The sequence below is a fragment of the Streptomyces sp. CB00316 genome, from assembly GCF_001905595.1.
Lineage (GTDB): Bacteria > Actinomycetota > Actinomycetes > Streptomycetales > Streptomycetaceae > Streptomyces.
The window spans coordinates 446,798-503,680 of sequence record NZ_LIXI01000004.1 but is presented as its reverse complement, the minus strand read 5'-3'; the positions used below and the strand labels follow the sequence as shown (position 1 = coordinate 503,680).

The window sequence follows — 56,883 nt, the reverse complement described above, 5'->3', positions numbered from 1 at the left end:
TGAGCAGACCGCGCGGCTCGGCCGTGTGGTCGTAGGTGTAGGTCACCGTGGAGGGGACGGAGTCCGACTCCTTGACCTTCCGGTCGAGCAGGTCGTACTCGGTCCTGGTGGTGCCTCCGTCGGCGTCGGTGTAGGAGACCAGCCGGCCCAGCAGGTCGTAGGCGCTGGTGATCGTTCCCCCGGTGGGCGAGGAGACCTTGACGGTCGCCCCGGTGGCCGGGTCGTACTCGGTGGTGGACGCCGGAACGGCCTGGCCGAGGCCGCCCGTCACCGCCTCGTAGATCTTGCGTCCGGCGGCGTCGTACGTCGTCGCGGTCGTACGGGTGACCCCGTCGACCTCGTCCGTCACCGCGGCCGGGTTGCCCCAGCGGTCGTACTCCGTCGTGGTGTTGGGCAGCTTGGCCGGGTGGGAGCCGCCGCCGGTGATGTCACCGGCCGGGCCGGTCCAGCACGGCTGGTCCGCCCACTCGGGCCGGCCCTTGCACCAGCCGGTGCCGGTGGCCGACCAGTACTCGGTGACGCGGCTGGCCGCGTCGCCGCCCGTACCGCCGGGCAGCACCTGGGAGGTGACCCGGCCCTGGGCGTCGTACCCGGTGCTGGTGGTGATGTCGAGGCCGCCCGGGTCCTGGATCGTCAGGGTGGGCACGCCCTTGACCCAGTCGTACTGGGTCTCGGTGAGGCGCTTCTCGCCCATGACGCCGTAGTAGTCGCGGACCCGGACACCGTTGATGGCCAGCGTCAGCTGGTTCTTCGCCTTGGCGGTGCCGTCGGTGGGACGGCCGGTGTCGTACTCGTTGACCGTCCAGGCACGCGCCGGCACGGAGGTGCCCGCCCTCACCAGGACCGTGGAGCCCTCCTTCAGGTCCTCGGAGAGGTCCACCCGGTGGATCGGGCCGAACTGCTCGGTCTTGCGCACTCCCGTCTCGTCGTGGACGGAGAGCGTCGAGAGCAGCTGGGCGCGCTCGGCCGACGGCATCGCGCTGAGCCCCAGGTCGGTGAGGACGGCCTGGTGCTCCTCGCCCGCGCCGAGCGCCAGCTCGCGGTTGCCCGCGGTCAGTTCACGGACCGTGTTGCCGAACCGGTCGAACTCGGTGGTGGTGATGTACCCGCCGGGGGTGGCCGAGTTCACCGTACGGCCCGACGCGTTGAGGTAGGTGACGGTGGCACGGCGGTAGCCCGCGGCTGTGAGGTCCGTGCCCGAGTGGGAGGCGGGGACCACGTCGGCGGGGAACACCGCGGTGGCGTCGCTGGGTACGTCGCTCTGGCCCCAGGTGCGGACATCGGACGCGCCCATGGCGTACGGCGCCTTGGCCCCGGTGAGCGGAACGCCGTACACGATGCTGGTGACCGCGTTGCCCTCGACCGTGGAGGCGGTGCCCTGCTTGAGCGCCTGCCGGGAGGAGCTCAGCAGCATCCCGTCGCCGGGGGCCGTACCGGCTCCGGCGTTGCCGTAGGTGAAGGTGTACGGGAGCTGGCTCTGCTGCTGCATCCAGGTGACCCGGCCGCCGTAGTAGGCGTACTGGGTCTGGGATGCCTGGCTGAGGCGGGGGTCCCACTGCTGGCGCAGGCTGCCGTTGGAGTCGTAGCGGTAGGTCGCCACGGTGGTGGCCGTGGCGGCGGAGGCTCCGGGGCTGGTGGCCCAGACGCGGATCTCGCGGACCTGGCCGGTGAAGTCGCCGAACTGGGTGTTCGTCTCCGTGCCGGTGGCCGTGGTGGTGGTCGCGTAGACGAACTCCAGGACCTTGCAGCCCTTGGTCGCGGGCGTCGTCTCGCACGCGGCCGTGGTGGCGGCCGTGGTCGGGGCGATGATCCGCTTCGGGCGGGCCAGCTTCTTGCCGGCGACCGTGACCGTCTCGGAGACCACCTTGGTCGTGGAGTTCGTCAGGCCGTCGTCCAGGACGCTGGAGAGCTGCCAGGTGGTCGCCGCGGCGTCCGCCTTGGCGAAGGTGGTGACCGTCCCCTCGGTGTCGGAGAGCGTGAACGTGCCGCTCACGCTGCCCTTGAGGGTCAGGTCCTCGGAGCCGGGCTCGGAGATCCACCCGTTCTTCGCCGCGTTCGCGGTGAAGTGGATCGAGTCACCCTCCTCCAGCACCACGTCGACCGCGGTGTCGGAGACGCGCCGGACGTGGCTGTAGTCGGACTCGGTGGCCTCGGCGGCGGTGCCGGAGACCCACTCCTTGCCGAAGATCGCGGCCTGGCCCTCCTGGTCGGCGCCCCGGTTCGGGGTGCGCGAGGCGGCCGTGCGCGACACCGACAGGTCGAAGAGCGACACGTCGGTCTCGGAGAGCGTGTAGTTGCCGGTCAGCAGGTTGACCGAGCCCGGACCCACCTCGCTGGTGGCCGCGCCGTCCGCGTTGCGGTCCACGACCACGGTCAGCGGCACGGTGCTGCTGGTGGCGGAGTTCGGGCCGGTGAAGTCGGCCTTGAGCTGGACGGTGCCGTCCGGGTCGACGGTGCTGGTGGTGTTCCACACCAGCGGGGCGTTCCGCCCGTTCGTCAGCGGGACCGGCCAGGCCGTGAGCGCGCTGCCGCCGGAGGTGACGTCCCCGGGGGGAATCGGCACCCAGGGGTCGGCCTCGGAGCGGCGCCATGAGAAGGAGACGCCGTTGTACTTGCCTGCCTCGGCCTCGGCGACCAACGGCAGCCGGCGCGCGGTCCGCTCACCCTCCGAGGGCTGGACGAAGCCGCCCGAACCGGCGTGGAAGAGGTACTCCAGCGCCTCGGACTTGTTGTCCGCCTTGTCCACGGACCGCACCTGGAGGGTGTGGCTGCCGTTCTTCGGCGGGGTGACGGTGATCGCCTTGTTCCCGGCGGTGCCGCCGACAACGACCTTGGTCCAGGTCACGCCGTCGAGGGACCACTCGAACCAGTTGTGGTCGGAGCCGCTCGGCGGTGTGACCGTGAAGGTGCCCGGCTGCCCCTCGCCCTTGACCCACTGCCCCGTGGGGTAGTCCGTGGAGACGATCTTCGTCGGGGCGGAGGGGGCCTTGGTGTCGACCGTGAAGGTCTTCCACGCGGACCAGCCGGTGTTGTAGTGCGTGCCGTCATAGGGGCTGGTGCGGAACTTGTACGTCTTCCCCTCGGCCAGCACCCCCGCCGGAACGGTCACCGACGCGGCCTGCCCGGATGCCACGAACTTCGACACGATCGGGGAGCCGACCTGCGTGTCCGTGGCGTTGTCGAAGATCTGGAAGGTGCCGTTGACCTTGTCGCCGTCCGCGTCGACGAAGGTGTCGCGCAGGGTCGGCGTCAGGGTGTTGACCATGTACAGGCCCGAGTAGGAGAAGAACGGCGGTCCCGCCTCCTGCTTGGTGCCCGTGCGCGGCCGGAAGTTGTACGTCACCGACAGCTTCGGCGGGTTCTTCGCGGCGTTGGCGGAGTTCACCCGCTTCCACTGGGCGACCGTGGTCTCACTCTTGGCCCGGATGCCCACGTGGCCGCGGGTGGTCTTGGCCGCGGCCCATTCCTGGGCCAGCGTGGTCACGTTCGCGTTGATCCAGCCGTCCGGCTGCGAGGTGCAGGCGGCATTGCCCCGCGTCTCGGTGGACTCCGCCTTCAGCGCGGTCATCGTCGGCCGGTTGGTCCACCGGCTGGCGGTCGTCGCGGCCGGTGAGGACCACACCTGCCACGGCTGCACGGCGCAGGTGGTGTTGGCCGAGTGGAAGTTCCACAGGCTCAGCGTGGCGCTGGAGACCAGGGCGTCGGCGATCGGCGCGGTGTTCCAGCTGATGAAGGACTGGGCGGTACGGGGGGTGCCGTTCGCGTTGGTCGTACCGGGGTTGCCGAAGTCCAGCTCGGTGTCGGTGGAGAGATCGCCGGTCTCGCCCTGCTGGACATACGTGTCGAAGACGTTCGACAGCGACGAGGTGGACGGGTCCACCGTCACCGGGTACTTCGTCTCCGGATCGGCGAGGAACTCCGCGTCCGGCGTGACGACCAGGTCGATGGCGCCCTTCGTGCGGACCACCTTCATCGCCACCGGCACCCGGCGCGTGTGCTCGCCCGAGACCTTGTCGACGGTGGCGTCCCACATCACCGGTGCGGGCATCACGGCCCGCTTCTTGTTCTTCCGGTCGGTGAACAGCACACTGCCGTCGGCCTGTTCCTCGGCCGTCAGGCCCTTGGCTTTGAGGGGCAGGGTGTACGTGTACCCCTCGGAGGGCCGCTCCCTGATCTCGACGTACTGCTCGAAGCCCGTACGGGTCGCCTCGACGACGACGTCAGCGCCCGGCAGGGCCTCGGGGTAGGTGGCGCGCGTCCCGTCCAGCTCGGGGGCGGGCAGTCCGCCCTTCCACTGGAGGGTGATCCGCTCGTCGCCCTCGCCCAGGGTGACCAGGTCGCGTGCGGGGGCCTTGCGCGCCTCGCGCAGCGAGCGCGGCAGCGTGCCGCCCTTGCCCGCGAGGCTCAGGCCGCCTGGGTGGGACTTGGCCTCGACGCCGCCGTCGGCCGTCTCATGGAGTTCGACGTCGACATCGGTCCAGCTGCCGTTCTCCTCGAAGCGGACCGGGCCGGCCGTCAGCTCGGTGGTGAGCGAACCGTCCTTGTTCACCCACGTCGTGGAGGTCTCGGTGCGCTCGGACAGCGCCTCCACCCGCTTGCCGTACAGCTGGGCGGCGACCTTCGCCGAGAGGATGTCCGCAGCCTCGCGGGGCCCCTCGGGGGCCTGCTTCTCCTCGACCGGGACCTTCGGGGCCTGCTGCGCGAGGGCCACGGCCTGGCCGCTCTCCGTCATCAGGGCCATTTCCACCGCGAGCACCATGGCCGCGCCGAGGGCGATCCGGGGCAGAAGTCGTCTTCGCCGCTGCAGGGCCAGCGATGAGCCCTCCCACGCCTGGGCGGGAGGTATATGCTCCGACACTTTCCACAACTTTCTGTTGTAGTGGGCATGAAACAGAGGTGATCCAAGCACGGAGGTCGATGGAGAAGAAGTGAAGTTTTCACGAAACGCCAGGAGCACACGGTCCGTCAGCACGCCGAAGGGCGGCGGGACACGGGCGGCGGGACACGGCCCGTGGGGCAAGGCTCACAAGGCAGACCTCCCGGGGACCGTCGTGGCCACGGGGGAATTGACCGGGGCCGGGACGCGAGGCCGATAGAACAGAGAACGGGGAGGACGGATGAGGCGTCCAGCACGCCTGGGAGCAGAAGCACCACAGGGTGCCGGAGTGGCCCTCGGGGCCCTGATCATCCTCGTGGTCGGCTCACTCGCACTCGTCGCGCTGGACGTGGCGACCTCGCCGCTCCGCAAGCTCACGGTGATCGCCGGGCTGACCGTGCTGGTGCTGATGCCCGCAGTCATGCTGGGCCAGTACGCGCCGCCTCCCTACCGGCTGCCCTACCGCTGGCGGTGGGGACTGCTGGCCGTCCAGGCGGTGCTGACCTACCTGCCGCTGCTGCTCTTCCACTACCGGTGGCTGAGCCTGCTGGGCTTCCTCGCCGGGGCCGTCCTGCTGACCCTGCCGCCGAACGCCTCTCTGCCGATCGCCCTGGCGGTCGGGGCGAGCGGGCCGCTGCTGGCCACCACCGGGCTTATCACCACCAACCGGAGCCCGCTCAGCGTCCTGCTCGGTACGGCGATCACCGCGAGCACCGTCTTCGCGGTGGCCCACCTCGCACTCCTCACGGCCAGGCTGCACGGCAGCAGGGAGCACGCGGCGCACCTGGCGGAGCAGCGGGAACGGGCCCGGATGCAGCAGGACCTGCATGACCTGGTCGGCTCGTCGCTGACGGCGATCGCGCTCCAGGGTGAGGCGGCGCTGCGCACCGACGGTACGCCGCACGCCGGGCCCGGCGGCTCCGGCGGCCCCGTGCAGGAGCAGCGCGCGCTGACCGAGATCATCTCCCTGGCCCGGCGGCTCCACGCCGACGTACGGGCGATCAGCCGGCCGGACGGAGGCGAGCTCTCCCTCGCCGAGGAGCTCGCCCACGCCCAACGGGTCCTCGTCACCTCCGGCGTGGAGGTGCGGACCGTGGTGCCGCCGCGGACCGAGGCCGCCCCGGCGGTCGTGGGGTGCCTGCGGTTCGTCCTGCGCGAAGCCGTGGGCAACGTACTCCAGCACAGCCGTGCCACGCACTGCTTGATCACGCTGCGCACGGACGGGGCCGCGGCCCGGCTGACGGTCCGCAACGACGGCGTCGAGGAGGGCGGGTCCACCATCGCGCCGATGGCGTCCGGGCGGGAGGGCACGGGGCTCGCGGGACTCAGGGGCCGGGTCCTGGCGCTGGGCGGGGAGCTCACGGCCGGGGCCGAGGAGGGGGCCTTCACGCTGACGGCGACCGTGCCGTGGGCGGGGGCCGTCGCCTCTCGCCGCTGACGTACGGCCCGCGCCACCGGCTCCGTACCCCTGAGGGCTTCGGACATGACGAAGGGCCCCGCACCTCTTGCGAGGTGCGGGGCCCTTCTCGGTGCTCTGTGCGGAGCTACCAGGTCAGACGATCAAGCGAAAACTACTTGATGATCTTGGTGACCTGGCCGGCGCCCACGGTCCGGCCACCCTCACGGATGGCGAACTTCAGGCCCTCTTCCATGGCGACCGGCTGGATCAGCGCGACGTCCATGAGGGTGTTGTCACCCGGCATGACCATCTCGGTGCCCTCGGGAAGGGTCACAACGCCCGTCACGTCCGTGGTACGGAAGTAGAACTGCGGGCGGTAGTTGTTGAAGAACGGGGTGTGACGGCCACCCTCGTCCTTCGACAGGATGTAGGACTGCGCCTGGAACTCGGTGTGCGGCGTGACCGAACCCGGCTTGATGATGACCTGGCCGCGCTCGACGTCCTCGCGCTTGATGCCACGGAGGAGCAGACCGACGTTCTCACCGGCCTGGCCCTCGTCGAGCAGCTTGCGGAACATCTCGATGCCGGTGACCGTGGTGGTGGTCTTCTCGGTCTTGATACCGACGATGTCGACGGTCTCGTTGACCTTGAGGACACCACGCTCGATGCGGCCGGTGACGACCGTACCGCGACCGGTGATCGTGAAGACGTCCTCGATCGGCATGAGGAACGGCTTCTCGACGTCACGCTCGGGCTGCGGGATGGACTCGTCGACGGCGGCCATCAGGTTCAGGACCGACTGGCCCCACTCCTTGTCGCCCTCGAGAGCCTTGAGCGCCGAGACGCGCACGACCGGCAGGTCGTCGCCCGGGAACTCGTACTCGGAGAGGAGCTCACGGACCTCGAGCTCGACGAGCTCCATGATCTCCTCGTCGTCCACCATGTCGGCCTTGTTCAGGGCGACGACGATGTACGGAACGCCGACCTGGCGGGCCAGGAGCACGTGCTCCTTGGTCTGCGGCATCGGGCCGTCGGTGGCGGCGACGACGAGGATGGCGCCGTCCATCTGCGCCGCGCCCGTGATCATGTTCTTGATGTAGTCGGCGTGACCCGGGCAGTCGACGTGCGCGTAGTGACGCGACTCCGTCTGGTACTCGACGTGCGCGATGGAGATGGTGATACCGCGCTGGCGCTCTTCGGGAGCCTTGTCGATCTGGTCGAAGGCCGAGGCCTCGTTCAGGTCCGGGTACGCGTCGTGCAGCACCTTGGTAATGGCGGCCGTGAGGGTCGTCTTACCGTGGTCGATGTGACCGATGGTGCCGATGTTGACGTGCGGCTTAGTCCGCTCGAACTTTGCCTTCGCCACTGGGGTCCTCCTGAGTGGATCTGTACGCCTTGCTTCATCGGCGCCAGGTGATCTTTGCTGGGGTGCCGGTGCCGGGGGCATGCGGCACAGTGCTTGCGCGCTGTGCCGCATGCCCGCCCGGCTCCGGTGACAAGCCTAAAGCGTGAGCTCGGGAGAGTTACTCGCCCTTGGCCTTCGCGATGATCTCCTCGGCGACGTTCCGCGGAACCTCGGCGTAGGAGTCGAACTGCATCGAGTAGCTTGCGCGACCCGAGGTCTTGCTGCGGAGGTCTCCGACGTAGCCGAACATCTCCGAGAGGGGCACGAGGCCCTTCACGACGCGAGCGCCGCTGCGCTCCTCCATGGCCTGGATCTGGCCACGGCGGGAGTTGAGGTCGCCGATGACATCGCCCATGTAGTCCTCGGGCGTGGTGACCTCGACGGCCATCATCGGCTCGAGGAGCACGGGAGAGGCCTTGCGGGCACCCTCCTTGAACGCCTGCGAACCGGCGATCTTGAAGGCGAGCTCCGAGGAGTCGACCTCGTGGTAACCACCGTCGAGAAGGGTGACGCGGACGCCGACCATCTCGTAACCGGCCAGGATGCCGAACTGCATGGCTTCCTGGGCGCCCGCGTCCACCGAGGGAATGTACTCACGGGGGATGCGGCCACCGGTGACCTTGTTGACGAACTCGTAGGAGGCGTCGCCACCCTCGATGGGCTCGAGGGCGATCTGCACCTTCGCGAACTGGCCGGTACCACCAGTCTGCTTCTTGTGCGTGTAGTCGATGCGCTCGACGGCCTTGCGGATCGTCTCGCGGTACGCGACCTGGGGCTTGCCGACGTTCGCCTCGACGCGGAACTCGCGCTTCATGCGGTCGACGAGCACCTCGAGGTGAAGCTCGCCCATACCACCGATGATGGTCTGGCCGGTCTCCTCGTCGGAGTGCACCTGGAAGGAGGGGTCCTCCTCCGAGAGGCGCTGGATGGCGACACCCAGCTTCTCCTGGTCACCCTTGGACTTGGGCTCGATGGCGACCTGGATGACCGGCGCCGGGAAGTCCATGGACTCCAGGATGACCGGGTTCTTGTCGTCACACAGCGTCTCACCGGTGGTGGTCTGCTTCAGGCCCATGACGGCGATGATGTCGCCGGCGCCCACCGACGCGATCTCCTCACGCTTGTTCGCGTGCATGCGGTAGATCTTGCCGATGCGCTCCTTCTTGCCCTTGACGGAGTTCAGCACCGCGGTGCCGGCCTCCAGACGACCGGAGTAGATCCGGACGAAGGTGAGCTTGCCAAGGTGCGGGTCGCTCGCGATCTTGAACGCCAGGCCGGAGAACGGCTCGTCGTCCGAGGGCTTGCGCGCGATGACCTTCTCCGGGTCCTTCACGTCGTGGCCCTCGATGGCCTCGACGTCCAGGGGGGAAGGCAGGTAGCGCACGACCGCGTCGAGCAGGGGCTGGACGCCCTTGTTCTTGAACGCGGTGCCACAGAACACCGGGGTGACGGTGACGGAGTCGGCGCTGCCCTTCGACGCAAGGGTGATGCGACGGATCGCCTCGTGCAGCTGCTCCTGGGTGGGCTCGTTGCCCTCCAGGTACAGCTCCATCATGGCGTCGTCGTTCTCGGCCACGGTCTCGAGGAGCTTCCCGCGCCACTCGACAGCGGACTCCTGGAGGTTGTCCGGGATGTCGACGATGTTGTACATCTCGCCCTTGGCGGCCTCTTCGGGGTACACGAAGGCCTTCATCGACACGAGGTCGACAACGCCCGTGAAGTCCGCTTCGGCGCCGATGGGGAGCTGCATGACGATCGGGGTCGCGCCGAGGCGGTCCACGATCATGTCGACGCAGCGGAAGAAGTCCGCACCGGTGCGGTCGAGCTTGTTGACGAAGCAGATACGCGGGACGCCGTAGCGGTCCGCCTGTCGCCAGACGGTCTCGGACTGCGGCTCGACGCCGGCCACACCGTCGAACACGGTGACGGCGCCGTCGAGGACGCGGAGCGAACGCTCCACCTCGACGGTGAAGTCGACGTGACCGGGGGTGTCGATGATGTTGATGGTGTGGTCAACATCGCTGAGCGGCCAGTGACAGGTCGTCGCGGCGGACGTGATCGTGATGCCGCGCTCCTGCTCCTGCTCCATCCAGTCCATCGTGGCAGCGCCGTCGTGGACTTCACCGATCTTGTAGCTCACACCGGTGTAGAAGAGGATCCGCTCAGTGGTGGTCGTCTTCCCCGCGTCGATGTGGGCCATGATCCCAATGTTGCGGACCTTGGCCAGGTCAAGCGAAGTGGTGGCCATGAGGCTCAATCTTCTCTCGGTCTCGATGGGGGTAGCGACTACCAGCGGTAGTGCGCGAAGGCCTTGTTGGACTCGGCCATCTTGTGGGTGTCCTCACGCTTCTTGACCGCAGCGCCGAGGCCGTTGGAGGCGTCGAGCAGTTCGTTCATGAGGCGCTCGGTCATGGTCTTCTCGCGGCGAGCGCGGGAGTAACCGACGAGCCAGCGCAGAGCGAGGGTGGAGGCGCGACCGGGCTTGACCTCGATCGGCACCTGGTAGGTGGCGCCACCGACACGGCGGGACTTGACCTCGAGCGAGGGCTTGACGTTCTCAAGCGCGCGCTTCAGCGTGATGACCGGGTCGTTGCCGGTCTTCTCGCGGAGGCCTTCCATGGCGCCGTACACGATCCGCTCGGCGGTGGAACGCTTGCCGTCGAGGAGGATCTTGTTGATCAGCGAGGTGACAAGAGGAGAGCTGTAGACCGGGTCGATGATGACCGGGCGCTTCGGGGCGGGGCCCTTACGAGGCATTCTTACTTCTCCTTCTTGGCGCCGTAGCGGCTGCGGGCCTGCTTGCGGTTCTTGACACCCTGGGTGTCAAGGGAGCCGCGGATGATCTTGTAACGAACACCCGGCAGGTCCTTCACACGGCCACCACGCACGAGCACGATGGAGTGCTCCTGCAGGTTGTGTCCCTCACCCGGGATGTAGGCCGTGACCTCGATGCCGGAGGTCAGACGCACACGCGCGACCTTACGGAGCGCCGAGTTCGGCTTCTTCGGGGTGGTCGTGAACACACGCGTGCAGACACCGCGACGCTGGGGCGAACCCTCGAGCGCGGGCGTCTTGTTCTTCTCGACCTTGTCCTGCCGGCCCTTCCGGACCAGCTGCTGGATCGTAGGCACTACTTCTCCGGTTTCTGTGTGCCGTTCGTGAAACTAACCTGGAACATCACCGACCCACGCGGTCGGGTGTGTCGAATACTGCAGGCTCCTGCCCTAGGGGCAGAAGGGGCGCAGATTGCGGTGGCCACTGACGAGCTCGCGGTGCGGTTGAGGACACGCACCGGAGCCCAGGCACACCCCAGGCACAAGGCTTGAGCGTACCTACCTCACGGACCTGGGTCAAAACAAATGCCGTCCACCCCGGCACACCGGGGCCGCCGACCACCGCCGACAGGCCGCGCCCCCTGGTGGCCGCCCCTCCGAGCCATTGCCGGACCCCGGCAATCAAAGGCACGGAAACAGCGTACTTCCGGACTGCCGCCGCCTTCCGCACTGCCGGACACCGCTGTCAGCCGACGACCCGCCGGACCGGTCCGCGGGGAGGGCCGGGCGCGAGCCTGCGGGGCCGCTTCAAGATCGACAGCACCCGCCTCCGCCCCGGGCTCACTCGGAGGCGAGCGGGGCCCTGCGTTCGGCGGCGATGACCGCCGGATCGGGCAGGAACTGGCCTGCGACCCGGACGAACATCTCGCGCTGGTCCACCGGGACGCCGAGCGCCACGGCGGCCTCTTCGAGAGTGAGCGGACGGCCGCCCGCCGAGGGTGCGCCCGTCGGCGCGGACGGCAGCGGCAGGTCCTCCTCGGTGAGCCGGCCGGAGCGGATGAGCATGTCGCGCACCGGGACCTGGAGCACCCGGGCGAGGCGCCTGGTGGTCTCCAGGTCGGGCATGCTCTGGCGCTGGAGGAGACGGGTGATGGCGGCCCGGTGGACCCCGGCCTCGTCAGCGAGACGGGATTTGCCGCCGCCGCGCGGACTGTCGATGTCGAAGCCGCGCCGTCGGATCAGTTCCTCGATCCAGGTCGCGAAGCTGTCGAGTTCGCCCGTGGTCATGGGGCACTCGCCTCCCTCCGAAGCAGTCATCAGACTATCGCGCTTGCGCGCAAGGAATTACCCCGCCTCCCCATACCGTTTGGGCAAAATCTGTGGAGATAAGGGCGGCGGACCCCTTGATTCCTCCTTGCGTGCGAGCGCGCAACATGCCAGGGTGCGGACTCGCAACGCCTTGTGCGGGGAGAAGGGATCGCCATGAACACACCGAACACGTCCGCATCGAACACACGGACACCCGATGTCGGGGCACCGACCGTCCCCCGGAAGGCCGGTGACCGGAAGCCCGTTGACCGGAAGCCCGGCGGTCTGTCCGCGGACGCCGAGAACGCCGAGAACGCCGAGAGCGCCGTGACCGCCGTGACCGCCGACGCCATGCTCTGGATCGAGCTGCTGCTGCGCCTGTTCCCGGAGCTGCTCACCGAGCTGGCCCCCGCCTACCGCTCCCCCTCAGCCCCGCGCGGGACCCCGTCCGGCGCACACCCGGCCCCGGCCGGCCCGACCCGCGCCGAGCGCGAGGAGGCCCTGCGCACCGAGCAGGCGCACGGCCTCACCCCGTCCGGAGCCCGTACCTCGCCGCTCCGGCTGCACATCTCCGATGCCGTACGGGACATCACGGATGGCGTGATCGAGCTGGACGAGGCCGTCCACGACCGGCTCCGGCTGCCCCGCCCGCGCCGCGAACAGGTGGCCGGGCGGCTGCTGCGTATCGCGGGGCTGCTCGACCGGGCCGCCGCCGACGACGTCCTCCTAAAACACGTCCGGGACGAGGTCCGCCGGATGGCCCGGCGCTGCACCCGGGCCCTGGGCGGCGCCGAACCGGTGGTACGGGTGAGCGGCCGCTGCCCCTGGTGCTGCTCGGTCTCACTGCGGGCCTTCCCCGCCCGCCGCGCGGTCCTCTGCGTCAACCCGGCCTGCCGCTGCACGCACCGGGCCTGCGACTGCCGTACGGATCCGGCGCACCGGCACGCGTGGAGCGAGGGTGCGTGGGTGCGGCTGGCGGCGGAGTCGGGCGCCGATCTCGCGGAGCTGACCGCGTCGACGGCGGACACCCCACGGCGGGAGGGGAGCCGATGACGGACACGGCCCCGACCCTGGTCACCGGCGCCCTGGCCGCCCACGAGGCGGGCGTGACCCCGGCGACGATCCGCAAGTGGGTCCAGCTGGGCCATCTCAGCCCGGCGGGTCGGCGGGGCCGGGCGCACACGTTCCGGCTGGAGGACGTCTTCGCGGCGGAACGGGCCGCCCGGCGCAAGGCGCCCAGGGCACGCTGAACAACACGGGCGGGAACAGTGAAGGAGGGGCGGCCCCACCGGGTGCCGCCCCTCCTTCACTGTTCCCGCCTTCGCATGCTCCCCCCGGCTACTTCTCCGGCGCGTCCGCGTTCGCCATTCGGCGCACCTGGGCCCCGCCCTCCGCGCCTCCGGAGACCAGGGCGATCGCCTCGCCCCAGCCGCTGCGGAACCCCCGGGTCTCCGCCTCGACGGCGACTCTCGCGCCGACCTTGCCGACGACGGCGGTGAGCGTACGGGCGACCTCCGCGGTGTACGTACCCGACTCCCCCGACTCCGCGGCCACCTCGACCGCCGCAGCCATGACATCGGCCAACCGCTCCTGGGCACTGATCACCGGCTCACTCCCGTCCACCCGCTCCCCCGTTCCCTCGCTCCACACGCCTCGTCCGGGCGCTTCCCGCTGCAGAACCGCCGCCTCTCGAATGCCAGTTCGATAACCGCAGACTAACGCACCGGGGGCAGGGATGCGGGAGGCGAGAACAGGCCCCGCCGCGCACCGGAGAGGTGCGGAAGACCCCCGAACCGCACCGGAGCCACACCCAGCGAAATTGCGCCTCCGCACCAATGGGTTGCGCGCTCGCACGATCTCAGTCACAATTGGTGCGGCGGCGGAGCTGCGCCCACCCTCCGGGCGCAGCTCCGCCGCCCGAGTTCCGGCCCTTCGAGCGTGCCTCGAACGCTTCGCCGGACGTCTTCCCGACCACCTCCGCGAACAGGAGTGATCGCCCTGCCATGACTTCACCTCCGAGCACCTTCCCCGACGTGGAAGCCATCGTCGTGGAGCTTCTATCCGAGCGCGCCGACCTGGCGGACGCGGTCGTGGACGAGACTCCGCCGCCGGGCTTCGACGGCACACAGAAGGCGGTGATCGTCTCCCGGCGCGGTGGCGCCTGGATCGACGACCTCCACCTGGACCAGCCGCTGATCGAGCTGGAGGCCTACGGGCCGGACAAGACCACGGCGCACCGCCTGGCCAACTCCGCCCGGGCCGAACTGCTCGCCGCGGTCGGCCGGCGGTACGGGACGAACATCGTGATCAGCGATGTCGTGGAGTCGGACGGCCCGCGCTGGCTGCCCGAGTACCTGTACCCGGCGGCCAACCGCTACCTCTGCGTCCTGCGCGTCTCGCTGCGCATCGGCTGACGCGGTACGCCGGTTCCGTACACCCCGGCCCCGGCCCCGGCCCCGGCCCCGGCCCCGTACACCTCGGACCGGTCCCGTACACCTCCGACCGCGGTCCGTACGCCTTCGAGGCCGTACGCCCCGAGAGCCCGTACGCCCGCAAGTCCCGTACGGACACCGGCCCGTACGCGCCCACAGACCAGGCCCTGCCCCTCCGGCGGGGCCTTTGCCGTATCCGATACGGCACGCACCACCACCAGGCACCACCCACGCACCACACCCATCCACCGGTACCCCTTCGCAGGGGCCTACCCCCCAAGGAGCCATCCATGGCAGGCAACAACGCCTCCGAGATCCGCGTGGCCGGAACCGGCCGCATCCTCGTCGCCGAGATCGACGCCCCGCTGCCGGAGGCCTTCTCCGACAACCCGGCGGCCGACTGGGGTCCGGCCTGGACCGACCTGGGCTACACCTCCACCGAGGGTGTGACCTTCTCCAAGAAGGACAAGCTGGACCCGGTCGAGACGTGGCAGTCCATCAGTCCGGCGCGGTTCGTCTACGCGGACCGCGACCTGACGCTGAAGTTCGCGATGCTCCAGTTCAACGAGGACACGCTGCCTTTCTTCCTCGGCGGCAAGTCCACGGACATCCGCAAGGACGGCGACGCCACGAACGTCTTCCAGTTCGACGTGCCGGACGGTCCGACCTTCGACGAGCGCGCCCTCGGCCTGGAGTTCACCGACGGCTCCGAGGTCACGTACCGCTTCGTCATCCCGCGCGGCCAGGTCACCGCGACCGACGACATCAAGCTCGCCCGCAAGGCCGCGGCGCAGCTGGGCGTCACCTTCACCGCGCTCTCCCCGGGCGACGGCGCGGCGCTGGCCACCTTCGTCATGAAGGACCCGGCCTACGCGGTGCCGACGGTCCCGGCGCCGTAACACCTGCGGCTCCCGCACCACCGGCCGGGGCGGGACCGTCCGAACCGGTCCCGCCCCGGCACCTCACCTCACCTGAAACGGAGACACCGCATGGCTTCCTTCGACGTGAACGCGGCGCGCGCCCAGCGCCTGGAGGCGCTCGGCCGCACCTGGTCCTTCGACCTGGACGGCGACACCTTCGAACTGCCCACCGAGCTGACCCGCGCCACCGCCGCCGCGCTGCGGTCGCTGGACGACAACGACGTGGACGGGCTGCTGCGGCTGCTGCTCGGCGAGGAGCAGTTCGGCCGCTTCGAGCGCCACGACATCACCATGCAGGACATCGCCGCGCTCCTGGAGGCGTACGGCAAGGAGACCGGGCTCGGCCTGGGGGAAGGCTGAGCCTCGACGCGTTCGTCACCGAACACGCCGAGGCCCTCGAAGCCGACCTGCTGCGGCACTACGGCGTGGACCTGCTGGACTGGCACCGCGGCCGGCTGACCTCCCGCCGGCTCGCGGTGCTGGTCAAGCACATGCCGCGCGACAGCGCCGTCTCCCGCGAACTCGACGGGGACGGCGCGGAGTGGACCGTGACCGACTACCTGCTGGCCGCGGTGGTGGACCACCTCGCCGCCGCCAACTGGATGTTCGCCTCGGTCAACACGGACGAGGACTCCGATCCGCCGGAGGCACCGGTGGCGGTGCCGAGGCCGGGTGACCGTACGGAGACCGAGGAGACGCCGGACGAGGAGCCCGGCCCTGCGCAGACGCCGAGCCGGTCCGAACTCCTGCGGTTCTTCGCCTGATCCGGTCCCGACGGACCAGCGTCTCCTCAGAGGAAGCCGACCAGCCGCACACCCGCCCACACGATCGCGGTGAGGAGCAGTACGACGACGAAGGCGCAGCCGCCGAGCCGTGACGGCCGGAGGCTGTACTGAGCGTCGTTCCGCCGGGGCTTGCGGGGGTCGTAGAGGATCAGCCCGACCCCGTCCCCGTCACCTCGCGGGCTCCCCGGCCCGAGGTCGGCACGGCACGCGTACCTCTCCCCGTCCACGGTGAAGGTCGCGCCGAACCGCTGACCGGGCTCATCGCCGGCGACGGCCACGCCGCGCCGGTGGAGCACGGCCCAGCGGAGCGCGATCCAGAGCGCCACCAGGGCCATCGGCAAGCAGAGCACCACGATCAAGAGGTACGGCAAAGGGTGCGATTCGTAATAGATGTGGCCTATCACGTCTGATCCCTCCGGAACTCATCGACCATCAGAAAGGAGACACCGTGGCCATTGCACCGGATCCGCCCGTAGCGCCTGGGCCCGCCATGTCAGCCGCCAGTATGGCGGCAATCATCACCCGTCACACGGAAGAGATCGCCGCTCTCAGGGCGAGCACCGCCCCGCTGGAGTTCTCCGAACTGCGCGATTCCATCCATCCGCTCCGCAACTGGAAAGACCTCACGTCCTCCCACCAGACGCTCTACTGGAGTCTGCAGGGCCTCAAGGTGGATGTGGAGGCCTTGGCCGTGACCACCGCCGGGGTCAGCCTGCTGGGCGCCGAGCTGATCAGGAGTCCACTCGCCTCACTCGTCGGCTCCGGCGCCGGCCTCTTCTGGCAGTGGGCGCTCGGCGCCGTCGACGGCCGACGCGTCCTGGGGCCGTTGGTCAGGTCCATCGTCCCGGACTCCGAGAGCCAGCAGTTCGAGATCAACAAGCTGAAGGACGAGTCGACGCGGCACGACGTCCGCATCTCGGGGCACGCGGATTCCTTTCGGACGCTGGACCGTACGACCGGGACGCTGCGGGACACGGTGGGCCGGGCCCGGCGTTTCGCCGAGAGCGCCGTGACCAAGGTCGAGCGCACGAGCACCTCCATGGGCCGCCAGGTCGGTGCCCTCCGCGGTGACCTCGGCCGGGCCCGGCAGGTTGCCGACAGGGCGCTCGTCCGGGCGGACTCCGCTCACCGGCGGATCGACGGCACCGACACCGCCCGCCGGAACCAGCGGGCGAACGTCGCGGCCGTGGGCACCTCGCAGGCGGGCGGGCCGGACCCTCGCAGGCTCAGGGAGGCCGGGGACCAGATCCGGCAACTGGAGACGCGCGTCAACAGCCTCGTCCGCGCGCTGAGTTGAGAACACGGCCGGTGAACGACGACCCGGCCGTACCGCTTCGCGCGCCAAGGCCCGTGTTCAAGTCTTCCACCAGCAGTGAGAAACGCGAGAAAGGAGAAGCCCACCGTGTCTCTTGCGCAGTCCCTGGGGCGGGCCGGCAGCTCCCTCAAGAGCTTCAAACAGAACGTCGACGGTGCCGGTAAGGCCGCAGGCGACCTTCAGGGCAGGATCAGGGCCGGCGACACCGGTCTCAAGCAGATCCGCGCCTCCGCCCAGACCTCCGCCCGCGAGCTGGCCACCATGCAGCGCGCCGCCGACAAGGCCGAGCGGTCGCTCGCCAAGGCCGGGACGACCGGGCAGAAGAGCGGTACGCGGATCGGGACGTTCAAGTCCGGCGCCGACAGGGCGTCCAAGGGCATGAACGGCCTCAACAAGTCGATGCGCGGGAACATCGTCGGGCAGCTGCTCTCGCTGCTCGCCCCGCTCATCGAGCGGGTCGTCGACATGGCGTCCCGCTCCAAGACCCTGCAGAAGGTGCTCAAGGTCGCCTTCGACGCGATCAGGAAGGTCATCAGTACCGTCATGAAGGCCGTCGGGCCGATCATGACCAAGGCCGGCGCCCTGATGAAGACGGTCTGGAGCGGCATCAAGAAGGCCGTCACCGTGGTCATCAAGGCCGTCGCCACCGTCATCACGACCTACTTCAACGCCTGGCGCAAGCTCATCACGACGGTCATGAACGCCATCCGGAGCGTCATCTCCAGCGTCTGGAACGGCATCCGGAAGATCATCACCCCGGTCGTCAACTGGATCCGCACCACCGTCCCGCAGGCCTTCAGCAGGGTCAGGGAGCGGCTCTCCGCTGTCTGGGGCGGGCTCAAGGACATCGCGGGCCGGGCCTTCGGACGGATCACGGGAGCGGTGAAGGGGCCGGTCAACGCGGTGATCCGGCTCATCAACTCCGCGATCGACAGGCTCAACCGCATCAAGGTCTCCATCCCCGGCTGGGTCCCCGGCGTCGGCGGCAAGAGCTTCGGCATCAACCTGCCGAAGATCCCGCAGCTCGCGGCCGGCGGCATCGTGCAGCCGCGCAACGGAGGCGTGCACGCCATCGTCGCGGAGGCCGGTGAGGCCGAGGCCGTCCTGCCGCTCTCCAAACTGGACCGGCTGCTGCGCCACACCGCCCGCCGCTCCCGGGCGGCCTCGCACAACGTTACGGCCGGTGCCGTCGCCGGCTTCCAGATCGAGCACTACTACGAGGCGTCCTCCGCCGACCTCCAGGAGACCGCCGCCGCCCTGCTGTTCCTCTCCAAGGCGCGCGGATGAGTACGGCGGCGATCAGGGCGGGCGCCGGCCCGCTCGCCGGTGTGACCGGTCCGCTCGCCTCCTTCCGCACCCAGCTCGGCGCGGCCGGCACCTCCTTCCGCAACGCCCTGCGGGACGTCGGCCGGGCCAGGTCCGCCGCCGACGGCATCCGGGGCGGCGCGGCCTCGGCCGACCCGGCCCTGCGGCAGCTGAAAACCGGGGCGGACGCGGCCGGGAAGTCGGTGGCCAGGACCGGCCGCACGGCCGGGGTCACGGCGACCCGGCTCCGTACGGGCGGCGGCGGGGCCCGGACTGCCTCCGGGCCGCTCGGCTCCCTCTCCACCGGCTCCACCGCCTTCACAGGCGCGGCCGGAATCCTCGGCAAGGGCACCGGCACGGTCTCCGGGCTGATGGGCTTCTTCGGCGGGGCGCTCACCGTCGCCGCCGGTGCGGTGATGGCCGTCAACGTGGCGATGCGGGCCAATCCGTTCGGGTTCGTCCTCGGGTTGATCGTGCCGCTCGCGGGCTTCCTGATGGAGTACGCGCTCAGCTCGCAGACCGGCCAGAAGATCATGAAGCAGGTCTTCGACCAGGTCCTGGCGGTCTTCCGGGCGATCGGGAAGTTTCTCGGGCCCGTCGTGCGGGGGTACGCCAAGGTGGTCTCCGCGCAGTTCACCGCCGTACGCACGATCATCACCGCGGTGCTCAAGGGGATCGGTGCCGCCCTGTCCGCCGGCTTCAACGGCACGCGTACGGCCGTCGGTTCGGCGACCCGGGCGGTGACCGGGCTGGTCAGCGGCGCCTGGAAGGGCTTCCGGCGCTTGATCCAGCCCACCCTCGACTGGATCACCCGGCGCATCCCCGCCATGTTCGCCCGGGTCAGGGACGCCACCTCGCGCACCCTGCGCGGCATGGGCGACTTCGTCTCCACCGGCATGCAGGGCGTCATGGCCGCCGTCACCGGGCCGGTCAAGGCCCTGATCTCCTTCGCCAACTGGGTCATCGACGGCCTCAACAAGCTCGGCTTCTCCATCGCCGGCAAGAAATTCGGCGTGGACCTGCCCAAGATCCCGCAGCTCGCCGAGGGCGGCATCGTCCAGCCCGCCGGCCCCGGCCGCTCAGGCGCCGCCTCCGTCCAGCCGCTCTCCGCGCTGAACCGGCTGCGCCCGGCCGAGGAGGGCCCGCGGCCGGACCGTACGACCGCCGGATCACCGGAGCGGGCCCGGCTGCACACGTACCACGCGGCCGGGCGCGGCGGCCCGCTCGCCACCGCCTCCGACCTGCTGTTCCTCCACGGGGCGGCGGCGTGATCCCCCAACCGCCCCACGACTGAAGCGAGGTGACGGCCCCTCATGGCCGAGACCACAGCCACAAACGCCTACGAGACCGCACCCGGCTCACTGATCACCCGCGACGGGCAGATCCAGTGGGCCGGACTGCTGATGGGACCCGGTACCCCGTACGAGATCGACCGCACCGGCATCACCGGCTGGGACGACCTGCCGACGCTCGACAGCGGCGACGTCTCCCGTCCCGACCGGCACGGCGCCTGGCCCGGCGCGCGGTGGGCGCAGTCCCGGCTCGTCGGAGCGACCGTCTGGCTGCTGCCCCGCACCACCGGGGACGCCCTGGCGGTGTCCGCCGCGTTCCGGGACGCGACCGGGGCGGACGGCGCCGAGGACTGGCTGGCGGTTCGGCTGCACGGGGAGACCCTGGCCGTACGGGCCCGGATCAGCCGGAAGGTCGTACCGCAGGACCGGTCCTACATGGTCCACGGCGCCTCGAAGACCAGCCTCCAGTGGACGGCCACCGACCCCCGCCGCTTCGGCGCCGTGCTCCGGGAGTCCCGCGCCCATCTGCCGATCTCCGAACCGGGGCTGCTCTGGGCCGGGGAGGCCCGGGAGGGCGGGCTCGGCCTGCAGTGGCCGCTGGACTGGGGGGGCGCGGACCCGACCGGAACCGGCGCCAACGCCTCCGGCTCCTGCACCGCCGTCAACGCGGGCTCGGCGACGGCCCATCCGTTGATCGAGTTCCGGGGACCGGTGCGGCGCCCGACGCTGACCCGGCTCACCGACGGCCGGCAGCTCCAGTACGACATCGTGCTCGGCCCCCAGGACGTGCTGAGCGTCGACACCGAGGCCGGGACCGTCCTGCTCAACGGGACCGCCTCCCGTCTCTACACCGCCACCTCCGCCTCCGCCCCCGAGCAGTTGTTCGGTCTGGCGCCGGGCGCCACCGAGCTGGCGTTCCGCTCCAACGACACCACCCCCACCCCCGAGGCCTCCGCCACCGTCCGGTGGCGCGACGCCCACTGGTGAGCCCCACTCCGGCCTACCACGACCACCTCGTCCGTCTTGCTTCCAGGAGGACCCATGCCCGTACGCAGCGCCTGGCTGATCAACCGCACCGAGACCGAATCCGGCCAGTCCCGCGCCGACACCCGCCTCTCCCCGCTCGGGACGATGGCCCCGACCGGCCCCCTGACCAGCGCGGGCGGAGTGATCCCCGGCGCCGAGAACGGCACCTACCTGATGTCCGGGCTCTACGTGTACGGCGAGTCCGCGGGGATGCGGGCCACCGTCGCGCCGGGCCGGGCCGTGATCCAGGGCCAGGGCCGGGCCGGGGCCTACCCGGTCGTCCTCACCGACCACACCGACGTGGGCTTCGAGGACGGCAATGCCGCCAACCCCCGGATCGACCTGGTGGTCCTGCGAATCCGCGACGCCCAGTCCGACGGCGGGGGCAGCACCGAAGCCACCCTGGAGGTCATCCAGGGCGAGGCGAAGAGCTCCCCCGAGCCGCCGCGCCTCCCGGAGGCCTCCCTTCCGCTCGCCCGGGTCCTGATCCCGGCCGGCGCGTCCGTCGGCACCGGCGGCATCGACTGGGCCAACGCCGTGTACGACCTGCGCGTGCCCACCGTGGCCGTCGGCGGCATCCTCCCGGAGTCCTGGAACCGCGATGTGCCCGGCGGTTACGTCGGCCAGTACCGGGACACCGCCCGGGAGATGCAGCGCTGGGACGGCACCCGCTGGGTCGCCTACCCGCGCCAGATCGGCGGCATCGCCCCGCAGGGCGCTCTCGCCCGGGGCGAGTACACCGGGCAGTACCGCGACGAGGGCGGGCGGCTCCAGCGCTGGGACGGCACCGTGTGGCGGCCCGCCGTCACCGCCTCCGCCTGGGCCAACAACACCGACGGCGGCTACTGCGCCAGCACCACCTGGGTCGAGGCGGTCACCGACACGGTCGGCCCCACCATCACCGCCGCGTTCACCGCACCGGTCTCCGGCGCGGTCTTCGTGACCCTGGGGTTCCTGGGGAACGCGGGGGTGGAGGGCCAGTGGGCCCGGATGAGCGCCAACATCCGCAAGGACGGTGTGCTGGTCTCCGCCGCCGACGAGCGGCGCGCGGCCCAGGTCGGCACCAAGTCGCCGGTCTCGGTGTCGACGACGTACATGGTCACCGGGCTCCAGGCCGGCTCCGCCTACACCGCCGTTTCCGCCTACGCGACCTCCGCGACCAGCAGCCGGGGCTGGTACGACAACCGCTTCATCCGCGTCGACCCGGTCCTGTGAGGCGGCAGATGATCCGCAACTCACCCTCCTCCTCGCAGGGGCCCGTCTACCGGGCCCTCTTCTGCGATCTGCGCACGGACCGGCTGCTGGACGTCCTGCCCCTGACGGAGACCAAGTTCGACGACTTCATCGGCAAGCCGGGCTCCCTCTCCGCCACCGTCCCCCTGCCCCAGGGGGCGCTCGCGGCCCGGGCCCGGGAAGCGCTGCTGCCCGGACGCACGGCGGTCTGGCTGGAGCGGGACGGGGACATCTGGTGGGGCGGGGTGCTGTGGACCTGCACCCCGGCCTCGGACGGGCAGGGCCGGCTCACCGTGCAGTTCCAGGCCGGGACCTTCGACTCGTACCTGGACCACCGCATCCTGAGCCAGGACCTGGCCGGTACCGGGCTGGACCAGTTCGACATCGCCCGGCTCCTGGTCGCCCACGCCCAGGAGCAGCCGGGCGGGGACATCGGGATCAGCCTCGGCCATGAGCGGTCGGGGATCGTACGCGACTACGCCCACGCCTATTCGGCGCTCGCCCGTATCCGCGAACTCCTCGACAAGGCCGGCCAGTTGAACGACGGCTTCGAGTGGCGCATCCACTGCTACCGGGATGCCGAGGGCACCCGCGTCAAGCGGCTCCAGCTCGGCCACCCGCAGATCCGTACCGGCCACAGCGACCTGGTGCTGGACCACCCCGGTCCCGTCCTGACCTACAGCCTGCCCACCGACTCGACCGTGCAGGCGAACGTGTGGGTGGCCCGGGGCGAGTCGGCCAACACCGACCAGTCCCAGGAGTCCGAACCGCTGACGGTCTTCGAGGAGCTGGCCGAGGAGTTCGCCCAGGGGTGGCCCCTGCTGGAGCAGACCTCGGACCACGGCGGGGTGAGCGACGCGGCGACCCTGCGCTCGCTGGCCCGCGCCGAACTGGCCCGGCAGCGGCGGCCCGAGGTCATCCCCGAGCTGACCGTACGGCTGGACGGGCGGGTCACTCCGGCCCTGATCGGCGCCCGCATCCGGCTGCGCATCCACGACCTGTGGCACCACGAAGGGCTGGACGCGCACTACCGGATCGTCGGGATGGCGGTCACCCCGCCGCAGCGCGGCAAGCAGGAGACCGCCGTCCTCTACCTGGAAGGAGTGTGACCCGTGGCGATCATCCCCACCGACCTGCTCGACCGCATCCGCGCGCTGGAGCGCCAGGTCAGGGAGTTGATGGGCAGCGCCAACACCACCCCGGCGCTGAACAGCATCGCGGGCGGCGAGGTGGTCATCGGTGAGCGCGGCCGGCTGCGGGTGCGTGCGACGGGCGACCAGGACCTCCTCTACCTCGGCCGGGTCGCGCCCGACCGCGACGAGGAGACCCCGCAGCAGGGGCTGGTCGTCCGCCGCGACGACGGTTCGCTGGCGCTGACGGTGTGGACCGGGGCGCCGGACCCGCAGGCGGTGCAGCCGGTCCGGATCCTGGACCGGCGGGGCAACGTGGTCCTGGCCGACGACACCGTACTGGGCGGTCTGGCCCGCCCCTACCTCCCCTTCGCCCTGCCCGCCCCCGTCGCCCCCGCCCGCTGGGAGTCCACCGGTGCCACCACCTGGGCCACGCTCCACCGGGGCCCCGGTCTCGTCCAGCACCCGCGCCTGCACTGCGAGATCGCGGTGGAGGGCGCGCCGGGCGAGGTCCGGCTGCTGGTGGACGGCGTCCAGCTGGGCCCGGTGGGCGGGCCGGGGGCGGGGCTGGTGTTCACGGAGCGGGTGGGGGTGGAGTACGGGGCGACGGTGACGTTCGAGATCCAGGCCAGGGTCACCACCGCCGGCACCACGCTCCGCTGCCAACCTCTGACCTTGTACGGCCTGGAGTCCTAGGGGCCCGTTCCACTCGCTCCCGGCGTGCCCCGCCATGCCAGCCCGTGCGGCGGGCCCCCTCCAGCCCGCCCGGCACCACTCCAGCCCGTCCCCGCGCGCCGGACAAGCCGGGGACAGGCCCGCCCCACACGCCGGACGGGCAGATGAGCGGCTCGCCCCCGGCCACGAACACCCACCCAAGGAGCCCCATGCTGCCCCAGTCCATCCCCACCGTCACCGTCACCGCCCGCTACCTCACCCCCGACGGCCGCCCCATGAGCGGGACCGTCGACTTCCGGCCGCCTGCCCTGCTCACCCACGCTGAGGAGGACCTCTTCCTGGGCGGCCCCACCCGCGCCACCCTCGACTCCGAGGGCCGGCTCCACGTCGTGCTGCCGGCCACCGACGCCCCCGGCTGGAACCCCGCCATGTGGACGTACACCGTCACCGAACGGCTCTCCGGCCTCGGCCGCACCGCCCGCAGCTACCAGATCGTGCTGAGCGCCGACCAGCCCACCGTCGACCTGGCCGACATCGCCCCGGCCGACCCGGCCAACCCGCAGTACGTCGCCGTACCGGGTCCGGCCGGTCCGCCCGGCGAACTCGGCCCGCAGGGACCCGCCGGCCCCGCCGGAGCCGTGCACTCCGTCAACGGGAAGACCGACGCGGACATCGTGCTCACCGCCGCCGACGTCTCCGCCGTGGACGCCTCCCGGGCCGGCACCCCCGGCGGAGTCGCCACCCTCGGCGCCGACGGCCTGGTCCCGGCCGCCCAGCTCCCGGTCGGCGGCGGCGCAGTGGCCTCGGTCAACGGCAAGACCGGCAACGTCACCCTCGCCGCCACCGACGTCGGCGCCCTCTCCCAGGCCGCCGGCGACGCCCGCTATCTGGCCATCGACGGCTCCCCTGTCACCTCGGTCAACGGCCGCACCGGCCCGGTCGTCCTCAACGCCACCGACGTCTCGGCCGTCGCGAGCGGCGACGCCGTCCTGCTCACCGGCGACCAGACCGTCCGCGGCGCGAAGACCTTCGACACCCCGCCGCTCACCACCGTCACCCCAACCACCCCCGACCAGCTCACCCGCCGCGGCTACGTGGACGCGGTCTCCTCGGCCGGCAGCTGGTCCCCGTCCGCCGTCGGGTTCGCGGGCTGGGCCTTCGACCCAGCCTGCGGCTCCGCCGCCACCCCGCAGTACTGCATCAACGGCTGGGTCTACCTCATCGGCGTCCCCCTGCACGCGCAGACGACCGTGAAGAACATCGCCTTCTACGTCCCCGGCTACGTGGGCAACACCCTGGGCGCTGCCTCATTCGCCGGCCTCTACACGAGCGCCGGAGTCCGCGTCGGCGTGACCGCCGCCCTGAACACCCTGTTCACCGCGACCGAGGGCCGCACCGTCCTCTGCCCGCTCACCACCCAGTACACCGCCGCCCCGGGCAGCTACTGGGTGGCCCTGGTGATCAACGGCCCCAACCCCAGCACCAGCGGCCCCGCCTTCCTGCGCGGCTCCAGCGTGGGCCAGGCCCCGGGCGGCAGCGCCCGGATGCCGGGCGCCTTCATCCGGCACGGCCGCCTCAGCACCACCGGCCAGACCTCGCTGCCCACCTCCTTCCCGGTGGGCAACGTCGTCGCCGACTCCAACGCGATCTGGGCCGCGCTCGCCGCCTGACCCACCCTCGCGCACCGATCCCGAGCCCCGTACCGGACCCGTCCCCACCGGTACGGGGCTCCGCCGCGCCCGCCCCCGTACCCACTCACGTACACCGCACCGGAAGGACCGCCACCCGTGGCCACACCACTCACCGCCGACCGGCTGCTCGCCGCCCTGCGCGCCGAAGGCGTCACCGTCGTCGAGCACCCGGGCTGGCGCACCCGCCACCGCAACCACAAGGGCGTCTGGGGCCCCGTGAACGGGGTGATGATCCACCACACCGTGAGCAGCGGAAGCGCCGCCTCCGTCGCCCTCTGCCGCGACGGCTACGCCTCCCTGCCCGGCCCGCTCTGCCACGGCGTCATCGACAAGGCGGGCACCGTCCACCTGATCTCGGCGGGCCGCGCCAACCACGCGGGCGGCGGTGACCCGGCCGTGCTCGCCCGCGTCGTCGCGGAGGACTACGGCGACCGCCCGCCCGCCCCGCGCGCCCACGACGGCAGCGCGGGCGCCGTCGACGGCAACGCCCGCTTCTACGGCTTCGAGTGCGTCAACCTGGGCGACGGCAAGGATCCCTGGCCCGCCGCCCAGCTGGAGGCGATCGAACGCGCGTCGGCGGCCGTCTGCCGAGCCCACGGCTGGAGCGCCCGCTCCGTCATCGGCCACGCGGAGTGGTCGGCCGCCAAGATCGACCCGCGCGGCTTCACCATGCCGTCGATGCGCACCCGCGTCGCGACCCGCCTGACGACCACCCCGGGAAGCCTCCCGAAACAGCCCTCGAAGCCGTCCCACCCTGCAAAGCCCACGCAGCCCGGGAAACCCACCACCCCCCGCTACCAGCCCTTCCCCGGCGCCTCCTTCTTCACCGCCCGCCCCAGCTCCCCCGTCATCACCGCCATGGGCCGGAGGCTGGTGGCCGAGGGCTGTGGAGCGTACGCCGTCGGGCCCGGTCCCCGGTGGACCGAGGCCGACCGGCGCTCGTACGCCGCCTGGCAGCGCAAGCTCGGCTTCCGCGGTGCGGACGCCGACGGCCGGCCGGGCCGCACGTCCTGGGACGCCCTGAAGGTCCCGTACACCGCCAAGAACCCGTGACCCGACGCAACCGTGACCGCATGGAGGAGCCTGCCATGTCCGACGCCGCCCGGCGTACCGCCCGTACCGTCCTGCAGACGGCCCTCGCCCTTGCCGTGCTCCTGCCCGCACTCGTGGACGCGTCCGGACTCCCCGCGACCCTGCCCCGGATCGCCGGGGCCCTGGCCGTCGCGGGGGTGGTGACCCGGGTGATGGCCGTGCCGGGTGTCCAGGCCCTGCTCCCGCGCTGGCTGCGCACCGAACCGCCGGAGGGCCGCCCATGACGGATACCGACCCGAACAACCCCGTGGCCGTCGCCCTGGAACTGGAGCGGATGCGCGGCAGCCTGGAGGCCGGCTTCGCCCGCGCCGACGGGCAGCTGGCACTGCTGGTCCAGCGCAGCGACCAGACGGACAAGCAGCTCGCCGACCACGAGGCCCGCCTCGACCTGCTGGAACGCTCCCGCTGGCCACTGGCGAGCGTCGCCGCGCTCACCGCGACGGCCGGGGTCGCCATTGCGCTGTGGGAGACGCTCCGCTGAACCGGCCGGCCCCGCATACGCCGAAGGGCGGCCACCCCGTGACGTACGGGACGGCCGCCCTCAGGCGTTCAAGCGACTCGCTTACTGGTTGTACGGACCGTAGTCGTAGTCCTCCAGCGGGACGGCCTGGCCGGAGCCGGTGCCGAACGGCGAGTAGTCGATGTCGTCGTAGCCGACGGCCGAGTACATCGCGGCCTTGGCCTCCTCGGTCGGCTCGACCCGGATGTTGCGGTAGCGGGACAGACCCGTACCGGCCGGGATGAGCTTACCGATGATGACGTTCTCCTTGAGGCCGATCAGGGAGTCCGACTTGGCGTTGATCGCCGCGTCGGTCAGGACCCTGGTCGTCTCCTGGAAGGACGCCGCCGACAGCCACGACTCGGTGGCGAGCGAGGCCTTGGTGATACCCATCAGCTGCGGTCGGCCGGAGGCGGGGTGACCGCCCTCGGTGACCACACGGCGGTTCTCGGTCTCGAACTTCGACCGCTCGACCAGCTCGCCCGGAAGCAGCTCCGCGTCGCCGGACTCGATGATCGTCACACGGCGGAGCATCTGCCGGATGATGATCTCGATGTGCTTGTCGTGGATCGACACGCCCTGCGAGTTGTAGACCTTCTGGACTTCGCCGACCAGGTGGACCTGGACCGCACGCTGGCCGAGGATGCGCAGCACGTCGTGCGGGTTGGTCGCACCGACGGTGAGCTTCTGGCCCACCTCGACCGGGTCGCCCTCGCCCACGAGCAGACGGGCACGCTTCGAGATGGGGAACGCCGTCTCGTCGCTGCCGTCGTCCGGGGTGACGACGAGCTTCTTGGTCTTCTCGGTCTCCTCGATCCGCACGCGGCCCTTGGCCTCGGAGATCGGGGCGACACCCTTCGGCGTACGGGCTTCGAAGAGCTCGACGACTCGGGGCAGACCCTGGGTGATGTCGTCACCGGCCACACCACCGGTGTGGAAGGTACGCATCGTCAGCTGGGTGCCGGGCTCACCGATGGACTGGGCGGCGATGATACCGACCGCCTCACCGATGTCGACCAGCTTGCCGGTGGCGAGCGAGCGTCCGTAGCAGAAGGCACAGGTGCCGACCGCGGACTCACAGGTCAGGACCGAGCGGGTCTTGACCTCCTCGACGCCGGCGCCCACCAGGGCGTCGATCAGGACGTCACCGAGGTCGACGTTGGCAGGCGCGATGACCTTGCCGTCCACCACGACGTCCTCGGCGAGCATGCGGGCGTAGACCGAGGTCTCGACGTCCTCCGTCTTGCGGAGCACGCCGTCGGCGCCCTTGACGGCGATCTTCAGCTTGAGGCCGCGGTCGGTGCCGCAGTCCTCCTCGCGGATGATCACGTCCTGCGAGACGTCCACCAGACGACGGGTCAGGTAACCCGAGTCGGCGGTACGCAGGGCGGTGTCCGCCAGACCCTTACGGGCACCGTGCGTGGAGATGAAGTACTCCAGAACGGTGAGGCCCTCACGGAAGGACGCCTTGATCGGACGCGGGATGGTCTCGTTCTTCGCGTTCGACACCAGACCACGCATACCGGCGATCTGCCGCATCTGCATCATGTTTCCTCGGGCACCCGAGTCAACCATCATGAAGATGGGGTTGGTCTTGGGGAAGTTCGCGTTCATCGCCTCGGCAACCTCGTTGGTCGCCTTGGTCCAGATCGCGATGAGCTCCTGCGTGCGCTCGTCCTTGGTGATCAGACCGCGCTCGTACTGCTTCTGGACCTTCTCGTCCTGGTCCTCGTAGCCCTTGACGATGGCCTTCTTGGCCTCGGGCACGACGATGTCGGAGATGGCCACGGTGACGCCCGAACGGGTCGCCCAGTGGAAGCCCGCCGCCTTCAGGTTGTCGAGCGTCGCCGCCACGATGACCTTGGGGTAGCGCTCGGCCAGGTCGTTGACGATCTCGGAGAGCTGCTTCTTGCCCACCGAGTAGTCGACGAACGGGTAGTCCTCGGGCAGCAGCTCGTTGAAGAGCGCGCGGCCCAGGCTCGTCCGCAGCCGGAAGGTGTCACCCGGCTGGTACTCGGGCTCGCCCTCCTCGGCGACCGGCGGCACCCAGCCACGCGGCGGGATGGTGCCCACCGGGAAGCGGATGTCGACGGTGGACTGGAGCGCCAGCTCGCCGGCGTCGAACGCCATGATCGCCTCGGCCGTGGAGCCGAACGCGCGGCCCTCGCCCTTGGTGTCACGGAGCTGGCCGTCGGTGGTGAGGAAGAACAGCCCCAGCACCATGTCCTGGGTCGGCATGGTGACGGGACGGCCGTCGGCCGGCTTCAGGATGTTGTTCGAGGACAGCATCAGGATGCGGGCCTCGGCCTGCGCCTCCGCGGAGAGCGGCAGGTGCACGGCCATCTGGTCACCGTCGAAGTCCGCGTTGAACGCGGTGCAGACGAGCGGGTGGATCTGGATGGCCTTGCCCTCGACCAGCTGCGGCTCGAAGGCCTGGATGCCGAGGCGGTGCAGGGTGGGCGCACGGTTCAGCAGCACCGGGTGCTCGGCGATGACCTCTTCGAGGACGTCGTACACGACGGTGCGGCCACGCTCGACCATGCGCTTGGCCGACTTGATGTTCTGCGCGTGGTTCAGGTCCACCAGGCGCTTCATCACGAACGGCTTGAAGAGCTCCAGCGCCATGGCCTTCGGCAGACCGCACTGGTGCAGCTTGAGCTGCGGACCGACGACGATCACGGAACGCGCGGAGTAGTCCACACGCTTGCCGAGGAGGTTCTGACGGAAGCGACCCTGCTTGCCCTTGAGCATGTCGGACAGCGACTTCAGCGGACGGTTGCCGGGGCCCGTGACCGGGCGACCACGACGACCGTTGTCGAAGAGCGCGTCGACGGCCTCCTGGAGCATGCGCTTCTCGTTGTTCACGATGATCTCGGGGGCACCGAGGTCGAGAAGGCGCTTCAGGCGGTTGTTGCGGTTGATCACACGGCGGTACAGGTCGTTGAGGTCGGAGGTCGCGAAGCGGCCACCGTCCAGCTGCACCATCGGACGCAGGTCCGGCGGGATGACCGGCACGCAGTCGAGCACCATGCCCTTGGGCTTGTTGCTGGTCTGCAGGAACGCGGAGACGACCTTGAGGCGCTTGAGCGCACGGGTCTTCTTCTGGCCCTTGCCGGTACGGATGATCTCGCGGAGGCGCTCGGCCTCCTCGTCGAGGTCGAAGGACTCCAGGCGCTTCTGCAGCGCGGCGGCGCCCATGCAGCCGTCGAAGTACGTGCCGAAGCGGTCACGCAGCTCGCGGTAGAGCAGCTCGTCGCCCTCCAGGTCCTGGACCTTGAGGTTCTTGAAGCGGCTCCACACCTCGTCGAGACGGTCGATCTCGCGCTGCGCACGGTCGCGCAGCTGCTTCATCTCACGCTCGGCACCCTCGCGCACCTTGCGGCGCACGTCGGCCTTGGCGCCCTCGGCCTCCAGCTCGGCCAGGTCGGTCTCGAGCTTCTTGGCGCGGGCCTCCAGGTCGGAGTCGCGGCGGTTCTCGGTCTGCTGACGCTCGACGGAGACGTGCGCCTCCAGGGACGGCAGGTCGCGGGTACGACGCTCCTCGTCCACGAACGTGATCATGTACGCGGCGAAGTAGATGACCTTTTCCAGGTCCTTCGGCGCGAGGTCCAGCAGGTATCCGAGGCGCGACGGGACGCCCTTGAAGTACCAGATGTGGGTGACGGGAGCGGCAAGCTCGATGTGGCCCATCCGCTCACGACGCACCTTGGCGCGAGTGACCTCGACGCCGCAGCGCTCACAGATGATGCCCTTGAAGCGGACACGCTTGTACTTGCCGCAGTAGCACTCCCAGTCCCGGGTCGGACCGAAGATCTTCTCGCAGAAGAGTCCGTCCTTTTCGGGCTTGAGCGTGCGGTAGTTGATGGTCTCCGGCTTCTTCACTTCGCCGTGGGACCAGGTCCGGATGTCGTCCGCGGTGGCAAGGCCGATCCGCAGCTCGTCGAAGAAGTTGACGTCGAGCACTTGTCGTCAATCCCTCTTTCGGGGGTTCGAGCCCCCTCGCTCGGAAGCGAGAAATCGGGGCACTTCAGCAATGGTCTGAACGGGTCCGGGGAGAGCCGGCCGGATCACGGGGATCCGGCCGGCGAACCCGTCAGACCTCTTCGACGCTGCTCGGCTCTCGCCGGGACAGGTCGATACCGAGCTCCTCCGCTGCGCGGAAGACGTCCTCGTCCGTGTCGCGCATCTCGATGGACATACCGTCCGAGGAGAGCACCTCCACGTTGAGGCAGAGCGACTGCATTTCCTTGATGAGCACCTTGAAGGACTCGGGGATGCCCGGCTCGGGGATGTTCTCGCCCTTGACGATGGCCTCGTAGACCTTCACGCGGCCGGTCACGTCGTCGGACTTGATCGTCAGCAGCTCCTGGAGGGCGTACGCGGCGCCGTACGCTTCCAGCGCCCACACCTCCATCTCACCGAAGCGCTGTCCACCGAACTGAGCCTTACCACCCAGCGGCTGCTGGGTGATCATGGAGTACGGACCGGTCGAACGCGCGTGCAGCTTGTCGTCGACCAGGTGGTGGAGCTTGAGGATGTACATGAAGCCGACCGAGACCGGTTCCGGGAACGGCTCGCCGGAGCGGCCGTCGTAGAGCTGGGCCTTGCCGGAGGGCTGCACCAGGCGGTCGCCGTCGCGGTTGGGGATCGTGGCCTGGAAGAGGCCGGAGATCTCGTCCTCGCGCGCACCGTCGAAGACGGGCGTGGCGACGTTGGTGCCCGGGGGAACCTGGTCGGCGCCGATGGACTGCAGGCGCTTGGCCCAATCCTCACCGAGGCCGGAGACGTCCCAGCCGCGGCTGGCGAGCCAGCCGAGGTGGATCTCCAGGACCTGTCCCGGGTTCATTCGGGACGGGACACCCAGCGGGTTGAGGATGATGTCGACCGGGGTGCCGTCCTCCAGGAACGGCATGTCCTCGATCGGCAGGATCTTCGAGATGACGCCCTTGTTGCCGTGACGTCCGGCGAGCTTGTCACCATCGGTGATCTTGCGCTTCTGCGCGACGTAGACGCGGACCAGCTGGTTCACGCCCGGCGGCAGCTCGTCGCCCTCTTCGCGGTCGAAGACGCGGACGCCGATGACCTTGCCGATCTCACCGTGCGGCACCTTCAGCGAGGTGTCGCGCACCTCGCGCGCCTTCTCACCGAAGATCGCGCGGAGCAGGCGCTCCTCGGGGGTCAGCTCGGTCTCACCCTTGGGCGTGACCTTGCCGACGAGGATGTCACCGGCGACGACCTCGGCACCGATCCGGATGATGCCGCGCTCGTCGAGGTCGGCGAGGACCTCTTCGGAGACGTTCGGGATGTCCCGGGTGATCTCCTCCGGGCCGAGCTTGGTGTCACGGGCGTCGACCTCGTGCTCCTCGATGTGGATCGAGGAGAGGACGTCGTCCTGCACGAGGCGCTGCGACAGGATGATCGCGTCCTCGTAGTTGTGACCCTCCCACGGCATGAACGCCACGAGGAGGTTCTTGCCGAGGGCCATCTCACCGTTCTCGGTGGCCGGACCGTCGGCGAGGACCTGCTCGGCGATGACCCGGTCGCCCTCGGAGACGACGACCTTCTGGTTCACCGAGGTGCCCTGGTTGGAGCGCATGAACTTGGCGATGCGGTACGTGGTGTACGTGCCGTCGTCGTTCGTGACGGTGATGTAGTCCGCGGAGACCTCCTGGACCACACCGTCCTTCTCGGCCTTGAGCACGTCACCGGCGTCGGTGGCGCAGCGGTACTCCATGCCGGTGCCGACGAGCGGCGCCTCGGACTTGATGAGCGGCACCGCCTGCCGCATCATGTTCGCGCCCATGAGGGCACGGTTGGCGTCGTCGTGCTCCAGGAAGGGGATCATCGCGGTGGCGACGGACACCATCTGGCGCGGCGAGACGTCCATGTAGTCGACGTCCGTGCCAGGCACGTAGTCGACCTCTCCGCCACGACGGCGGACCAGGACGCGGGGCTCGGTGAAGCGCAGTTCCTCGGAGAGGATCGCGTTCGCCTGGGCGATGACGAAGCGGTCCTCCTCGTCGGCCGTGATGTAGTCGACGTCGTCGGTGACCTGGCCGTCGACGACCTTGCGGTACGGCGTCTCGATGAAGCCGAACGCGTTGACGCGGCCGTACGAGGCGAGCGAACCGATCAGGCCGATGTTCGGGCCTTCAGGGGTCTCGATCGGACACATGCGCCCGTAGTGGGACGGGTGCACGTCACGGACCTCGAAGCCGGCCCGCTCACGGGAGAGACCACCCGGGCCAAGAGCCGACAGGCGGCGCTTGTGGGTGAGACCCGACAGCGGGTTGTTCTGGTCCATGAACTGCGACAGCTGGCTGGTGCCGAAGAACTCCTTGATGGAGGCGACGACCGGCCGGATGTTGATCAGGGTCTGCGGCGTGATCGCCTCGACGTCCTGGGTCGTCATGCGCTCACGCACGACGCGCTCCATCCGCGCCAGGCCCGTACGGACCTGGTTCTGGATGAGCTCGCCGACGTTGCGCAGGCGACGGTTGCCGAAGTGGTCGATGTCGTCGGTCTCGACGACGATCTCCCGGCCCGACTCACCGATCGTCTCGGTCTCACCGGCGTGCAGCTTGACCAGGTACTTGATGGTCGCGATGACGTCGTCGGTGGTGAGCACCCCGGCGTCCAGCGGCTCATCGGCGCCGAGCTTCTTGTTCACCTTGTAGCGGCCGACCTTCGCGAGGTCGTAGCGCTTCGGGTTGAAGTAGAGGTTCTCGAGCAGCGTCTGGGCGGCCTCGCGCGTGGGCGGCTCGCCCGGGCGCAGCTTGCGGTAGATGTCGAGCAGCGCGTCGTCCTGGCCCTGGGTGTGGTCCTTCTCCAGGGTGGCGCGCATCGACTCGTACTCGCCGAACTCCTCGAGGATCTGCTCGGTGCTCCAGCCGAGAGCCTTCAGGAGAACGGTGACGGACTGCTTGCGCTTGCGGTCGATGCGGACACCGACCATGTCGCGCTTGTCGATCTCCATCTCCAGCCAGGCACCCCGGGAAGGGATGATCTTGGCGGAGAAGATGTCCTTGTCGGACGTCTTGTCGATGGAGGAGTCGAAGTAGACACCCGGCGAGCGGACCAGCTGCGACACGACGACACGCTCGGTGCCGTTGATGACGAAGGTGCCCTTGTTGGTCATGAGCGGGAAGTCGCCCATGAAGACCGTCTGGGACTTGATCTCGCCGGTCTCGTTGTTGGTGAACTCGGCCGTGACGAAGAGCGGCGCGGCGAACGTGAAGTCGCGCTCCTTGCACTCGTCGATCGAGTTCTTCGGGGGCTCGAAGCGGTGGTCGCGGAACGTAAGCGACATCGACCCGGAGAAGTCCTCGATCGGTGAGATCTCCTCGAAGATCTCCTCCAGGCCGGACTTGGTGGGGACGTCTTGTCCACTGTCCAGAGCAGCCTCGACGCGAGCCTTCCAGGCGGCATTACCGAGGAGCCAGTCAAAGCTCTCGGTCTGCAGCGCGAGGAGGTTCGGAACCTCGAGGGGCTCCTTGATCTTTGCAAAAGAGATGCGCAGCGGGGCGGTGCTGGCACCGTTGTTCGTATTCGCGGTCGAGGCGTTGCGCGAGGCGGCCAAGAGGGGGTCCTTCCGAGGGCTCGGACTCACTACGCGCGTACCGGTCCCACATTGGACATCCATACACATCGTCCCGAATCGGCCCCAAAAGGCCGGCTCGGAGAGGATCTGTCATCGATGCTCAAAGCGTGGGTATGCCCCTGGTGACGGGCAGGAGGCAGCTAACAGGCAGCGCAAAGGGTCAGTGTAGCCAAGCGGCACACTGATGTCCAGTCGGGGTTCTCAGAGACCCACGTTGCTCTCAACAGCTGTTCTCAACTACCTATGTGGCTGGCCCTCGCGCGGGGTGCGCTCTTCTTTACTGCCCTCTTCACTCTCGATCCATGCCTCGGATACGGATCGAAGTGATGACGCGTCCTGAGAATTGCGCGCCTCGTGCCGTTCGTCAAGGCCCACCGGTCCGGACGGGCCCCCAGGGGCTCGCTCCGGATGCCCCCGAAAAGCCCTCAGGGGGCCCCTGGGCGCCCCGCGAGAGGCGCACGGCGAAGATCACCCTACTCGTCGACGGCGGAAGAGCAAGGCAGCCGCCACGGGTACGCCGAAGGGCGACCACCCGGATGGGTGATCGCCCTTCGGTACGGGCGCGTGACGCGCCCGAGGGGAGTCCGTGGACTCCCGGGGTGTTACTTGACCTCGACGGAAGCGCCGGCGGCCTTGAGGGACTCGGCAGCCTTCTCGGCGGCCTCCTTGGCGACCTTCTCGAGGACCGGCTTCGGGGCGCCGTCGACGAGGTCCTTGGCCTCCTTGAGACCCAGCGAGGTCAGCTCACGCACGACCTTGATGACCTGGATCTTCTTCTCGCCGGCGCCGGTGAGGATGACGTCGAACTCGTCCTGCTCGGCCTCGGCCTCGGCCGGGGCGCCGCCCTGGGCGGGACCGGCGACGGCGACGGCCGCGGCGGCGGTGACGTCGAACTTCTCCTCGAAGGCCTTGACGAACTCGGAGAGCTCGATGAGGGTCATCTCTTCGAACTGCGCGAGCAGGTCGTCCTGGGACAGCTTCGCCATGATAGGCGTCCTTCCACTATTCGGCAGGTGCCGGATGTATGTGTCGGCGGGCGTACGTGGAGCCCGCTGGACCGCTGAGCGAAATTACTCGGCGGCCTCGGCGGGAGCCGGAGTACCGGCACCGCCCTGCTCTTCCTTCTTGGCGCGAAGCGCTTCCGCGGTGCGGACGAACTTCGACGGCAGTGCCTGGAAGAGCTGCGCAGCCTGAGTCTGCTTGCCCTTGAAAGCACCGGCCAGCTTGGAGAGCAGAACCTCGCGGGACTCGAGGTCCGCGAGCTTCTTGATCTCATCGGCGGACAGCGCCTTACCGTCAAGGACACCGCCCTTGATGATGAGGTTGGGGTTGTCCTTGGCGAAGTCACGAAGACCCTTCGCCGACTCCACCGGGTCACCGGTGACGAAGGCAACCGCCGTCGGACCCGAGAACAGGTCGTCCAGCGTGTCGATCCCGGCCTCGTTGGCCGCAATCTTGGTCAGCGTGTTCTTCACCACGGCGTACTGGGCGTTCTCACCGAGCGAACGGCGCAGCTCCTTGAGCTGTGCCACGGTGAGACCCCGGTACTCGGTCAGCACGGCGGCGTTCGAGCTGCGGAACTGGTCCGTCAGCTCGGCTACCGCTGCAGCCTTGTCGGGCCTTGCCATGAGCGTCGGCCTCCTTCCGGGTGATGAGGACCGCTCAGAAGGGGCCGGGAAAGACGAAACGCCCCAGCACAGGTGCCAGGGCGCGGCTCGACCGGACAGAGTCCGGGAGCAGTTCCACAGTCACCTGCGCAGGTCGTCCGATCTGTCGGAACCTTCGGTCACCGTCCCTCTGACGAGAGCGCGGCGACGACCAGCGGTCTTTGGCTTCCTGTGGAGCGTACGCGACCGGGGGCGCGCCGGGCAAATCCGGCGCCGCGCACTCCGGTGCGGGAGGTTTGGGCAGCGGTCAGGAGGATCCGGCCGCCCGTTGCTCCAGGATCTCCTTGAAGTCGACCGTGTCGGCGGCCGGCGGCCTCTCCACGGTGACCTCGGTGCCGTAGTCGCTGTAGAAGACCGTCGAGCTGAACGCCCCGGCCGCCGTCTCGCCGCGCTCGGTCTTCTTCACCAGCAGATCATCCTTGCCCACCCAGATGTCGACGGTCTGGGTGGTGACGCCGGCCGCGGAAAGCTGCTCCTTGAGGGCGGCGAGCTGCACGGCGTCCAGAGCGCCGTTCCGCCCGGTCAGCTCCGCCACGTCGACCGTGCCGGAGTAGCGGGTGGCGGGGACGCCCCGCACGTCCTCCTGGCCGGCCTTCCTGACGTCCCCCGCTGCCAGGAGAGCCTTCAGGCCCTGCTCGGGAGTGCTGTTCTGCACCTGCTCCTTCAGGACGTCGCCCGCGGGCCCGCCGAGCTCCGCGAGGTCCTTGTAGGCGTATCGGACCCAGCGCCTGCCGCCGATGGTCGCCGCGAAGGCGTCGCCCATGTCGGCGTAGTACTCGTCCTGGAGGTAGCGCGCCCGGACCGATCCGTCGCCGCCGCCCTGCTTGAGGGCCTTGGCCATGGTCCCGCCGGTGTACGTGATGGTGAGCGAGCCCGTCAGGCCGTCGGCCCACCCGATGGTCCCCGTCTGCTTCATGGAGACGGTGTCGCCCATCTCGGTGGTGCCCTCGATCCGGGCCGACCGCACGGTGCCGGTCTTCTTCCGGATCTGCTGGAGCTCCGCCACCGGGCTCGCCTCGGCCACGCCTGCGCCCGTCGGCCTTCCCGCCGTACCGGAGCCGCCTCCTCCGCCGCTGCAGGCCGCCACCGACATCAGGGCCGCCGCGGCGGCCCCCGTACCCACGCGCCGTAACGTGCTCGTCCTCATCCGACCCGTCCACCCCTCGTCGTGTTCCCCGCGGATTATCTCCTCCGGACACGAGGACGGGCCCCGCACCTCGAAAGGTTGCGGGGCCCGTCCACACAGTGCACGCGTGCGACGCGGCTACCGGGTGAGCACGGTGGCTCAGACGGCGGCCGGGTCCTCCTCGACGAGGAGGTTGCGGGTGCGGGCGGCGTCCAGCGGGATGCCGGGGCCCATCGTGGTGGCCAGGGTGGCCTTCTTGATGTAGCGGCCCTTGGCGGCGGACGGCTTCAGACGGAGGATCTCGTCCAGCGCCGCTGCGTAGTTCTCCACCAGCTTGGTCTCGTCGAAGGAGACCTTGCCGATGATGAAGTGCAGGTTCGAGTGCTTGTCGACGCGGAACTCGATCTTGCCGCCCTTGATGTCGTTGACAGCCTTCACGACGTCGGGGGTGACGGTGCCGGTCTTCGGGTTCGGCATCAGACCACGCGGACCGAGCACGCGGCCCAGGCGGCCGACCTTGCCCATGAGGTCCGGGGTGGCGACGACGGCGTCGAAGTCCAGACGGCCCTTCGCCACCTCGTCGATGAGCTCGTCGGCGCCGACGATGTCGGCTCCGGCGGCTTCCGCGGCCGCAGCACGGTCACCGGTCGCGAAGACCAGGACCCGGGCGGTCTTGCCGGTGCCGTGCGGGAGGTTCACGGTGCCGCGGACCATCTGGTCGGCCTTGCGCGGGTCGACACCCAGCGCGAAGGCGACCTCGACGGTGCCGTCGAACTTCGTGGAGGAGGTCTCCTTGGCGAGACGGACGGCCTCGAGCGGGGCGTAGTTGCGCTCCCGGTCGATCTTGGCGTCCGCAGCGCGGAGGTTCTTGCTGCGCTTCACTTCTACTCCTGTGGTTTCAGAGTGTGGAGTCGTGGTGCGGACCAGCGCTTGGTCCTACCACTGAGGGCTACGGGGCTGAATCAGCCTTCGACCGTGATGCCCATGGAACGGGCGGTGCCGGCAATGATCTTCGACGCGGCGTCGAGGTCATTGGCGTTCAGGTCGGGGAGCTTCGTCGTGGCGATCTCGCGGACCTGGGCGGCCGTCAGCTTGGCGACCTTGGTCTTGTGCGGCTCGCCGGAGCCCTTGTCCACACCCGCGGCCTTGAGGATCAGCTTGGCGGCCGGCGGAGTCTTCGTGACGAAGGTGAAGGAGCGGTCCTCGTAGACCGTGATCTCCACCGGCACGACCATGCCACGCTGCGACTCGGTCGCGGCGTTGTAGGCCTTGCAGAACTCCATGATGTTGACGCCGTGCTGACCGAGCGCGGGGCCGACCGGCGGGGCCGGGTTCGCCGCACCGGCGTTGATCTGGAGCTTGATAAGCCCCGTGACCTTCTTCTTCTTGGGAGGCATTGCTCTCTCCGGGTCCTATGAGAGTGTTTCGCCGCCGATTCCGGTCATCCGGATGGAGGCATACCGCACAACGATAACGGGTATAGCTGTGCGACCAAAAACCCAGCAGGTCAGAGCGGCCGCGAAGCTGCTCTGACCTGCTGGGTAGGCATGTGTCCAGAAACCGGCGGGAAGCGCTAGTTCTTCTGGATCTGGTCGAAGCTCAGCTCGACCGGGGTCTCGCGGCCGAAGATCTCGACGAGGCCCTTGACCTTCTTCGAGTCGGCGTTGATCTCGTTGATCGTGGCCTGCAGCGTGGCGAACGGGCCGTCGGTGACGGTGACCGAGTCGCCCACCTCGAAGTCCAGCACCTGGACCTCGACCTTGCGGGACGGAGCCGGCTTGCCCTCGGCCTCTGCGGCCTCGCGGGCCGCCTTCTCCTCGGCCTCCGGGGCGAGCATCTTGACGATCTCGTCCAGGGTCAGCGGGTACGGGTCGTAGGCGTTGCCCACGAAGCCGGTGACGCCCGGCGTGTTCCGCACGACGCCCCAGGACTCGTTCGTCAGGTCCATGCGCACCAGCACGTAGCCGGGGAGCTTGTTCTGCCGGACGTTCTTGCGCTCACCGTTCTTGATCTGGACGATTTCCTCTTCAGGCACCTCGGCCTGATAGATGAACTCCTCCACGTTGAGCGAGACGGCGCGCTGCTCCAGGTTGGCCTTCACGCGCTTCTCGTACCCGGCGTACGTGTGGATGACGTACCACTCGCCGGGGAGGGTGCGGAGCTCGTCGCGCAGGGCGGTGACGGGGTCGACGGGGGCGGCCGGCTCGGCCTCTTCCCCGTCGGCGCTCTCGTCGTCGGCCTCGGCCTCGACGGCTTCCGCCACCTCGGCGTCCTCGTCGGCCTCGATCGTCTCGTCGGCGACGGCGTCCACAGCGGTCTCGGTGGCCTCGGCCTGAGCGGGCTTCTCGGAATCAGCAGCCTCAACGATGTCGAGCTCGTCCTCGGCGGACTCGAAGGCGCCAGCCTCGGGCTCGACGGCGTCGTTCAGGTTCGGGTCAGACACGATGGCTGCTTCTTCCTGGATACAAAGGGGTGGAACATGCGGTGGGGGCGCCGGTCGGACGCCTTCCGCCGGCTCAGCCGAAGACGTACTTGACGACCCGCGCGAATCCCATGTCAAGAACGGTAACAAGACCAATCATGACGACGACGAACACAATCACCACACTGGTGTATGTCGTCAGCTGGCTGCGGGTCGGCCAGACAACCTTACGGAGTTCGGCGACGATCTGGCGGTAGAACAGCGCGAGACGGCCCAGAGGACCCTTCTTGCCGCGCTTGCCGCCCTTCCGAGTCTTCTTGCCGGACTCGGGGGATTCATCCTCAGCATCAGGCATGTCGATGGAGCCCACGGCGTCCGTCACGCTTCTCACCTGATTCCGGGTCGTGGCCGTGCCGCGCCCGGTGGAGCCGCACGGCTGTGCAATGAAGTACGTACATGCGCACACATCCTGGCGAAGGAGTGTGTAGCAGGGCCGGAGGGACTTGAACCCCCAACCGCTGGTTTTGGAGACCAGTGCTCTACCAATTGAGCTACGACCCTTGGTGGTTTCCATCAACCTACCGCATCTTTCCCGGTGCCCGGGTGCAGAAACGGTGTGGCTGGTGAAGGCCAACGACAGGTGAGTGTACGTGCTCAGGGCCGCCGCGTCGAACAGACAACTACCGACCGGTCCTGTCCGGTTCCCGTCCGCGTCATGTCCGGTCCCTGAAACCCGTGTGCCGACGGGTTTTCCGGTCTGGGAGCATGGGGCCCATGAGCGCTGCAACTTCTCCGTCCGAGCGCCGGGTTTCCGCCCGCATCGGTGCGATCTCCGAGTCCGCGACCCTCGCCGTCGACGCCAAGGCCAAGGCCCTCAAGGCCGCCGGCCGTCCGGTGATCGGCTTCGGTGCCGGCGAGCCCGACTTCCCGACCCCCGGCTACATCGTCGACGCCGCGGTCGAGGCCTGCCGCAACCCGAAGTACCACCGCTACACCCCGGCCGGCGGGCTCCCCGAGCTCAAGGCCGCCATCGCAGAGAAGACGCTGCGGGACTCCGGCTACGAGGTCGACGCCGGCCAGATCCTGGTGACCAACGGCGGCAAGCAGGCCATCTACGAGGCCTTCGCGGCGATCCTCGACCCGGGCGACGAGGTCATCGTCCCCGCCCCGTACTGGACCACGTACCCCGAGTCGATCCGCCTCGCCGGCGGTGTCCCGGTCGAGGTCGTCGCCGACGAGACCACCGGCTACCGGGTCTCGGTCGAGCAGCTGGAGGCCGCGCGCACCGAGAGGACCAAGGTCGTCCTCTTCGTCTCGCCGTCCAACCCGACCGGCGCCGTCTACAGCGAGGCCGACGCCGAGGCGATCGGCCGCTGGGCCGTCGAGCACGGCCTGTGGGTCATGACCGACGAGATCTACGAGCACCTCGTCTACGGCGACGCGAAGTTCACCTCGCTCCCGGCGATCGTGCCGGAGCTGCGCGACAAGTGCATCGTCGTCAACGGCGTCGCCAAGACGTACGCGATGACCGGTTGGCGGGTGGGGTGGATCATCGGCCCCAAGGACGTCGTCAAGGCCGCGACCAACCTCCAGTCGCACGCCACTTCCAACGTCTCCAACGTGGCCCAGATCGCCGCGCTGGCCGCGGTCTCCGGCCCGCTGGACGCCGTCGCCGAGATGCGGACCGCCTTCGACCGCCGCCGCAACCTCATCGTGCGGATGCTCAACGAGATCGACGGCGTGCTCTGCCCGGAGCCCGAGGGCGCGTTCTACGCCTACCCGTCGGTGAAGGGGCTGCTCGGCAAGGAGATCCGCGGCAGGCGCCCGGCCGACTCGGTCGAGCTCGCGGCCCTCATCCTGGACGAGGCCGAGGTCGCCGTCGTCCCGGGTGAGGCCTTCGGCACCCCCGGCTACCTCCGCCTCTCCTACGCGCTGGGCGACGACGACCTCATCGAGGGCGTCTCCCGGCTCCAGAAGCTGCTGGGCGAGGCCAAGGCCTGAGAAGCCCGCGAATTGTGCCCCCGGCCGCCTCGGCCGGGGGCCCTTTTCGTCTCAGGCCCACTCCAAAGAGGAAAGCGGCTTCCGCTCCGGCCCGCGCGTGCGGCAGGATCTTCAAATGGAGCGTGATGTACGTCTGTTGCCCAAGGCCCACCTGCACCTGCACTTCACCGGGTCGATGCGGCCCACGACCCTGCTCGAACTCGCCGACAAGTACGGGGTCCACCTCCCCGACGCACTGACCGGCGGCGAGCCTCCGAAGCTGCGGGCGACCGACGAGCGCGGCTGGTTCCGCTTCCAGCGGCTCTACGACATCGCCCGGTCCTGCCTCCGGTCCCCCGAGGACATCCACCGCCTGGTCCGCGAGAGCGCCGAGGAGGACGTCGCGGACGGCTCCGGCTGGCTGGAGATCCAGGTCGACCCCACCTCGTACGCCCCGCTGCTCGGCGGACTGATCCCGGCGATCGAGATCATCCTCGACGCGGTGGACAGCGCCGCCCGGGACACCGGTCTGGGGATGCGCGTGGTGATCGCCGCGAACCGGATGAAGCACCCGCTGGACGCCCGGACCCTGGCGCGGCTGGCCGTGCGGTACGCGGACCGGGGCGTCGTCGGCTTCGGTCTCTCCAACGACGAGCGGCGCGGCATGGCCCGCGACTTCGACCGGGCCTTCGCCATCGCCCGGGAGGGCGGCCTGCTGGCGGCCCCGCACGGCGGGGAGCTCGCGGGCGCCGCCAGCGTGCGCGACTGCCTGGACGACCTGGACGCCTCGCGCATCGGCCACGGGGTCCGGGCGGCCGAGGATCCCCGCCTGCTGGCGCGGCTGGCCGAGCGCCAGGTGACCTGTGAGGTCTGCCCGTCCTCCAACGTGGCGCTCGGCGTCTACGAGAAGGCCGCGGACGTCCCCTTGCGCACCTTGTTCGACGCGGGGGTGCCGATGGCGCTGGGCGCGGACGACCCGCTGCTGTTCGGATCGCGGCTGGCCGCGCAGTACGAGCTGGTCCGGCGCCACCACGGCTTCACCGACGCGGAGCTGGCCGAGCTGGCCCGCCAGTCGGTCCGCGGATCGGCGGCCCCCGTCGGCGTACGGGACAAGCTGCTGTCCGGGATCGACGACTGGCTGGCTAGCTGATTCCGGCCACAGGGTGCGGGAGAGCGAGGCGGCGAACGCGTCCAGCGGCTGCGGGGGCGTCCCGCCGGGGAGCGCGTCGTAGGCGAAGGCCCGCTGTGCGCAGGCGCCGAGCAGGAGTGAGGCCGCCGCGTAGGTGTCGGCGTCCGCTCGCACCCGGCCCGCGCGCTGTTCGGCACGGAGGTAGGCGTCGAGCCCCTGGATGGGCAGGTGGGGGCCCGCCCCGAGTTGCCGCAGTCCTCGGCCTGCCGGGCGACCTCGGTGAGGTTGGCCCGGCGTCCGTGAGGCAGGGCGTGGGCATCGCCTACTGAGCCCTCACAGGGTGACGCGAACGCTTACAGGGCGACGCCGACCGTCACCGGCTCGTTGACCAGGGTGACGCCGAAGGCCGCGTGGACCCCGGCGACGACCTCACGGGCCAGCGCGAGGAGGTCCTCGGTGGTGGCCTCGCCGCGGTTGGTGAGGGCGAGGGTGTGCTTGGTGGAGATCCGGGCCGGGCCGCTGCCGTACCCCTTGGTGAAGCCGGCCCGGTCGATCAGCCAGGCCGCCGAGGTCTTGGTGCGGCCGTCCTCGGCGGGGAACGCCGGGGGCGTCACGTCAGGGCCGAGGCGCTCGTGGACCCGCGCCAGGAAGTCCTGGAGCGCGGCCTCGTCGAGGATCGGGTTGGTGAAGAAGGACCCCGCGGACCAGGTGTCGTGGTCGTCCGGGTCCAGCACCATGCCCTTGCCGGCGCGCAGCTTCAGCACGGTCTCCCGGGCGGCGGAGGCGGGCACGCGCTCGCCCTGCTCGACGCCCATGGCCCTGGCGGTCTCCGGGTACGCCAGGGGCGCGGAGAGACCGCCCGCCTCCTCCAGCTCGAAGCGGACCCGGAGCACCACGAAACGGTCGGGTTCCGCCTTGAAGCGGCTGTGGCGGTACGAGAAGGAGCACTCCGCGTTCGGAAGGGTCACCGTCTCCCGGGTGTGCCGGTCGTAGGCGACGACCTCCGTGATCGTGGAGGACACCTCCTGCCCGTACGCCCCGACGTTCTGGATGGGCGTCGCGCCGGCGGAGCCGGGGATTCCGGCCAGGCACTCGATGCCCGCGAGGCCCGCCTCCACGGTCCGGGCGACGGCATCGGTCCAGACTTCCCCGGCCGCCAGTTCCAGCGACGTACCGGAGAGCGCGAATCCCCCGGTGGCGATCCGCAGCGCCGTGCCGTCGAAGCCCTTGTCGCCGATGACCAGGTTGGAGCCGCCGCCGATGACCAGCAGCGGGGTGCCGCTCGCGTCGGCCTCGGCAACGGCGGCGACCACCTCGGCGTCGGTGGTGGCCGTCAGGAGTCGGGTGGCGGGACCGCCGAGCCGGAAGGTGGTCAGGGGGGCGAGGGGGGCATCGTGGAGTTCCTGCACGGGGACAAGAGTACGGTCCGTGGCTCCGCCGCTCGGGCGGGGCCACGGACCGTACGGGTGGCGCGCGGGACCTCAGGCGAGTCGGACGACGGCGCGGGACATGCCGAGCACCTTCTTGCCGTCGCACACGGCCACCAGGTCCACCCGGACCAGGTTGTCCTCCAGCTTGGCCGCGACCTTGCCGCTGACCTCGATCAGCGCGCCCTTGTCGTCGTTGGGCACGACGACCGGCTTGGTGAACCGCACCCCGTAGTCGACGACCGCGCCCGGATCCCCGGCCCAGTCCGTGACCACGCGGATCGCCTCGGCCATCGTGAACATGCCGTGGGCGATCACATCCGGCAGCCCGACCTCACGCGCGAACTTCTCGTTCCAGTGGATCGGGTTGAAGTCGCCCGACGCACCCGCGTACTGCACGAGCGTCGCCCGCGTCACCGGGAACGACTGCGCGGGCAGCTCCGTACCGACCTCGACCGCCTCGTAGGAGACCTTCGCCGTCATCACGCCTCCTCGGCGGCGCGTGCCACCAGCTTCGTGAGCGCCGAGACGACCAGTTCGCCGGCCTCGTCGTGCACATCGCCGCGGATGTCCACGATGTCGTTGCCCGCCATGGACTTGATGGTCTCGATCGTGGAGGTGACCGTCAGCCGGTCCCCCGCCCGCACCGGACGGACGTAGGAGAACTTCTGGTCGCCGTGGACGACCCGGCTGTAGTCCAGGCCCAGCCGCGGGTCCTGCACCACCTCCCCGGCCGCCCGGTAGGTGATGGAGAAGACGAAAGTGGGGGGCGCGATCACATCGGAGTGGCCGAGCGCGCGGGCCGCCTCCACGTCGACGTACGCCGGGTGGGTGTCACCCACCGCCTCGGCGAACTCGCGGATCTTCTCCCGGCCTACCTCGTACGCCGGGGTGGGCGGATACGTCCGCCCCACGAAGGACTGGTCGAGCGCCATGAGCTCGCTACCTCCTGATGGAAAGACGAATAAGGGCACGCCCCGGTGCGGGGATGCGCCCCGGTACAACGACACGAGGCCGCCCCCAGAGGGGGCGGCCTCGTGTACGAGCCTGATTCAGCGCGTTTCGCGGTGCGCGGTGTGCGAGTTGCAGCGCGGGCAGTGCTTCTTCATCTCAAGACGGTCCGGGTTGTTACGCCGGTTCTTCTTGGTGATGTAGTTCCGCTCCTTGCACTCCACGCAGGCCAGCGTGATCTTCGGGCGGACGTCGGTGGCAGCCACGTGAGTGCTCCTTGGACGGACGATGGACGGATGAACGCATAAAAGAGTAGCCGATCGAAGGACCGACCCAACAATCGGCTACCGTTAGTAGCGGTGACCGGACTTGAACCGGTGACACAGCGATTATGAGCCGCTTGCTCTACCGACTGAGCTACACCGCTTTGATGATGGGTCCCCCCGCCGAGGCGGGGTTTCCCGATCACCAGAGCCCCAATGCGGAATCGAACCGCAGACCTTCTCCTTACCATGGAGACGCTCTACCGACTGAGCTATTGGGGCGAGCGAGGAAGACATTACACGCTCTCCGGCCGATCGCCCAAATCCGTTTCGGCCCCACGCTCCGGCCGCCGGTCCGGGCTCGCCCACACCCCTGATCAGGCCTTGATCCAGCCCGCGTCCGCTTCCGGACGGGCCTCTTCCCCGCATCGACGCGGGGGTACCGGTACGACTAATGGGCTCTTCCCGGAAGCCGCCGTGCCACGCGTCGCGGACCCGGTCATGATCGGCGGGACACCCCCTCGCGAGCCCGGCGGGACCGCCCCGCCATCCCCGGGCTCGGCCCCTCCCTGTGATCTTGCCCCCTCGATCCTGCACCCCTCCCAGGAGCGCGATGCCCGACAGCCGGCCGCGGCGGCCCGACGACAGCGCACCCGACAGCGCCGAAGCGGCCACCACCGCCCCCGCCCTCGTCCTGAGCGGCGCCCGCCTGACCGACGGCCGCGCCGTCGACGTACGCCTGAGCGGCAGCCGCATCGAGGCCGTCGGCACCGCGGGCAGCCTCACCGCCCGGGGCCCCCGCCTCGACCTGCGCGGCTACCTCCTGCTTCCCGCCCCGGCCGAGCCCCACGCCCATGGCGACACCGCCCTCACTGCCGACGACGCCGGGCCCGCCTCCGACCACCCCGAGGACATCCAGCGCCGCGCCACCGAGGCCGCCCTCCTCCAGCTCGGCCATGGCGCCACCGCCCTGCGCACCCACGTCCGCATCGGCGACGTCCAGGGCCTCGCCGCGCTGGAGGCCGTCCTGCAGGCGCGGCGGGCCCTGCGCGGCCTCGCCGACCTGACCGCGGTCGCCGTCCCCCGCCTGCTCACCGGCATCGCCGGGGCCGACGGCCTCGCCATGCTCCGCGACGCCGTGAAGATGGGCGCCGCGGTCGTCGGCGGCTGCCCCGACCTGGACCCCGACCCCACCGGCTACACCGCGGCCGTCCTGGAGGTCGCCGCCGAACACGGCCGCCCCGTCGACCTGCACACCGACGGCGACGACCCGGCCCGCCTCGCCCGCCTGGCCGCCATGGCCGGGGGCCTGCGCCCCGGGGTCACCCTCGGCCCCTGCGCCGGCCTCGCCCACCTCCCCCTGGAGACCGCGAGCCGGGCCGCCGACCAGCTGGCCGCCGCCGCCATCACCGTCGTCTGCCTCCCCCAGGGGGGCTGTACGGGCTCCGAACGCCGCACGACCGCCCCCGTACGCCTCCTGCGCTCCGCGGGCGTACGCGTGGCGGCAGGCAGCGGCGCGCTCCGCGACACGGCCAACCCCGTGGGCCGCGGCGACCCGCTGGAGGCCGCGTACCTCCTCGCCTCGCAGCACGGCCTGCGCGCCGAACACGCCTACGCCACGGTCTCCTCCACCGCCCGCTCCGCCCTCGGCCTGCCCGACGTCCGCGTGGAGGCGGGCTTCCCCGCCGAACTCCTCGCCGTACGCGGCAAACAGCTCTCCGCCGCGCTCTCCCTTGCCTACAGCCGGATCGTCATCCACCGCGGCCGGATCGTCGCGCGCACCAGCGCCGTACGCGAATACTGCGACTCCGGCGCCGATGCGACCGCCGGCCCCGATCTCCCCCGTCAGGGGCGACCCGACTCCGGTACCGGGCCCAAGAACTGAGCACGTGGCGGCCGCCGGGCGTACGGTCGGAGGTATGCGCATTGTCATCGCAGGTGGACACGGACAGATCGCACTACGGCTGGAGCGGCTGCTCGCCGCACGCGGGGATGAAGCCGTAGGGATCATCCGCAACCCCCAACAGAGTCAGGACCTCACCGATATCGGCGCCGAACCCGCCGTGCTGGACCTCGAATCGGCTTCCGTGGAGGAGACCGCGGAGGTGCTGCGCGGGGCCGACGCGGCCGTCTTCGCGGCAGGCGCCGGACCGAACAGCGGCACCGCCCGCAAGGACACCGTCGACCGGGGCGCCGCCGTCCTCTTCGCCGACGCGGCCCAAGCCGCGGGCGTACGCCGGTACATCGTCATCTCCTCCATGGGCGCCGACCCCGACCACCCCGGCGACGAGGTGTTCGACATCTACCTGAGGGCGAAGGGCGCGGCGGACGCGGACGTACGCTCCCGCTCCGCGCTCGACTGGACGATCCTGCGCCCCGGGATGCTCACCAACGACGCGGGCAACGGACAGATCCTGCTCGCCGCGAAGACCGGGCGCGGCCCGATCCCGCGCGACGACGTGGCGGCGACGATCCTGGAGCTGCTGGACACCCCGGCGACGGCGGGCCTGACCCTCGAGGTCATCTCGGGGAACGTGCCGGTCACGGTGTCCGTGAAGGACGTCGCGGGCAACTGACCCAGTGGCCGACAACTGCCGGGAACGAGGAAGCCCCCGACCAGAAGGACTGGTCGGGGGCTTCAGTTCGCGTGGCGGCGCCAGGGTTCGAACCTGGGTAGGCTGAGCCGGCAGATTTACAGAGGGCTCTGTTTAAGGCCTCTCATCTGCAGCTTCTTCACAGTTAGACACTCCTGGGGGACACCTGGGGGCCGAGGTGCGTGGCAAGTCGCCGAAGTCAGGTGCGGGGCACGACTCCTACAAACTCCTCGCCCTTGTGGTTGGCAATGATGAAGTCGAATCCGTGGCCCGCCGCACAGGTGAGCGACACGCTCACGTATCCGCCTCGCGTTCCTAGGGGACTGTCGTGGGCATCACGGTCCGGATGGACGGTTACTGCTTCGTGGTCACCGCCACGCGCCTCCCGCTCCACCTCCCTGGCACCACAGGCCGGACACATGAGCCGCCACTGCATGCTCCACGAGTCCGTTTCCCGATCCTCTGGGACGAGGATGCCGTTGTGTGCCTGAGGCATATTTCCTCCACTCGGTTGCCAGCTGTCTGTCCATAAGAGCCGAACCGGCACTCCTACCGCATGGAATTCGACTGATCCGTCTTGTGACAGACAAGACCCGTCCGCATGCCGCTGCCTCTTCGGCCCCACGGCGGGCCCGACACCTCCTGGTGTCGGGCCCGCCGTGGCCGTTGAAGGTGACCGTTGGTCGTCGTGGGCCGTCCGTCGACGGCCCAGCAGAAGCCACACATGCGGAGCGTATGCCTACTGGTGCCAGCGTTCGCGGTGGCGGCGGACACACTCCAAGTCGATGACGGGCCGGGCGTCGGTCCTCAGGGGGCCGGTCGGCTGCCCATGGATCACCGTGAGGTCGCCCTCGATAACGCTGGCGCCGACAGTGGCACCGGCGTTCATTCACGCGCCCAAAGGTCACCCATCCAGAACGCCACGACGCACATAGTGTTGCGGAGAGGTAACGCGCTGTGTGGGCGGATCGCATCCGGCTGATACTGATGGGTGAGCGAACGCAAGAGTGAGCCGAACCCCACCCGCCGGACCAGATCGGTTCTGTAGATCGAGAGCTGATCAGCAAATGATGCGAGACAGGCTAACGGGAAATGCTACTAGGAATAGACAGTCACAACCTCGAATCAGCTGGATTCTGCGTTCTGAGAGATGTCGATGTGGCGCGATTCATCGAGATTGCTGGTGCGATGGGTAGGCCAACCCCCACCCGTCGCAACGGACCGGTTCTCGATGTTCTGACCCCGAAGCGAGAACAAGACGCTAGGCCGAGTACCATTTCGTCGCATTACGGGTTGGGGCAATTTCCTTGGCATTCCGACGGAGCAGTTGACAAGGATCCCCCGCGTTACATATTGATGCGAGCTGATACCGTCGCGGCAGACTCTGCAACAACTGACATCCTGGACCTTCGTTCGTTGGGCGAGGGCAAGACGCTCAAAAAGTACAGCCGCCTCTCGTTACTGGTAAACGCGCGAAACTTCTCATATTTAGCTCCATTCGTCATGCGACGGAATGGCGTTATCTGCGCCAAGTGGGATCCATTGCGCACGACTCCCACAGGAAAAATAGCGGAGGAATTTCTGAGCGACGTCCCCGCCGCGCCTCCCACCGCTGTCCACCATTGGCATCCAGGTGATGTTCTAATCATTGACAACTGGAGGTGCCTCCATAGGCGCTCTGCAGCTACAGTCGGTCAGCGTGTGATTCACAGAATCGTCGTAAAAGTCGAGAGAAGTAATTATGTGGCGTGATGCTGATTTCATAGCTAAGGCGAAGCTCTACTTCGGCAGAGCTGAGGACAGCTACGATGCGGATGATATCGACCAGGGCTATCTTTGGCTCCTGCTGGGTTTCGAGTTCATGCTCCGTGCCCCTCTAGCAAGGGTGTCCCCTGTCCTCCTTGCATCGCACGAAGGAAACAGCGCCCTGAGTGCTGCTGGGGTCGACATCGGTTCTGAGAGCCCTCGCTCCATCGCCACAACGCTGGCTGCTCGCAGACTGGCACTCATAGTGGACGGATTCCGCATTGATCAAGTCCAGAAGGACATAGCATTTCTTGCGAACATTCGAAACGAGGAACTTCACTCTGGCTCTTCCCCTCTCCGTAATATTCCGGCACACAAGTGGTTGCCTAAGTTCCTCCAAATCGTTGACTCTCTCGCTAAGCATCTGGGCGAGGAAGTAACTGACTACCTCCCAGAGCAGGTAATCGAGCAAGCGAGGCATCTGCAAAATGTCGAGGATAGTGCAGTGCGGGCGGAGGTGACGAAGCTCATAGCCCGCCATAAGCAGTTCGCTGCGAATCTCCGAGACGAAGAGGTCCATAATCGGAAGAAGGAATACCCGCGATGGGTGAAGACCGCAGACTGTCCGGCTTGCGAGGTTCCCGGTCTTCTGACGTTCTCGACTGTGCAAAAGTCAAAGGAAAGGGTCGAGGATGACGCGATCGTATACGAGGAAAGGCAGATAACGACTGGCTTTGACTGCTCCGTGTGTGGGCTGCAGTTGGAGTCGGCAGCGCGCATGCACGCTGCCGATCTTTACCAGGAAATCGACGAGACTTACACTGAAGACCTCTATGAGAAGTATGCGGACTCAGGCACGCATGAGTACGACGGCCCCGATTACGACGATGAGTGAGAAATGCGCATATGGTCGCACGTGATAAGAGGTCGGCGGAGCAGCTTTGGGCTAGAGCTGCTTTGGGGCGAGTGATCATGGCCCCGTACGCTCAAGGCGAGTCGGGAAGTCAGTGGACCTGCCCGTAGGCACGACGTTGGGGCCATGATCTTAGAGGCTCGCCCCAAAGTGGCTGCCGGCGCAGACAGGAGGCAGGCCGCGCCCGCCCCGTGCGCGGGCCTTGATGAACGTAGGGAACGCAATAGTTGCGAGACGTTCGATGTCGCTGGGCGCGCCAAGCTGCGAGTATCCAGTGGTCCGCATCGAGAGGCGAGGCGCTGAGAGAGGGCAGACTGACTGCTCTGAGGTCGAGACGGGGGGTCGTAGGTGCAGGTTGAGACAATCTCCGCCCTTATTGGGGCAGCCGTGGCAATACCTGCCTCAGGAGTCGCATACGCAGTTGGGCGACATCAGGCTGCAGCAACGATCTCTGCTGCGCGCGCACAGGTGGCGGCAGGCCATAAACAATGGCGCGACGATAAACGACGCTCAGCCTGGCTTGCGTTCATTCGAGCAGCAGACGACCTAGCCAGTAAGGCAGCGACGATGAGCCGGGGAGGAACCCCTCATGATCCCGAATTCGAAAGCACCATATCGGAAATTCACAACAGGCTCGCAGATGTGGAATTCGATGGGCCTCCAGAAATATTCAAGATAGCTCGGAACGTAGATCACATCCTCACCGAGAGGCTGATCCTTGCGGCTTTCCTAAGGCCTTACATGGTCACTCAGCGAAAATTCGATAGGATGCTGGCCGAGGCGCGGCAAGAAATTGCTGTCACTACCTCAGGGGAAGTACCTGCACGGTCCTTGCGGATCGTTGAGGCAAACCAGTCCCTCGAAGCGCTGCCAGGCCAGCTCGGCGCAACTTCTGCGGCATCACCGCCAGAGAGTGCGATGCATACTGCCATGATGATGTTCGCGCCGTTTATTGAGAGCGCGGGAAGAGAATTTCGTGAACCGCTAGCCCTTATCGCTGAGGGCATCGCCAGAATAGCAGTCTCCGGGTCCGTCGGGGCGCCTACTCAGTTCTCTGACGCAGAGCGCAAGCTGCGAGAATGTGAGGCGCTTGATCAAGGGGAAATTGCAGCACTACTCGTCATTCACACCTCTCATTTGATCTCTATTCTTGAGCGAGACTTGCGGCGTTCAAGGGATTTATTCCGCGAGGCCCGAACGGCTTTCCTTCAGGAAACCGAAAAGCATTTGGAAGCCCGCTTGCCTGTGCCGTCTTGAGGAATATCAAACCAATCGCTCATCCCGTCTCCTCCGGCGACGCTTGATCGACCGCCCCAGCCGCAGAGAGTGTCTCCCCACCTCATGCCCGCAGCCGCCGGGCGCGGCCAGCCGGGGCGCATACAGGAGGCAGGCCGCGCCACCGAGGCGGCGCGCGCCCGCGCCGTGCGCGGGCCTTGATGAGGTAGAGAAACCTGTAACAGCTCCCTCATTGGCGGCACGGTGGCCACGCAGTTACACATGCCCAAAGCTAGGGCCGGAACTGAGAGCAGTTCCGGCCCTCTGTCCTGACGCCTAAGCCGCCGGGGTGGCAGGATTCTGCCCCATCACATCTTCGTCCCGAACGCTATTCAGGGAATGCCAGGCTGGCCAGCTTGGTCCTGTGCTAGGCAGATGGGGCGTCGGCTCGTCTGTTGGCGTCCACGCTCGTCCCTCTCCGGTTGGGTGCGTTGGCCCCCGTTTGGCTCCCCGGGCGAGGAGGTCAACGCGCCACGGGCGGCATCAGAAGAGCGGCAGCGACGGCGTCCATACCCGTAATGATCGTCCTAGCTCCAGCCGCAACGAGACTTGCCTCTTTGCCTGGCTTGTTGGCGAAGCCGATCGCCATGGAGCCCGCTCGCGCGGCGGCCTCGATGTCCGTAGTTGAATCACCGATCAGTGTGCAGGTGCTCGCTCGGACCCCAAGTTCCCTGGCGGCTTTCTCAAGAGAGAACGGCGAGGGTTTCATGAGGTCGGGGCGGTTCGGGGAGCGGCCGATCACTTGGTGAACGAATCGATCGAGGTCGTGGAGTGCCAGGAATTCCCTCACGCACGCGGCCGAGTTGTTGCTGACGATCGCGACTCTTCGGCCGGACCTATGGGCCGCACGAAGAGAATCCACGGCGCCCGTGACGGGGATGCCCGCAGCCTTGACCGCCGAGACTTCTGCCGCCGTGAGGGCTTCTTCGATGCGGCGCACGGCATTCTCGCCGGCGCGGGGTGCCAATCGCAGCACTTCCATCGGATCGTCCGTTTCGAGGGCCCGCTCGCCAGTCGTCGTGTCGATCTGGGCGAGGATGGCGGCGAGCTCTCGCGCGACGCCAGGGGCGGGGTGCCCGGCGAACACGTCGCAGACGGGCCCGTCGAAGTCGAAGAGCACGCCGCGGGTAGCGGCGACGGTAGCGGTCAGGCTCTCAGACGCCATAGGGGTCGAAGTCCCTTCCAATGGTGCTCCAGACGCTCTCGAACCAGAGGCGGGCCTGTTCGACCTGCTGTGCGCCGCTGGTCGCGTCTCCCTCATTGGTGGAGTAGTGGAATAGCGCGGCGTCCGCTCCCACCAGGTCGTAGATGTCGATCGCTTCCCCTCCTGCGGACACCTTGTTCGGGCGGATCGGGTAGTACCCGAAGAACGCGTCTCCCTGGTTGATGACGTAGAGCTTGAAGAACTGCGTTCCGCTGTGAACTCTCACGCTGACAGTGGCCTCTTGAACCAGGCCGAGGTGCTGAAGTTCCCCCACGGCGTTGGCGATGCTTCGGGTGAAGCCGACCATCATGTCGTGCATGCGGGTCCGGAGGCGGGGATCGTCTGCGCCGTCACTCTGGCGCACTGGCGCGGCCTGGGGCACGGCCATGTCCGGCACCAAGATTCGGATGCTGATGCTGGTCGGTGTCAGTCGGCCGACCCGGATCTTGTCGATCGGTTCTTGTAGTGCTCCATGCAGCGTCTCGCTGGAGAACCCAGCGAAGTCGATTGAGACGTTCGGGCTGGCGAAAGCCTGCTCGACGTAGGGCCGTAGACCGGCCGGCCGCTCGGTCCGGTTCCGAACGTACACGCCGCTTCCCTTGCGGGAGACGACCAGCCCTTCATCCTCCAAGTCCCGCAGTGCGCGCTGAATCGTCGCCCTGGCGAACCCGTACAGGTCGGTGAGGTTCTTGTGCGACGGCAGCTTGTCGCCGGGGGCGAGCCTCCTCGTCCGAATGGCTGCGGCAAGGCTGCTCGCGACCTGCTCGTAGGGCGGACGGCTGTCGTCCGGGTCCAGCGGTTCGGGCGTGAAAGTCATGCCTCGATGCTACGCCCCAAATCTGTGATCAGGGCAGCCAGGCTAGCCAGATGTTGACATGGCTAGTCACCATGGCTACGTTGTGGGCAGCTCAACCGGGCTAGCCAAGTTGGTCAGCTCGGAAAGCGCGGCCCTTCTTTGGGCTGCTTCGACCTGCATGACCGGGCGTCACGTCTTCGGGCGAGACGCCAAGGGGCCCGGGACAGATCGGGCCGAGGGTCCCGGACCCCTGGTCAACCGGAGGGCTTAGACCGAAAGGTCACGTCTCCATACGCCTACCCGGGAGCTCGTGTTCCCGAAGGAGACACCCGCAACATCCAGACCATCCGCAGTCCCATGACCGCTGCGGCCGGTTGCCTCCCCCGCCCGTCCGGACTGCCCTTGTGGTGGTGCCGTACGGGCGGGGCTGAGGGGAGCCGGACACCCGGTTTCATCCAACGAGAGGGGCTCACCATGTGGCTCAGCGCCATCGCGGTAGTGGGAACCCTGCTGGGTTCGGTCACCACCTACCTGCTCCAGCAGCGCACCGCCCGCAAGGACCGCGCCGAGGTTCGCGGGTACGAGGAGCGGCGGGACCGGATCGCGGCTGTCACCGCGTTGACGGTGGCGCTGGCCGATCACCGCCGATCGATGTGGGTCCGCGAGGACCTGCGGCTGTCCGGCGCTTCGAACGCCGACTACCAGGCCGCCCGCGCGGCCAGTCACAACACCCGCTCCGCCCTGACCGCACCGCTGACCACGCTGGCGATCCTCGCCCCCGACCTCGCCGGGGTCGCCCAGGACGCGGCCAGTGCGACGTACGCACTGCGGAACACCGAGAACCGCGAACTCCTCGACTTCTACCGCCAGGCCGCGATCGAGGCCGCCGACAACCTCGTCCGCACCGCCGCCACCGCCTGACACCCCAACCACTTCACGACGCAGCGCGGCCCCGGGGTGCCACCCGGGGCCGCTGTCGAGCCGCACCACCTTCACAGGGAGAGAACGACTCATGAAGAGCATCGCAGCACTTCAGGCCGTTGTTACGGCCACCCCGTTCGACGGTGAGCCGTCGGACGCCGAGCTGGACGCGATCGAGACGGAGATGCCCGCCATCCTGGCGGACGTCGTCCTGCTGGACGCGCAGATCATGACCATCGACCGGACGCCGACCGAGCTGGACGAGCGGCGTATCCGCCGGGCCCGCCGGCGGGTGCTGGCCGCTCGCCGTGACCTGGCCAACCTCCAGGGCGCCGGGGAGGTGGCGTGATGTCCCTGCTCCCCGAGGCCCGCATGGTCCTGCACGCTTCCGGGATCTGGAAGCTGTACGTCCTGACCGGTTACGAGCCGCGGGACTGGCCGGTGCATGGCTTCGGCCGCGTCACCCCTGTCCCTGACGTTCCGGAGCGCGTGGCCGCTCTGGCCGCTCTCGGGTACACGGTTCGGGACGGGGCCGAGTGGAAGTGGGACGCCACCACCGCTCCCCGCGGCGACTGTTCGTCAAGATCCCCGTCCGCCCCCTCACCGCCCCGGCCACCGTTCCCCCGGCGGGGGGTGCGGCATGAGTGCCAAGGCCGCGAAGACGGTTCTTCCCGCTGTCGCGATGACGGCGGTATCCATGGTTCTCACGCTGGCCGTGGTCGTGATGTGGCTCGGCACCTCGATGCCGTGGCTGATCGCGCTGGTGGTCGGTCTCGGGATCGACGGTGGATGGCTCGCCACGCTCGCCTATGAACGTCGTCTAGCCGCGCAGGGCGATCACTCCACCCCGGTCACGGCGGTGGGCTGGGGCTTCGGTCTGGTCGCCACTGGTGTTTTGGTCGCCCACGCCGTCACCGCCGACGGAAGCGCCAGCGCGTGGCTCGCGGTCGCCTGGCTGCCCCTGGCCGCGAAAGCCCTGTGGCTGGTCCACGGAATGTGGGAGCGCACCGCGTTGACCGGTTCCGCGCTGGAGGCGATCCAGGGCATCCAGCAGGAAGCCCGCGACGAAGCCGCCGTTGCCCGTGCCCGGCTGCGGGCCGAAGCGGGCACCGAAGAGACGCGGCTGACGGCCGTGACGCAGGCCGGGGCGCGCGTCGCACGCGTCCAGGCACAGACCGCCACCACCCTCGCCCGGGCCTGGTCGACGCTGGAGAGCACCCGGTCCGGGAAGGACACCGGCAGGGCGCTGACCAGCGTGACGACCCGCGTCACACCCGGCGTCACACCCACCTGGGAGCTGCCCGTCTGGGGCCCCACCAACCCCGTCCCCGCTCTCGATGCCGCGCCCGGTCTGTCCGATGCGGAGCTGGATCGGCTGGTGGATGAGATCCGGCACAGCGAGACCCCGGCCCTGTCATACCGGGAGATGTCCACCCGCTTCCGGGCCGCCGGCCACTCCGCGTCCGAGGTCCGGCTGCGTGGCGCGTGGAAGCGCGTCGCAGCCTGATGGCCGACGTCTACCGGTGGCGGCTCGCCCCCGATGGTCTGGCCACCCGCCGTCAGCTCCGCGCGCTGGGGCTGCGGCCGGGTGGTCAGGACGTCGTCGCCGAACTCCACCGGCCTCGCCGCCGCAGGGCCCCGCTGGTCGCCTACCTCTACCGCGTCGACCGGGCCAAGCCCGTACGGCCCATGACTCCGGGCCGTGCCGCTGC

Annotated in this window: 54 protein-coding genes, 3 tRNA genes and 1 pseudogene (2 of these 58 only partly in view); 30 read left to right on the top strand and 28 right to left on the bottom strand. The window is 69.1% G+C overall.

The features are described 5' to 3' along the window. Positions 1-4,759: the 5' portion of a DNRLRE domain-containing protein gene (locus AMK21_RS13840; RefSeq protein ID WP_234421942.1), read on the bottom strand. 1,403 nt of this gene lie to the left of the window's left edge; the window shows 4,759 of its 6,162 coding nt (coding positions 1-4,759); the start codon lies at positions 4,757-4,759; the stop codon falls past the left edge of the window. A gap of 406 nt (positions 4,760-5,165) precedes the next feature. Between AMK21_RS13840 and AMK21_RS13835 the strand changes: the two genes are divergently transcribed. Further along, positions 5,166-6,314: a sensor histidine kinase gene (locus AMK21_RS13835; protein ID WP_234421926.1), complete on the top strand. Its 1,149-nt coding sequence runs from the start codon at positions 5,166-5,168 to the stop codon at positions 6,312-6,314. Positions 6,315-6,447: 133 nt separating this feature from the next. On the opposite strand, the gene tuf is transcribed toward AMK21_RS13835, so the two are convergent. The 5 genes from tuf to AMK21_RS13810 form a co-directional block, all read right to left on the bottom strand. Next, positions 6,448-7,641 (bottom strand): elongation factor Tu, encoded by a 1,194-nt coding sequence (gene tuf, locus AMK21_RS13830; RefSeq protein WP_015610719.1) that lies wholly within the window; start codon positions 7,639-7,641, stop codon positions 6,448-6,450. A gap of 157 nt (positions 7,642-7,798) precedes the next feature. Next, the gene (fusA, locus tag AMK21_RS13825; RefSeq protein WP_073877616.1) at positions 7,799-9,928 is read right to left on the bottom strand and encodes an elongation factor G; all 2,130 of its coding nucleotides are present in this window, start codon (positions 9,926-9,928) and stop codon (positions 7,799-7,801) included. A gap of 38 nt (positions 9,929-9,966) precedes the next feature. Then, on the bottom strand, positions 9,967-10,437 hold the full coding sequence (gene rpsG / locus AMK21_RS13820; RefSeq protein WP_007445917.1) for a 30S ribosomal protein S7: 471 nt from the start codon (positions 10,435-10,437) through the stop codon (positions 9,967-9,969). A 2-nt stretch (positions 10,438-10,439) separates the two neighbouring features. After that, positions 10,440-10,811 carry a 30S ribosomal protein S12 gene (gene rpsL / locus AMK21_RS13815; protein ID WP_003948652.1) on the bottom strand — a complete coding sequence of 124 codons (372 nt, stop codon included), beginning with the start codon at positions 10,809-10,811 and terminating at the stop codon, positions 10,440-10,442. Between the two features lie 483 nt (positions 10,812-11,294). Continuing rightward, positions 11,295-11,741, bottom strand: a complete 447-nt coding sequence (locus AMK21_RS13810; RefSeq protein WP_073877614.1) for a helix-turn-helix domain-containing protein — start codon at positions 11,739-11,741, stop codon at positions 11,295-11,297. A 195-nt stretch (positions 11,742-11,936) separates the two neighbouring features. On the opposite strand from AMK21_RS13810, the gene AMK21_RS13805 reads away from it, so the two are divergent. Together AMK21_RS13805 and AMK21_RS13800 are read left to right on the top strand one after the other, a co-directional pair. Continuing rightward, positions 11,937-12,815, top strand: coding sequence for a hypothetical protein (locus AMK21_RS13805; protein WP_073877612.1), 879 nt, complete (start codon positions 11,937-11,939; stop codon positions 12,813-12,815). After that, positions 12,812-13,012: a hypothetical protein gene (locus tag AMK21_RS13800; RefSeq protein WP_073877610.1), complete on the top strand. Its 201-nt coding sequence runs from the start codon at positions 12,812-12,814 to the stop codon at positions 13,010-13,012. Before AMK21_RS13805 ends, AMK21_RS13800 begins: the two co-directional genes overlap by 4 nt. Before the next feature lie 88 nt (positions 13,013-13,100). On the opposite strand, the gene AMK21_RS13795 is transcribed toward AMK21_RS13800, so the two are convergent. Further along, positions 13,101-13,367: a hypothetical protein gene (locus tag AMK21_RS13795; protein ID WP_374194642.1), complete on the bottom strand. Its 267-nt coding sequence runs from the start codon at positions 13,365-13,367 to the stop codon at positions 13,101-13,103. A 398-nt stretch (positions 13,368-13,765) separates the two neighbouring features. On the opposite strand from AMK21_RS13795, the gene AMK21_RS13790 reads away from it, so the two are divergent. Continuing rightward, complete coding sequence (locus AMK21_RS13790; RefSeq protein WP_053559776.1) at positions 13,766-14,176, top strand: hypothetical protein; 411 nt, start codon at positions 13,766-13,768, stop codon at positions 14,174-14,176. On the opposite strand, the gene AMK21_RS34860 is transcribed toward AMK21_RS13790, so the two are convergent. Continuing rightward, the gene (locus AMK21_RS34860; RefSeq protein WP_143194863.1) at positions 14,137-14,439 is read right to left on the bottom strand and encodes a hypothetical protein; all 303 of its coding nucleotides are present in this window, start codon (positions 14,437-14,439) and stop codon (positions 14,137-14,139) included. The genes AMK21_RS13790 and AMK21_RS34860 overlap by 40 nt on opposite strands. 45 nt (positions 14,440-14,484) lie before the next feature. Here AMK21_RS34860 and AMK21_RS13785 point away from each other — a divergent pair, with 45 nt between their 5' ends. The 3 genes from AMK21_RS13785 to AMK21_RS13775 all read left to right on the top strand — a co-directional run bounded on the left by AMK21_RS13785 (position 14,485) and on the right by AMK21_RS13775 (position 15,878). Next, complete coding sequence (locus tag AMK21_RS13785; protein WP_073877605.1) at positions 14,485-15,093, top strand: phage tail protein; 609 nt, start codon at positions 14,485-14,487, stop codon at positions 15,091-15,093. Between the two features lie 90 nt (positions 15,094-15,183). Beyond that, positions 15,184-15,474 carry a hypothetical protein gene (locus AMK21_RS13780; RefSeq protein ID WP_019765136.1) on the top strand — a complete coding sequence of 97 codons (291 nt, stop codon included), beginning with the start codon at positions 15,184-15,186 and terminating at the stop codon, positions 15,472-15,474. Positions 15,475-15,539: 65 nt separating this feature from the next. Continuing rightward, the gene (locus AMK21_RS13775) at positions 15,540-15,878 is read left to right on the top strand and encodes a hypothetical protein (protein WP_073877603.1); all 339 of its coding nucleotides are present in this window, start codon (positions 15,540-15,542) and stop codon (positions 15,876-15,878) included. Positions 15,879-15,904: 26 nt separating this feature from the next. Here the strand turns inward: AMK21_RS13775 and AMK21_RS13770 are convergent, their stop codons facing one another. After that, positions 15,905-16,270 carry a hypothetical protein gene (locus tag AMK21_RS13770; protein WP_073877601.1) on the bottom strand — a complete coding sequence of 122 codons (366 nt, stop codon included), beginning with the start codon at positions 16,268-16,270 and terminating at the stop codon, positions 15,905-15,907. 134 nt (positions 16,271-16,404) lie between these two features. On the opposite strand from AMK21_RS13770, the gene AMK21_RS13765 reads away from it, so the two are divergent. From AMK21_RS13765 to AMK21_RS13715, 11 genes are all read left to right on the top strand, one after another. Beyond that, complete coding sequence (locus AMK21_RS13765; protein WP_073877599.1) at positions 16,405-17,196, top strand: hypothetical protein; 792 nt, start codon at positions 16,405-16,407, stop codon at positions 17,194-17,196. 105 nt (positions 17,197-17,301) lie between these two features. Further along, the gene (locus AMK21_RS13760; protein WP_073877596.1) at positions 17,302-18,501 is read left to right on the top strand and encodes a phage tail protein; all 1,200 of its coding nucleotides are present in this window, start codon (positions 17,302-17,304) and stop codon (positions 18,499-18,501) included. Beyond that, positions 18,498-19,790 (top strand): tape-measure protein, encoded by a 1,293-nt coding sequence (locus tag AMK21_RS13755; protein ID WP_073877594.1) that lies wholly within the window; start codon positions 18,498-18,500, stop codon positions 19,788-19,790. Before AMK21_RS13760 ends, AMK21_RS13755 begins: the two co-directional genes overlap by 4 nt. A gap of 42 nt (positions 19,791-19,832) precedes the next feature. Beyond that, positions 19,833-20,798, top strand: coding sequence for a phage distal tail protein (locus AMK21_RS13750; protein WP_073877592.1), 966 nt, complete (start codon positions 19,833-19,835; stop codon positions 20,796-20,798). 54 nt (positions 20,799-20,852) lie between these two features. Next, positions 20,853-22,052 (top strand): hypothetical protein, encoded by a 1,200-nt coding sequence (locus AMK21_RS13745; protein ID WP_073877589.1) that lies wholly within the window; start codon positions 20,853-20,855, stop codon positions 22,050-22,052. Positions 22,053-22,060: 8 nt separating this feature from the next. Beyond that, a complete protein-coding gene (locus AMK21_RS13740; protein WP_079181149.1) occupies positions 22,061-23,179 on the top strand; it encodes a hypothetical protein in 1,119 nt (372 codons plus the stop codon). A gap of 3 nt (positions 23,180-23,182) precedes the next feature. Next, positions 23,183-23,896, top strand: coding sequence for a hypothetical protein (locus AMK21_RS13735; protein WP_073877586.1), 714 nt, complete (start codon positions 23,183-23,185; stop codon positions 23,894-23,896). 188 nt (positions 23,897-24,084) lie between these two features. Beyond that, positions 24,085-25,545: a phage tail protein gene (locus AMK21_RS13730; RefSeq protein WP_073877584.1), complete on the top strand. Its 1,461-nt coding sequence runs from the start codon at positions 24,085-24,087 to the stop codon at positions 25,543-25,545. A 117-nt stretch (positions 25,546-25,662) separates the two neighbouring features. After that, complete coding sequence (locus AMK21_RS13725; protein ID WP_073877582.1) at positions 25,663-26,619, top strand: peptidoglycan-binding protein; 957 nt, start codon at positions 25,663-25,665, stop codon at positions 26,617-26,619. A gap of 35 nt (positions 26,620-26,654) precedes the next feature. Then, entirely contained in the window at positions 26,655-26,882 is a 228-nt protein-coding gene (locus AMK21_RS13720) for a hypothetical protein (protein ID WP_073877580.1), read from the top strand. Then, positions 26,879-27,139 carry a hypothetical protein gene (locus tag AMK21_RS13715; protein ID WP_073877578.1) on the top strand — a complete coding sequence of 87 codons (261 nt, stop codon included), beginning with the start codon at positions 26,879-26,881 and terminating at the stop codon, positions 27,137-27,139. Before AMK21_RS13720 ends, AMK21_RS13715 begins: the two co-directional genes overlap by 4 nt. Before the next feature lie 81 nt (positions 27,140-27,220). Here AMK21_RS13715 and AMK21_RS13710 read toward each other — a convergent pair whose 3' ends face one another. The 10 genes from AMK21_RS13710 to AMK21_RS13660 form a co-directional block, all read right to left on the bottom strand. Next, complete coding sequence (locus AMK21_RS13710) at positions 27,221-31,120, bottom strand: DNA-directed RNA polymerase subunit beta' (protein WP_030561915.1); 3,900 nt, start codon at positions 31,118-31,120, stop codon at positions 27,221-27,223. 130 nt (positions 31,121-31,250) lie between these two features. Next, positions 31,251-34,736 (bottom strand): DNA-directed RNA polymerase subunit beta, encoded by a 3,486-nt coding sequence (rpoB, locus tag AMK21_RS13705; RefSeq protein ID WP_073877575.1) that lies wholly within the window; start codon positions 34,734-34,736, stop codon positions 31,251-31,253. A 623-nt stretch (positions 34,737-35,359) separates the two neighbouring features. Beyond that, positions 35,360-35,743, bottom strand: coding sequence for a 50S ribosomal protein L7/L12 (gene rplL, locus AMK21_RS13695; RefSeq protein WP_073877573.1), 384 nt, complete (start codon positions 35,741-35,743; stop codon positions 35,360-35,362). A gap of 84 nt (positions 35,744-35,827) precedes the next feature. Beyond that, entirely contained in the window at positions 35,828-36,385 is a 558-nt protein-coding gene (gene rplJ / locus AMK21_RS13690; RefSeq protein ID WP_007445921.1) for a 50S ribosomal protein L10, read from the bottom strand. Positions 36,386-36,671: 286 nt separating this feature from the next. After that, positions 36,672-37,571 carry a hypothetical protein gene (locus AMK21_RS13685; protein ID WP_073877571.1) on the bottom strand — a complete coding sequence of 300 codons (900 nt, stop codon included), beginning with the start codon at positions 37,569-37,571 and terminating at the stop codon, positions 36,672-36,674. Between the two features lie 138 nt (positions 37,572-37,709). Beyond that, a complete protein-coding gene (gene rplA, locus AMK21_RS13680) occupies positions 37,710-38,432 on the bottom strand; it encodes a 50S ribosomal protein L1 (RefSeq protein ID WP_073877569.1) in 723 nt (240 codons plus the stop codon). An 80-nt stretch (positions 38,433-38,512) separates the two neighbouring features. Further along, complete coding sequence (rplK, locus tag AMK21_RS13675) at positions 38,513-38,947, bottom strand: 50S ribosomal protein L11 (protein ID WP_003967000.1); 435 nt, start codon at positions 38,945-38,947, stop codon at positions 38,513-38,515. A 176-nt stretch (positions 38,948-39,123) separates the two neighbouring features. Beyond that, a complete protein-coding gene (gene nusG / locus AMK21_RS13670) occupies positions 39,124-39,993 on the bottom strand; it encodes a transcription termination/antitermination protein NusG (protein WP_073877567.1) in 870 nt (289 codons plus the stop codon). Between the two features lie 73 nt (positions 39,994-40,066). Next, entirely contained in the window at positions 40,067-40,354 is a 288-nt protein-coding gene (secE, locus tag AMK21_RS13665) for a preprotein translocase subunit SecE (RefSeq protein WP_073877565.1), read from the bottom strand. 106 nt (positions 40,355-40,460) lie between these two features. Further along, positions 40,461-40,533 (bottom strand) — tRNA-Trp (locus AMK21_RS13660). Between the two features lie 213 nt (positions 40,534-40,746). On the opposite strand from AMK21_RS13660, the gene AMK21_RS13655 reads away from it, so the two are divergent. Together AMK21_RS13655 and AMK21_RS13650 are read left to right on the top strand one after the other, a co-directional pair. After that, on the top strand, positions 40,747-41,973 hold the full coding sequence (locus AMK21_RS13655; RefSeq protein WP_073877563.1) for a pyridoxal phosphate-dependent aminotransferase: 1,227 nt from the start codon (positions 40,747-40,749) through the stop codon (positions 41,971-41,973). Between the two features lie 115 nt (positions 41,974-42,088). Beyond that, entirely contained in the window at positions 42,089-43,102 is a 1,014-nt protein-coding gene (locus AMK21_RS13650) for an adenosine deaminase (RefSeq protein WP_073877561.1), read from the top strand. 9 nt (positions 43,103-43,111) lie between these two features. Here the strand turns inward: AMK21_RS13650 and AMK21_RS36040 are convergent. From AMK21_RS36040 to AMK21_RS13615, 7 genes and pseudogenes are all read right to left on the bottom strand, one after another. After that, a pseudogene (locus AMK21_RS36040) lies at positions 43,112-43,330 on the bottom strand (TetR/AcrR family transcriptional regulator); the annotation flags it as partial. A 104-nt stretch (positions 43,331-43,434) separates the two neighbouring features. Continuing rightward, a complete protein-coding gene (locus AMK21_RS13640) occupies positions 43,435-44,490 on the bottom strand; it encodes a UDP-N-acetylmuramate dehydrogenase (protein ID WP_073877559.1) in 1,056 nt (351 codons plus the stop codon). A 72-nt stretch (positions 44,491-44,562) separates the two neighbouring features. Beyond that, positions 44,563-44,991, bottom strand: a complete 429-nt coding sequence (locus tag AMK21_RS13635; protein WP_073877557.1) for a MaoC family dehydratase — start codon at positions 44,989-44,991, stop codon at positions 44,563-44,565. Beyond that, positions 44,991-45,443 (bottom strand): MaoC family dehydratase N-terminal domain-containing protein, encoded by a 453-nt coding sequence (locus AMK21_RS13630; RefSeq protein ID WP_073877555.1) that lies wholly within the window; start codon positions 45,441-45,443, stop codon positions 44,991-44,993. The genes AMK21_RS13635 and AMK21_RS13630 overlap by 1 nt, the downstream gene beginning before the upstream one ends. 117 nt (positions 45,444-45,560) lie before the next feature. After that, entirely contained in the window at positions 45,561-45,725 is a 165-nt protein-coding gene (rpmG, locus tag AMK21_RS13625) for a 50S ribosomal protein L33 (protein ID WP_003956487.1), read from the bottom strand. 88 nt (positions 45,726-45,813) lie between these two features. Beyond that, a tRNA-Met gene (locus tag AMK21_RS13620) sits at positions 45,814-45,886 on the bottom strand. A 45-nt stretch (positions 45,887-45,931) separates the two neighbouring features. After that, positions 45,932-46,004 (bottom strand) — tRNA-Thr (locus AMK21_RS13615). A 331-nt stretch (positions 46,005-46,335) separates the two neighbouring features. On the opposite strand from AMK21_RS13615, the gene AMK21_RS13610 reads away from it, so the two are divergent. From AMK21_RS13610 to AMK21_RS34850, 5 genes are all read left to right on the top strand, one after another. Then, on the top strand, positions 46,336-47,607 hold the full coding sequence (locus AMK21_RS13610) for a hydrolase (RefSeq protein ID WP_073877553.1): 1,272 nt from the start codon (positions 46,336-46,338) through the stop codon (positions 47,605-47,607). 34 nt (positions 47,608-47,641) lie between these two features. After that, a complete protein-coding gene (locus AMK21_RS13605) occupies positions 47,642-48,298 on the top strand; it encodes an SDR family oxidoreductase (protein WP_073877946.1) in 657 nt (218 codons plus the stop codon). 1,110 nt (positions 48,299-49,408) lie between these two features. Beyond that, positions 49,409-50,068, top strand: coding sequence for a TauD/TfdA family dioxygenase (locus tag AMK21_RS37095; protein ID WP_073877551.1), 660 nt, complete (start codon positions 49,409-49,411; stop codon positions 50,066-50,068). Next, the gene (locus AMK21_RS34855; RefSeq protein ID WP_143194862.1) at positions 50,058-50,957 is read left to right on the top strand and encodes a hypothetical protein; all 900 of its coding nucleotides are present in this window, start codon (positions 50,058-50,060) and stop codon (positions 50,955-50,957) included. The genes AMK21_RS37095 and AMK21_RS34855 overlap by 11 nt, the downstream gene beginning before the upstream one ends. A gap of 366 nt (positions 50,958-51,323) precedes the next feature. Continuing rightward, positions 51,324-52,232 (top strand): hypothetical protein, encoded by a 909-nt coding sequence (locus tag AMK21_RS34850; protein ID WP_143194861.1) that lies wholly within the window; start codon positions 51,324-51,326, stop codon positions 52,230-52,232. 481 nt (positions 52,233-52,713) lie between these two features. Here the strand turns inward: AMK21_RS34850 and AMK21_RS13585 are convergent, their stop codons facing one another. Further along, entirely contained in the window at positions 52,714-53,415 is a 702-nt protein-coding gene (locus AMK21_RS13585; protein ID WP_073877545.1) for an HAD family hydrolase, read from the bottom strand. Beyond that, entirely contained in the window at positions 53,405-54,271 is an 867-nt protein-coding gene (locus AMK21_RS13580; protein ID WP_073877543.1) for a GntR family transcriptional regulator, read from the bottom strand. Before AMK21_RS13580 ends, AMK21_RS13585 begins: the two co-directional genes overlap by 11 nt. Positions 54,272-54,724: 453 nt before the next feature. Between AMK21_RS13580 and AMK21_RS13575 the strand changes: the two genes are divergently transcribed. The 5 genes from AMK21_RS13575 to AMK21_RS13560 form a co-directional block, all read left to right on the top strand. After that, positions 54,725-55,171, top strand: a complete 447-nt coding sequence (locus AMK21_RS13575; RefSeq protein ID WP_073877541.1) for a protein kilB — start codon at positions 54,725-54,727, stop codon at positions 55,169-55,171. Between the two features lie 91 nt (positions 55,172-55,262). Continuing rightward, positions 55,263-55,520, top strand: coding sequence for a DUF6284 family protein (locus AMK21_RS13570; RefSeq protein ID WP_073877539.1), 258 nt, complete (start codon positions 55,263-55,265; stop codon positions 55,518-55,520). Next, positions 55,520-55,984 (top strand): DUF6303 family protein, encoded by a 465-nt coding sequence (locus AMK21_RS36035; RefSeq protein ID WP_324613893.1) that lies wholly within the window; start codon positions 55,520-55,522, stop codon positions 55,982-55,984. The genes AMK21_RS13570 and AMK21_RS36035 overlap by 1 nt, the downstream gene beginning before the upstream one ends. Then, positions 55,869-56,678: a protein spdB gene (locus AMK21_RS13565; RefSeq protein WP_234421925.1), complete on the top strand. Its 810-nt coding sequence runs from the start codon at positions 55,869-55,871 to the stop codon at positions 56,676-56,678. The genes AMK21_RS36035 and AMK21_RS13565 overlap by 116 nt, the downstream gene beginning before the upstream one ends. Continuing rightward, positions 56,678-56,883, top strand: partial view of an RRQRL motif-containing zinc-binding protein gene (locus tag AMK21_RS13560; RefSeq protein WP_073877535.1) — the 5' portion only. The gene runs 118 nt beyond the window's last position; 206 of the gene's 324 nt are visible here — the first part of the coding sequence; it begins with the start codon at positions 56,678-56,680; the stop codon falls past the right edge of the window. Before AMK21_RS13565 ends, AMK21_RS13560 begins: the two co-directional genes overlap by 1 nt.

Coding starts and splice junctions, on each gene's coding strand:
- fusA (WP_073877616.1), bottom strand. CDS start 9,928: ATGGCCACCACTTCGCTTGACCTGGCCAAGGTCCGCAACATTGGGATC.
- rpsG (WP_007445917.1), bottom strand. CDS start 10,437: ATGCCTCGTAAGGGCCCCGCCCCGAAGCGCCCGGTCATCATCGACCCG.
- AMK21_RS13810 (WP_073877614.1), bottom strand. CDS start 11,741: ATGACCACGGGCGAACTCGACAGCTTCGCGACCTGGATCGAGGAACTG.
- AMK21_RS13805 (WP_073877612.1), top strand. CDS start 11,937: ATGAACACACCGAACACGTCCGCATCGAACACACGGACACCCGATGTC.
- AMK21_RS13800 (WP_073877610.1), top strand. CDS start 12,812: ATGACGGACACGGCCCCGACCCTGGTCACCGGCGCCCTGGCCGCCCAC.
- AMK21_RS13790 (WP_053559776.1), top strand. CDS start 13,766: ATGACTTCACCTCCGAGCACCTTCCCCGACGTGGAAGCCATCGTCGTG.
- AMK21_RS34860 (WP_143194863.1), bottom strand. CDS start 14,439: ATGGGTGTGGTGCGTGGGTGGTGCCTGGTGGTGGTGCGTGCCGTATCG.
- AMK21_RS13785 (WP_073877605.1), top strand. CDS start 14,485: ATGGCAGGCAACAACGCCTCCGAGATCCGCGTGGCCGGAACCGGCCGC.
- AMK21_RS13780 (WP_019765136.1), top strand. CDS start 15,184: ATGGCTTCCTTCGACGTGAACGCGGCGCGCGCCCAGCGCCTGGAGGCG.
- AMK21_RS13765 (WP_073877599.1), top strand. CDS start 16,405: ATGGCGGCAATCATCACCCGTCACACGGAAGAGATCGCCGCTCTCAGG.
- AMK21_RS13755 (WP_073877594.1), top strand. CDS start 18,498: ATGAGTACGGCGGCGATCAGGGCGGGCGCCGGCCCGCTCGCCGGTGTG.
- AMK21_RS13750 (WP_073877592.1), top strand. CDS start 19,833: ATGGCCGAGACCACAGCCACAAACGCCTACGAGACCGCACCCGGCTCA.
- AMK21_RS13745 (WP_073877589.1), top strand. CDS start 20,853: ATGCCCGTACGCAGCGCCTGGCTGATCAACCGCACCGAGACCGAATCC.
- AMK21_RS13740 (WP_079181149.1), top strand. CDS start 22,061: ATGATCCGCAACTCACCCTCCTCCTCGCAGGGGCCCGTCTACCGGGCC.
- AMK21_RS13730 (WP_073877584.1), top strand. CDS start 24,085: ATGCTGCCCCAGTCCATCCCCACCGTCACCGTCACCGCCCGCTACCTC.
- AMK21_RS13720 (WP_073877580.1), top strand. CDS start 26,655: ATGTCCGACGCCGCCCGGCGTACCGCCCGTACCGTCCTGCAGACGGCC.
- AMK21_RS13715 (WP_073877578.1), top strand. CDS start 26,879: ATGACGGATACCGACCCGAACAACCCCGTGGCCGTCGCCCTGGAACTG.
- rplL (WP_073877573.1), bottom strand. CDS start 35,743: ATGGCGAAGCTGTCCCAGGACGACCTGCTCGCGCAGTTCGAAGAGATG.
- rplJ (WP_007445921.1), bottom strand. CDS start 36,385: ATGGCAAGGCCCGACAAGGCTGCAGCGGTAGCCGAGCTGACGGACCAG.
- AMK21_RS13685 (WP_073877571.1), bottom strand. CDS start 37,571: ATGAGGACGAGCACGTTACGGCGCGTGGGTACGGGGGCCGCCGCGGCG.
- rplK (WP_003967000.1), bottom strand. CDS start 38,947: ATGCCTCCCAAGAAGAAGAAGGTCACGGGGCTTATCAAGCTCCAGATC.
- AMK21_RS13655 (WP_073877563.1), top strand. CDS start 40,747: ATGAGCGCTGCAACTTCTCCGTCCGAGCGCCGGGTTTCCGCCCGCATC.
- AMK21_RS13650 (WP_073877561.1), top strand. CDS start 42,089: ATGGAGCGTGATGTACGTCTGTTGCCCAAGGCCCACCTGCACCTGCAC.
- AMK21_RS13635 (WP_073877557.1), bottom strand. CDS start 44,991: ATGACGGCGAAGGTCTCCTACGAGGCGGTCGAGGTCGGTACGGAGCTG.
- AMK21_RS13630 (WP_073877555.1), bottom strand. CDS start 45,443: ATGGCGCTCGACCAGTCCTTCGTGGGGCGGACGTATCCGCCCACCCCG.
- AMK21_RS13610 (WP_073877553.1), top strand. CDS start 46,336: ATGCCCGACAGCCGGCCGCGGCGGCCCGACGACAGCGCACCCGACAGC.
- AMK21_RS13605 (WP_073877946.1), top strand. CDS start 47,642: ATGCGCATTGTCATCGCAGGTGGACACGGACAGATCGCACTACGGCTG.
- AMK21_RS37095 (WP_073877551.1), top strand. CDS start 49,409: ATGCTACTAGGAATAGACAGTCACAACCTCGAATCAGCTGGATTCTGC.
- AMK21_RS34855 (WP_143194862.1), top strand. CDS start 50,058: ATGTGGCGTGATGCTGATTTCATAGCTAAGGCGAAGCTCTACTTCGGC.
- AMK21_RS13585 (WP_073877545.1), bottom strand. CDS start 53,415: ATGGCGTCTGAGAGCCTGACCGCTACCGTCGCCGCTACCCGCGGCGTG.
- AMK21_RS13580 (WP_073877543.1), bottom strand. CDS start 54,271: ATGACTTTCACGCCCGAACCGCTGGACCCGGACGACAGCCGTCCGCCC.
- AMK21_RS13575 (WP_073877541.1), top strand. CDS start 54,725: ATGTGGCTCAGCGCCATCGCGGTAGTGGGAACCCTGCTGGGTTCGGTC.
- AMK21_RS13570 (WP_073877539.1), top strand. CDS start 55,263: ATGAAGAGCATCGCAGCACTTCAGGCCGTTGTTACGGCCACCCCGTTC.
- AMK21_RS36035 (WP_324613893.1), top strand. CDS start 55,520: ATGTCCCTGCTCCCCGAGGCCCGCATGGTCCTGCACGCTTCCGGGATC.
- AMK21_RS13565 (WP_234421925.1), top strand. CDS start 55,869: ATGGTTCTCACGCTGGCCGTGGTCGTGATGTGGCTCGGCACCTCGATG.